The organism is Enterococcus sp. S53, assembly GCF_016516865.1.
In the GTDB taxonomy this organism is placed as follows: domain Bacteria; phylum Bacillota; class Bacilli; order Lactobacillales; family Enterococcaceae; genus Enterococcus_D; species Enterococcus_D innesii.
The window spans coordinates 1-57,671 of the sequence record NZ_JACVUH010000013.1; the positions used below are offsets into that span (position 1 = coordinate 1).

A 57,671-nucleotide genomic window follows, 5' to 3' on the forward strand; every position below is an offset into this window, starting at 1 on the left:
CAAGAAGTCGTGTACGTATATGAACGCAGCGATGCAGGACCAGTCACAGTGAAGTATCAAGATTCCGAAGGGAATCAGTTGGCAGACCCAACGGTATTAAGCGGAAAAGTAGGGTTACCATATACAAGCGAAGCCAAAGAGATCCCAGGGTGGTATGTAGTAGAAACCCCAGATAATGCTTCCGGCACCTTCAGTGATACAGGGCAAGAAGTCGTGTACGTATATGAACGCAGCGATGCAGCACCAGTCACAGTGAAATATCAAGATTCCGAAGGGAATCAGTTGGCAGACCCAACGGTATTAAGCGGAAAAGTAGGGTTACCATATACAAGCGAAGCCAAAGAGATCCCAGGGTGGTATGTAGTAGAAACCCCAGATAATGCTTCAGGTACTTTCAGTGACGCAGCTGAAGAAGTCGTGTACGTATATAACACTAAAGCGCATAATCCTAAGAACAATGGTAATTCAAATAATCATTTACCAAAAACTGGACAACAGATTAAAGGACAACTGATTTTAAGTAGTGTCGGAGCTTTGTTAGTCACACTCGTATTTGTAGCAATTAAAAAACGTAAAAGAAGTAATCGATAAGAGGAAGAAAGAGTGTTCAGAAAATGATCGTTTCTGGACACTCTTTTTGAATCAAATTTCTAATAATACTATTCGATATTGTGTATAGAAACCTACAATGAAATCTATGTCTAGATAAAATAGGAGTCGCTAAATATAAGAATAATTCATTTAAGGAATTGCAAACTTTAAAGTTCTTGATTCATTAATGTTTCACCTGTTTTTCATTTTTGATTAAGCTCATTTTATTATGTTCATTTAAGCTAACGGTATAATTTTTTGGGAGGCTGATTTCGCATTGATAATTAAAATTTATTTATTGTGAATGATTATAAAAAGTTCTGAAAATACTAAAATAATAAAGGGCGGTTGTCAAATAATATAAAGAAGATAGCTCATTAATCAATCTGAAAAACACCTCTAGGCTAGAGATATAGCTTAGAGGTATTTTCATGACTAATTATGGTAAGATTATTAAATAAAAGTTGTCTTCATTTCAAATCGCATCGAATCCTCAAGTGCGGGAGATTAGTAAATGAAAAGGTCCATTTGGGGTGAGCTAATCTTTACAAGAAAAGAAGGTTGATTTAGATAATGAAAGAACGGGGAGAAGAAATGAAAAAGAAACATAAAGTGATACAAATGTTGGGTGGGGCTACACTCTTATACATCTTAGCGGTCCTGTTTATAGGCGGCGCAACACTATTGCTGTTCAAAAATCTTACCTTTTTGATTGAGCCAGTAGTTAAAGTATTTCAGGTGGTTCTTCCTCCGTTGACTATGACGCTCGTTTTATATTTTGTACTTAAACCAGTTGTAAAGTTTTTGGTAGGGCTAGGACTTTCAAAAGTACTGAGTATTATTATTACATTATGCACACTTACTGCTGCCTTTATCTTGTCAACTGCCCTCGCACTTCCGTTACTTATCCAACAATTTGAACGATTGATCGAAAATTTCCCAAATTATCTGATCGAAGCTGAACGAGTAATAGAAACTTTTATACAAAATACTAGATATGAACAAGCATATCATGAGGGACTCGAAGTTCTGGCGAATTGGATAAATCAAGTTTCTAATAATGTGGGCGTGTATCTGGGTAATATTATTTTCGGTGCTTCACAAGTATTTTCAACGATTACCCATGTCCTATTGTTGTTAATGACAGTGCCGATCATCACGTTCTTTTTATTGAAAAATGACCGTCAATTTGTAGAGTATTCTTTAGGTATCTTCCCACCTAGATTACGTCATGAAGTCAAAGAAATCATTCGGACGATGGAAAATCAGGTGGGCGCCTATCTAAAGGGCCAACTAGTCGTTTGTGTGATCATAGGAACATTGACTTTTATTGGCTTCATAATTATCGACATGCCTTTTTCTGGAAGCTTAGCATTTCTTGTTGGCGCAACAGCTATCGTTCCTTATATCGGACCGGTTGTCGCCTTTTTCCCTTGTGCAATCATTGCAATCATGACGTCTCCTACGATGTTCATTCAGTTGTGCATTGTCTGGATCGTTGTTCAATTATTAAATGGGGAGCTGATCGAACCTCAGGTCATGGGAAAACATATGGTGATCCATCCAGTAACAATTATTTTTGTGCTATGGATAATGGGTGAACTTTTCGGCATGTTTGGGTTGATTTTCGGTATACCACTTTATGCAATCGGGAAAGTGTTAGTGGTTTTTGGGTTTCGAAAATTTAAGCAGCGATACAATCGCATACATGCGGAAGATGTTCCTTATGAAGAAACTGAATTTAGTTTAGAATCATACACTAAGAAAAGCAGCCATGGTTAACGAGGGAAACCTGTTGAACAAATGAATTTAAGTACGCATGTCCTGCTCAAATTGATTGTCATAAAAGGTGCGATCTAAATTGATCGTTTGAGTTAAATCATTTGCTTCGATAGTGAAAGAAAGATTTTTAATACATAGAGTGCTTGGAAATATCTATTTTCTGAGTACTCTATTTTTAGTTTGGGCTGATGACTTTCCGATAATTAAGTTTTCCAGTGTCAGAAATTCATTCGATCATGACTCCTTTTTATCCATCCCAATAACTTGTCGTTTTTCTACGAAAGAGGCTGCTTGACTAAGCAGGAATCAACGCACAACAATGATAAACGTCAGATGGATAGACTACCTATTTGACATCTGATTTCCCAAATGATATATTTTCCAAGTAGAAATCAATTTGAGGGGAAGTTTTCCATGAATAATTTAGAAGAGGTATTAGTAAACTTACAATGTGAATTGGTGGCGGAAAGAACCAGACTAAATCCTAAAACAATTAGTTGGCTTCAATATGATATTTTAAATATTCTAAATTCTGAAACTGAGATGCGCCCATCAAAAATGAGTGTTTTGCTAGGAATTAGTAGGACAAAACTTTCAAAGGCGTTAAAAGAGTTAAAATTAATGAATTATATTCAACAGAAACCCAATGATGCAGATGGTCGAGAACTACTCACTTTTTTGACAAAAGAGGGAAGTCATTTATTAACAACTATTGATAATGGACATACACACTTATCTGAAATCGCAAATGCAGTTTTTAATCGGAAGGAAAAAGAGCAGTTCGCTGAACTAGCAAAGAAATATTTAGAAGCGCTTAAAACGGAAAGGCTGAGGTATGATGAATGATCTCATTTCTATCGAAGGAGCTAAAACAAACAATTTAAAAAATCTTTCTCTGAAACTTTCTAAGTATCAAGTAACTGTCGTAACAGGTGTTTCAGGCTCGGGAAAATCTTCTTTGGTATTCGATACCTTAGCAGCTGAATCCCAACGATTACTAAACGAGACTTATTCGAGTTATATCCAACAGCTACTACCTCACTATTCTCAACCAATCGTTGATAAAATAGAAAATCTACCAGTATCTATTGTGATTAATCAGAAGAAACTAGGAGGAAATGCACGTTCCACAGTTGGAACTGTAACAGATATATATTCAAGTTTAAGGCTGCTATTCTCGCGGGTTGCAATCCCTTTTATTGGATATTCTATGAATTATTCGTTTAATAATCCCAAGGGCATGTGTGAAGTTTGTAAGGGATTAGGTGAGATCAAAGAGATTGATGTCGATAAGTTAATCGATTTTGACAAATCCTTATCAGAGGGAGCCATTCAATTTCCTACTTTTCAACCGGGAGGATGGCGCCTGTCTAGGTATACAGAATCTGGTAATTTCGATAACAATAAAAAAATTAAAGATTATCTAGCAGAAGAATTGGACCTTTTACTAAATGATCTCGGCAGCACTCCAAGTAATCCTACGAATAATTGGCCAAAAACTGCACGTTATGAGGGGATCATTCCCAGAATTACCAAAAATTTTATCGAAAAAGAGAGCACGCAATATAGTGCACCATTAAATCACATTCTGCAAGTGAAAGAATGTCCCAATTGTCAAGGAACTAGAGTAAGTAAACTTGTTCGCTCTGCAAAGATAAATGGAAAATCTATCGCAGACTGTGTAAGGATGCCTATTCCTGAACTAAGCAAATTTATTAAAGGGATTCATTCTTCTGCTGTTCAGGTGATTTTGAAAGATTTAAGTAAGAAACTACAGAGTTTGGAGGAAGTTGGCTTAGGTTATTTATTTCTTAACCGTCCAACATTAACATTATCTGGTGGAGAATCCCAAAGAATAAAAATGGTTAAGCATCTTAACAGTGCTCTTAGTGATATTCTATATATTTTTGATGAGCCTAGTATTGGACTCCATCCAGAAGATATTCAAAAAATAGCAAAGATAATTAGGGGGTTAAAAGATAAAGGAAATACTGTTGTTCTTGTTGACCACGATCCGGATATTATACAAATTGCAGACCATATTATTGAGATCGGTCCTGGATCCGGGGATAGCGGTGGAAATATCACCTTTGAAGGAACCTATGATGAACTACTGAAGTCGAACACCATCACTGGAAGAGCGTTGGCAGATAAGTTGAACGTTAATACCCAAAGACAACAATTTTCTTCCTATTACGAATTAAATGAGGTTAGTTTGCACAATGTTGTAAACGCTTCTGTGGTATTGCCAAAGCAAGCATTAACGGTTGTAACCGGAGTAGCTGGTTCTGGGAAGAGCACACTCATTCGCTATCTTTTCAAAAAAAAATATCCTGAAGCAAGTATATTAGACCAGAGTCAGATAAATGGCAACATTCGCTCAAATGTTCTCACGTATCTAAATGTCTTTGATAAGATTCGGAGCATCTACGCGCAATGTTCTGGTAAAAGTGCCTCTCTTTTCAGCTATAACGGTACAGGAGCATGTCCTCTGTGCAAAGGCAAAGGAGTGATAAAAATGGATTTAGCTTTTATGGGGGATGTAGAGCAAGTTTGTGAGAAATGCCGAGGAAAAAGATATAACGATGAAGCCTTATCTATTTTATGGCATGGTTTCACTATTTACGATATCTTACAATTATCAGTTCGAAAAGCAGTAGATTTGTTTGATGATCGCTTATTGATCAGAACGATGCAAATTCTCATGGATGTTCGTTTAGAGTATATGAAGTTGGGGCAGTCGCTAGATACATTTTCTGGTGGAGAACTTCAGCGTTTAAAGATAGCAAAAATAATTGCTCAAGATACTTCTAATTGTCTAATATTAGATGAACCATCTACCGGCCTTCATGAGGCGGATATTGACAAGCTGTTATTATTGTTGAATAAACTTTTGCAAAAAGGAAATACATTGATTGTTCTAGAGCACAATCTCAAAATAATTAGTCAGGCTCAATGGCTTATCGAAATGGGACCTGGCGGGGGGAACTTTGGAGGCAAAGTATTGTTTCAAGGGTATCCAATAGACTTATTAACGTTAGAAGATTCATACACAGCAAAGCATCTGAAAAGATATATAAAAAACAATAATTAAAAAAGTGTTTATAAGAATTTCAGTTCATGATTTTTTTAACAGCTATATGATGGACAGAAATTTAATAGCTTTTGACCTTCTTAATTTTTCGACAAAGAGTGTTCAGAGAATGACTGTTTTCTGGACATTCTTTTCTTTGAACAAATTTCTATGAAAAGTATTCTATATAGTGCACAGAAACTCGTAACAAAATCTATGTTCAGCTGAAAATAGGAGACGATGAATTTTAGAACAGTTCGTTACCGGAAGAATATCCACGAAGTTTCAGAGAAAAACGATAAAAACATAAAAAAAATCCTCTAGACTCATTCAAATCTATCGAGTATTCTGTTAGCAATTGTGAGTAAGGAGGTGTTTAATAGTTGTTGAAGAAAAACAAGTTGGAAAAAGGCACTATTTTTATAGGAGTACGTGCATGAAGTTTAAGTTTAAACGATTCGTCATTACAATAGGTGAAACCGATAATATTAGTCTAGCATTTATCAAGTCCGATAACGGAATCTTATATAGAATCAGTACATAGGTGAGGTGGAAGAAATGATTCAAGAGTTGAATCGGTTGATGACGTATATCGAAGAGCGATTAACAAAAGAGATTTCACTGGCAGAGGCTGCTAAAACGATGGGGTTATCTGAATACCATTTAAAGCGTACGTTTTCATTTATTGCTGGGATTTCATTAGTAGAATATGTCAGAAATCGACGGTTGGCATTGGCTAATAGTGATTTAATCAAAGGTGAATCCGTAACAGAAGTAGCTTTTAAATACGGCTACCAGTCCGTAGAGGGATTTTCAAGAGCATTCCGAGAATGGTCAGGCTTCTTGCCTTCCGAGATTATCAAAAATCAGTTTCAAAAGTCTTTTCCTCCACTATCCTTTTATATTAATGTTAAAGGAGGAGTTTCAATGGATTTTAAAATTGAAGAAAAACCCACATTCAATTTAGTGGGTGTCTCAAAGCGTGTTCCCATACAATTTGAAGGAACAAACAAGGTGGTTCAAGAGCTGGCACAATCAATGACGGAAAAGCAACGAACAGAAATGCGTAAATTAGGGAATATGTATCCTAATCAGGTGTTGAACGCTTCCTACGGGTTCGATGAAGGAAGGATGGAAGAAACAGGAGAACTAACACATTTCATCGGTTTTGCGACAACACAAGAAAATATTTTTGATGATTTGGAGCAACTGCCTATTGCGAAACACAAATGGGCGATTTTCCCAAATAAGGGACCATTTCCTCAGACTTTACAAGATACTTGGGGAAAGATCTACTCTGAATGGCTGCCCTCTTCAAACTACGAATTGGTCCAAGCCCCAGAGATTTCTTTTACAAACTATGATGAAGGTTTAGAAAGTTGTTACAGTGAGATTTGGGTTGCAGTGAAAGAGAAATAAACAATTCTTTCAACGAAAAAATAAAGTAAAGATCATCATTAACCAGAATAAGTCGGCTTTCAGATGACTTATTCTGGTTTTTTGAGGGTCAATATATAGATGTGATGGAAGTACTCGGTACATAGGCAATAACTGTAGCTACTATGTGTTTGAAATCTAAAATTATTTAATTGATTTTAATTTTAATGAATCGATTTATTTAAATTAAAAATGTTAGAAAATATAGACAATTTTGTTTTCCTACTATATATTAAATTAAAAGGAAGGGCTTTACTAGGAGGATAAGATAAAAAAAGTTGTTAATGTCGGTTTTTTAGTTATAACTATTGCCTCATTGTTTTTCGCTGCGGGAGCTAGCATTGCAAGTGCTGCGACTATGATGTAACTGTAAAAAGTAGTCGAGTACAAGTGTTAGATATATTGGGACGTATTACTTCTACAACCAATTATTGGAGAACAATTCGCTATACAAGATATTGTCACCCTGTCGATGAGAAAAAGACTAAGTACTATTCTGGACTTCATGCGATTGTTACTACAAACTATATCTACGATTATAGATAAATAAACGTTTAAAAGACACCCCTTCCTTTCTTAATAGCCAGTTTTAGGAGTGATACAACAATGATTGAGATTAGAGACATGAGTAAACAATTTGGTAGTACCACGATTTTTCATAATTGCAATTTAACATTTGAAAAGCATTCGCTTATCGGTTGTATTGGCCCAAATGGGGTAGGAAAAACTACATTTCTCTCGTTGCTTTCTGGTATTTTCAAAGCGACTACGGGAGAAATCAGAGTGTTTGATCAGACTATCAATAGTACAGCAGATGCAGTAGGCAAAGTTTCCTTTTTCTTAGATGAAAAAATTTTGAGTCAAGAATTGACGGGGAAACAGCATTTAGAAGCTCTTCCCAATCTTAATCCAGAATTAGTAAAAGAGTATGTCGCCTATTTTTCTTTTTCAGATGCTTTAAAGAAAAAAGTAAAGAAGTATTCTTTAGGGATGAGACAATTGCTTTTATTGATAATGACACTAAGTCTCGACACAGATATTTTGTTACTGGATGAAGTTCTTAATGGATTAGATCCAAAAAATCGGAAATTAACCATTCGGTTATTGAATAAACTAAAAGGAAATAAACTTATCTTTTTCTCGTCTCACCAATTAATAGATGTCACTGAGCTCTCTGACAAAATTTTGATTTTTACTCATCAAAAAATCGTCGAGTATAGTAAAGAAGAGATTTCTATAGAGTATCTAGAACAACATGTTTTTAATATTGGTGAAGCTATATGAAAAAAATTATTTACTTGGAATTTTTAAAACTCATAAATAATAAAAAAAATCAAGCAATGCTCGTATTTGCAGTATTACTAATTGGAGTACAGTTATACTCAACCAATCAATTAAGCAATCGCTTTATTGATACTACACTACCTGAGTTAGAGGATCGTATTTCTATGATTTCTTCTGAACAAGATAATGCAAAGCTTGAGATGGAAGACTCAGGCATTGACGAAGAAGACAAAAAGTTTCTTAGCGAGTATATTGAGAAAACTGATAAAATATTAAATATTATCTATCAGCAAAGAACAGCATTAGAGCAATCAAATATGAATCAATATTGGTCCTTAGAAAAAACAATTTTAGAGTTTACAGATGAAATGGATGATGGCTATCAGCATCCCGACGTAGACCCTATGAACGTTTCGTCCAAGCCTAGAATAATGAAATTGCAATATATTTTCGATAATCAGATAGAAGTAGATACTGATCTGGATATTCCAGTGAAAGCTTGGAGTTCTTTAGGAGAAATAACTAGTAGCTTTTTGTCTTCGGTTATTTTCATTTTATTACTTTTAGTGTTTTTTGGGGATTTAACTAGCGGAGATTATGAAAACAAAAGTCGGTTTCTTTATTCATTAACGGTCAAAAAGAAAGCAAATATTCTTTTATCGAAATTTGTTGTTTCATTGATGGGTATGTTTAGTATAGTTATAGGTTTATCATTGATGAACTTTATTATCCAAGGGTTGATGAATGGATTTGGCTCACCACTTTCGCCAATAGTTATTGGAAATGATCCTAATAATCTATCCATTACTCCTGTTTCTTTATTTTTGCTTTCTTACATCACCTATAGTCTAGTTGTATTTGCTTTTATATCAATGTTGCTAATAGCATTGGGAATATTGATAAAAAAGAACATTATTGTAATAGGTAGTAGTGTACTTGTTTACTACGGATTTTCATTGATTCAAGATCATCCTTTGGTAAAAGAGTATATTCAATATATTCCACTAAGCTATTTAGATTCATTTTCAGTAATATCACAATCGAAAGGTTTTATGAATGATACTACTTGGATTGTGGGATCGCTTTATTTAGTTATCTTGTCTATAGCTCTTTTCTTACTTTCGAAGTATCTTATTAAAGAAAAGAACTTATACTAAATACTATGTAGAATAGGAAGAGGAAAAGAGAAAACACTCTTTTTCTCTTTTTTATTAATAACATGTTTTTATTTTTTATGACTCGTTGTGTTCATTTGTCAAAGTTTTTAGAAAAAGTCAGTGGCAACATTGCGACAGGGGTGAAAAATCCCTACTTACCGATGACAGAATGGGGCTGGCAAATTGAACCAGTCGGACGCCGAATCTCCTTGCTTTCCCTGTTGGTCTAAGCAATCATCTTCATGAATTTGGTTTTGAAATTAGGAGAAATTCGAATAGTATTTCTACTTGGAATGATTGTAAAAGGAGAGTACAGAGAAGTTTTTCTCGGTATTATCCTGTTTTTTTGAGACAAGCTTATGCAATACACCCATTTTCTAAGAGTGAGTAAAAAAGTAAATCAAGCCCATTATTGTTGCGTATGCAACAATAATGGGCTATTATAGTGCTAGATAGGGAGGGGATAGTTCGTGGAGGATATACTTCGTGAGATAGGTTCGATCAGTAGAATGTTGGAATCCATTGCCAATATTGAATTTAAAGAAGTTCAACTCAGTAAAGGACAATACATTTACTTAGTTCGTATATTTGAAAATGAAGGAATTATTCCTGAACGACTAGCCGAACGGATCAAAGTTGATCGCACGACTTTGTCCCGGGCGGTAAAAAAATTAGAGGAAAATGGCTTCATTCTAAAAGAGTCAGACAAAGAAAATAAAAAAATCAAACACTTATACACAACCATCAAAGGAAAACAGGCGGTTCAATTAATCATAAGAGAAAATAACTATTCAAATGAAGTAGCGATTCAACAGTTATCTGCTTTAGAAAGAAAAAATCTTGCGGAAATGCTGGCAAAAATAAAATCTTCGGTAGAAGTTGATTGGGTCAACGTCAAGAATGGGATCAAAAGAGACTATTGAACGAATAACGCAACTGGGGAGATTGGATCTGATTGAATGTACATTCATGCTCCCTAGGAAAAGAAGCACAGGCAGCTGATATTTTGTTAAAAAGGATATAGCTCGGGTGGCTCCTGAAAAAACAGAGAGCCTGAAAAATAAAGGACATGAATTTGTTCAAATAAACTAAATAGGAGTGTAGAGAAAGTGAAGAAAATAATGATCGATCAAGAATTTTGGGCACTATTTCCAGAAGCACAAATCAACTGCCTTGTTGTAAAAAATATAAACAATGTTGCCGATGCTGCACACGAAACGTTTTTTACTGACTTGCTAAAAAGTAGTAAAGAACAAGCAAAGCGCTACTTAACGACCGACACCTTCAGTGAAAACCAGGTGATCCAAGAATGGCGAAGCGCTTTTCAGCAATTTAAAACGAAAAAAGGGGTACGCTCTTCCATCGAAGCACTGTTGAAACGGGTGAATCAAGACAGAGAATTTTCTCCCATCAATCCCCTAGTAGATATTTATAATAGTATTTCCTTGAAATATGGTGTCCCTTTAGGCGGAGAAGACCTCGATACAATCGTTGGCGACCTTCACTTAGGCGTTGCAAAAGGCGGCGAATCCTTTTTCCCTTTAGGTGCAGATATTGACTCCCCAGCTTTGGAAAAGGAAATCATTTACTATGATGAGAAAGGTGCAATTTGCCGATGTTTGAATTGGCGGGAAGCCCAACGTACGATGTTAACAGAAGAGACCACCAATGCTGTTTTATTCATTGAATCGATCAATGAAACGCAACGGGATCGTGCGAATGAAGCAATCAAAGAGTTAAGTCAGTTGATTCAAGAGTATTTTAAAGTAGCAGGTAATGATTATGTGCTAAGTAAAGAAAGTCCTGAAATCATTTTGTAAGGGCGAACTTCTTGTCTATAGGATCAGGATGTACACGTACTTTTTCTCGATTTTGCATACCATTCACTCATTTTGATTGGCCAACGTGAAAATCTTGACCCAAATATTCGGATGTGCAATAATTAGGTGGAATTTAAATAATGACATTAGATTTGTTCGCCGGAATAAATCTTATTGAAGTCAGAAAAACTAACCTTAGGCTTTTATGGTTAGTTTGTCTGACTTCTTTTTTGTTTTAGGAGGTATAGGCAGATGTTAAAAGAACAATTGAAAGAAAAAGGAAAGAGCCCTAACCAGTCGGGACTTTCCAGTAAAGAAGCAGAAATGAAGCTAGAAAAATATGGGTTTAATTCCATAGAAAGCAAAGAGGAGAAGCACTTTTATGACTATTTGAAAGAGTCGATGAAGGATATTACCATCTTGATTTTAATCGTTGCAACACTCTTATCTAGTTATGTTGCATTTCAAAATCATCCTGATGATTTTACGGAACCAATAGTCATCTTTTCAATTGTCATTCTTAATCTATATTTGTCGATTCGACAGCAAAAACATGCGGAAAAATCAATAAGTGAATTAAATAAGATGAGTGTTCCCGTAAGTAAAGTATTCAGAGATGGGGCGTTAAAAGAGATTGAAAGTTTGAACATTGTTCCTGGTGATATTGTTCAGTTGGCATTAGGGGACCGTATTCCAGCAGATGCTAAACTTTTAACTAGTAGTAATTTCTTTGTTGATGAATCGTTTCTAACTGGTGAAAGTGAACCAAGTGAAAAAGACCCCACCTATATTTCTTCTAGTGAAGATTCTTTAGGGGACAGAAAAGACTTGGTTTTTTCTGGCTCATTAGTAGTCACAGGAAAAGCAAACGTTCGAGTTGAAAAGACAGGAATGAATACGGAAATTGGTAAAATATCGAGCTTATTAAGCAAGGAAGAAACAACCGTAGCACCTCTACAAATAAAAATGCAAAAACTTGGGAAAGTTCTAGGACTAATCGCTATTCTCTCTGGCTTTCTAGCGATTGCTATAGGAATCAGCAAAGGACTATCTTTAGAGACCAGTATCATGACCGCAATATCCATGGCTGTTGCTGCTATTCCAGAGGTTTTGCCAGTCGTAGTAACAATCTCTCTAGCAGTTGGTATGAGGAATATGGCACTGAAGAAAACCATCGTTAGGACTCCTTCAACAGTAGAAACCGTTGGAGGTGTTTCAATTATCTGCTCAGATAAAACTGGAACGATTACCGAAAATAAGATGATCGTAAAAGAAGTTATTATGATGAAGGATAGACTGACTTCCTGCTTAGAAATAACAGAAGAGAAGGAAAAAAATCTCTTATTTCTTTTCTATCTTGCTAGCTCGATGGAAGAAAATGCAACAGTAACCAGTAATCCAACAGAGTTGGCGATCAGAAAAAAACTGGCATCGCTCTTCACTAAAGAGGAACTAGGTAAAGTCGCTTCAACCTTTGAACAGATTCATGAAGTTCCCTTTGATTCAAAACGAAAAAGAATGACTGTCTTATATAAAGTAAACGACCAATATGTTTCTGTCACAAAAGGGGCTTTTGATCGCTTGGATCTCATTGATGCGAACAACCCTACCTACTTGAATAAGCATGATGAGTTGGCCAATCAAGCCTATCGTGTTTTGGGCGTTGCTTATAAAAGATACGATGAAAAACCTACACGTCTTACTGAAGAAATTCTTGAAAGTCAGTTAGAATTTGCAGGATTTGTTGGGATTATCGACCCAGCTCGGCCCGAAAGCTATACGGCTGTTTCTATTGCAAAACAAGCAGGGATTCAAACCGTAATGATCACAGGGGACCACTTACTGACAGCAAAGAAAATCGCAGAGGATGTAGGAATTCTCACCGATGGGAAAAAAGCAATGACCGGAGCGGATTTACATGAAATGAGCGATGAAAAATTAGCTCGTGTGATTGATGACTATCGAGTCTTTGCTCGTACTTCCCCAGAAGATAAAATTCGAATCGTAAAAGCATTCCAAAAAAACGATGAGATTGTCGCTATGACTGGCGATGGTGTCAATGATGCACCTGCATTAAAAGCAGCTGATGTAGGGATCGCAATGGGAGGTGGCACAGAAGTAGCAAAGGAAGCTTCTGATATGGTTTTAGTAGACGATAATTTTGCGACGATTGTGCAGGCGGTTGAAGAAGGACGACGGGTATACAGCAATATCAGAAAATCATTATATGCGATGCTTGGTTGCAATATTTCTGCACTGACGATCGTTTTAATTTCCTTGCTCGTTGGGTGGGGAGCACCTGTTACAGCGGTTCAATTGTTAATCATAAAAGTAGTTGCAGATGGAATCCCAGGAATGAGTCTTAGTATTGAACCAGTCGATAAAAAAGCAATGGAGGAAGCCCCTATCACTAAATACACGAGCATTTTTGCGCAAGGATTATTGGTAAAAATTGTAGAAATTTCAATTGTTTTTACAGGCGTCACATTAGGCGCGATTCTAATTGGACGTCTAGAATCGATAGAGGTTTCGCAGACAATGACATTTATTGTATTGGGATTATCAACTATTGTGCATATGTTTAATTGTAGAAGTAAAGAATCTATCCTGAAGCTGCGTTTTTTGAGCAATCCGTTGTTAGTAATGACAACCTTCATAGGTGCATTGATTATTATCTTGTTAGTAACGATTCCATTCACGCAAACCATTTTTGGCTTTGTCTCTCTTCGTGCAGTTGACTGGCTATGGGTAATCGGCTTATCCATTTTTCCTTTAGTGTATATTGAAGTGAAAAAATACTTTGGCTTGTTTTAATGTGAATGATAGGAAGAGAATCTTCTATTAACATATTTTCTTGAGAAATGAGGGAGGGCAAAAACTGGGAAGTTTTTGCGTCTCCTTTAATTATTTACAGATGCTTATGATTTCTGGTTTGATATTATTTAGAAGATATCAGAATGCACAACAACTATTGTTGTAAGGAAGGATTCGGTAGTATATTTCAGGTAAATCACCAGAAGTAGCTAAAAATCCCCTCTATTCTACTCTCTTTTTCAAGAATTCCTGTTAAATGGTAGGTTTTATGTCAAAATGAAAGGTAGAAATCGATGAGGAGTGGTCAATATGAAAGACACGATATTAGCAATGAAGCTGAAAGAATATAGAGAAAAAAACAAGCTAACGCAAAGTATGCTAGCAGAATTATTAGAAGTAAGTGACAAGACAATCTCAAAATGGGAGTTAGGTGCTACCTACCCTAGCAAAAAAAATATGATCAAAATAGCCGAAGAATTGGATATCTCATTAGAAACATTACTTTTGGAAGAAACTAAGAAAGACAATGAGAATTTAAAAGTAAGTATCAAGTATGGGGTGATTAGTTTTTGCTTGCTCTTTTTTGTCACGATGATCGTTACTTCGTTCAATCAAGACTTCAGCACGATTATGAATCTTTCTATTCAAGAAAAATTTGGTGTGCTTTTAAACACTGCTTTAAAATTATTGAGCATCTCGGTGCCGCCAGCGATCATCATTGGCTCCGTGTTTTATTTTTATATCTTCCCTAAAAATAAAAAAGAGAACTAACCATTTCCTCGGTTTCGACAGAAATGGTAGATTAGAGTATAGGAATCAAGTAATGGACAGAAAAACGCATTTTAGATAAAAAAGAATGCTCAGTCTGGCTAGTGTGAAAAGCGCATAAATTTTATAAGAAGGGGAGAACAGGATGGGATTCTTTGGTAAAAAGAAAGAAGTCAGAAATTTAACGAAGGAAGAAGAAGCAGAGATCAAAGAAGAAATGGCACGACAAATGCTTTCAAAAAACGAAAATGATATTGGCATGGTCAAGAAAATTAAAGTCCTGACAAACATGAGTACAGGACAAGCGAAAGACCTATTCCTGAAATTTAGGGATGAGTGAACCGAGAATTAATCGGATAGGGAATCAGATAGCGATTGCCCTTCAAGAAGGCGATATTTTGCTTATTATGTTTCTTTCAAAATTGAGATGAATAAAAAGGGAGAATAGATATGAAGAAAAAAAACTCTGAAAAATGGTATTTTTGGGTACTTGTTGTCATAATGGTTGTTGTCTTTTTCTATCTTACTAAGTAAAGAGAATGAATTTTCTTGAAAATAAACACTTACTAAGAATGACTATTTTTTAAGTTATGAATGGATGATGATTTTATGAAAAACGAATATGGATTTACCTTGATTTCAGTTTTAACTATGTTATCCATTAGATTATTATATTGATGAATGAAGCATCCAGAGACCCATTGTTTTCTGAATGCTTTTTTCATCTACAAATCATTCTTTGAGAATCCGGCTGTTACGAAAAATCAGTGATAGTGTATTAGAATATATGATGAATTCTGTTGAAGGGAGCATTCATTAAATGGCTCGGGCGATTAATTCCCTGTAGGGTTTCCATTAAAAGGACCACTTACGACGACTTTTCCCAACATATGGCCACTTTCGACATCTCTCGTTGCGCGCTTCAAATTTGCCGCGTTGATTCCATCCGAATAGACTTTGCTTAAGGTTGTTTTTAGTGTCCCTTCATTTGCTAAATCAGCAATCATTTTTAGCGCTTGTCCTTGTGTCTCGATTTGATAGTCGTGGTCTGTTTTAGCGAACATATACTCCCAATCAAAGCTAACAGAAAGGTTTTTCCATACACTTAAATCAAGGGGCTCGTGAATGCCAACGATCGTGCCCACATGACCATAAGGTTTTACCAAATGGCTGATTTGATCAAAGTATTGGGTGATGTCAAACAAGACAGCGATATAACCGACATTCGGAACGCCTAATTCTCGAAAGCTGTCTCTTAGGTCATGATGGTAGTCTAAAGGGTGGTCAACCCCGGTTTTTTGAAGCCAGTCAAAATTTTTTGAACTAGCGGTAGCATACACTTCTAGACCTGCCCAATGAGCCAACTGATTCAGTATCGATCCGACACCACCCGCACCATTGATAACGAGAATACTTTTCCCTTGATTGGCGTTTTCTTTAGGAGTCAAGCCGAATTTTTCAAACAGCAATTCATAAGCGGTTAATGCAGTCAATGGGAATGCAGCCGCCTCTTCATCTGTTAAATTTTTAGGGGCTAGAGCAACGATCCGTTCATCGACTGCTTGATATTCTTGATTGCTTCCTGATCGAGTGGTGGTTCCTGCATAAAAGACCCGATCACCAACAGTAAATTTCATGACATCTTTTCCGACAGCGACCACTTCTCCGACCGCATCAAAACCTAAGATACGCAGGGCATTTCGCTTGCGAGTCGTTTGCCGTAATTTGGTGTCGACTGGATTGACCGAAACGGCTTTGATTTTTACTAATAAATCACGAGGACCTGGAACAGGGATTCCTTCTTTTTGGTCAATAAAACTATGCGTAGATTCAATTGGCAGGCCTTCGAAAAAGCCTATTACATTCATCGTTTTCTGTTCTGACATCTTAATTCCTCCTTTTCTGGATAGAAAATCGTATTATTTCTTTTACGTATTGCCCTCCATTTGGATCAAGACCGGTTAGTTTGCTTTCGCAGGACCTTTCCCGATAAAAATGCGGAACAGACTGTAAGGCTTCTCTCTCAGGTCTTCTCCTTTGTGAAAACTAGCCTGCCGTTGCAGCTGGTTGGCGTTAAAATATAAGTATTGATCTGGTCCAATAGATAAAGTATCTGGCCATAAAATACGCGGATCGTGAGCCAAAGTTTCCATAGTACCATCCGTGTGAATCACACGAATGCTGTTGTTTTCATAGTCGCCAGCATAGATCGTTCCATCTTCTGCCGTAATCATGCCATCGGAGGCGCCTTTTTCGCCCCAATCTTTAACATGTGCTTCTAACGCATGATCGTCAATTTCTTTGTTGAAAATTTTATCAGTTTCAATTGAGTATAAATGTCGACTGGATAAAGGACTAAAAAACAAGGTTTTTCCATCGGGAGAAATCGCTAGGCCGTCAGCTGCCACTTGCCAAGGCGAAGTTGTTCCATCAGCCGAGCGATTTAACAAAATCTCGCCTTCAACTTTAGGAATAAAGGCTGGATCAACCGCGGTGGAGGGTGCGCCATCTAAAATACGAAACGCATCGCCAGTACCTAAATCGAGTACGATCAACGCACCAGGACCGGTAATAGAAGAATCGGTTATATAGGCTACCCCTTCAGAACCGCGGCGTAAATCAATTTGAACATCATTCAAATACGTAGAGTCTAGGACGACATCCGGTGAAAAAGTATAGACTTTGCGAATTTGATTAGTACTTAAATCCACAGCAACCAGTTTTGCACCACCCTTAACAGGAACGGTGAATTTGGGTGCAGCGGTATCCAATACCCACAAAGTACCAGCACCATCAGCAACAATACTTTGTACACTTAGAAATCCGTTTTCCGGATTTTGAGGATCAAATGCATTCGCTTCTTGGCTAGGATAAGGAATTAATTTGCCGTCTACTCGTTCAACGACTGTCGCGGTTACTTGGTCTCCCCATTCAGGAAAATTAATAAAGATTCTCCCGGTTTCCGATAAGCTAACACCGGTAGGCATCGCACCATAAAATTCATGGACTTGTTCTAGTTTGCCAAAATAGTTTTCTTTTGCAGCATTCATTACGTATCTTCCTCTCTGAGCTTTCCCTATTTCACTTCGACTTCAAAGTTCACAACACCACGAGCTAGGACATGTCCAAAGGTATTAAAAATGAAAAAGGCTGGGGTAGAATCCTCAGGAATTTCAACTTTCTCAATAGCCAATGCCCAAACCGTTAAGAAGTAGTGATGAACACCATGACCTTTGGGCGGCGCAGCACCAATATATTTTTTCATGCGGGCATCATTTGGTAATTGAACGGCTCCTTGTGGCAGCTTTGCGTTATCGCTACTGCCGGCTCCTTGTGATAATTCCTCTACAGAAGCGGGGATATTCATGACTGCCCAATGCCAGAATCCGGATCCAGTTGGTGCATCAGGGTCGTATAAGGTAACCGCATAGCTTTTCGTATTGCTTGGTGCACCGGTCCAATGAAGCTCTGGTGAAATGTCTTGTCCATCCTCAATCCCAAAATCGCCAGACATAAATTTCTTATCCATAAGTTTCCCGTCAACAATGTCCTTACTGGTCACGTGAAACGCTGGCACGTCTTGTAATCCTAAAAATGGATCGTTCATACTATCTCCTCCTTGAAACGTGTTTTTGTAACAAGGACAGCGTAATCCTCGGTCAATGAAATGTAAATTAGGGAATTTTTTTATACCACAATTAGAGGTGAACGAGTGTAAACTGACTTAAGAAGCCTGCTTGCCAGTCTTTATCCGATCTCAAATGGACTTGACCGTAATCAACTAGCCAACCATGAAAATTTTGTGCTTGTTCATTGGTAAATGTATCCGGTAATTCGATCATATTTTGAAGAGTGAGGTAAGTAAGCGGCTCATTTAGGCCTAAGCGACTAAAAATTCGTTGTGCGTATTTATCAGCGATAAACACGACCTTATTAAACACAAAAACCATTAGTACATCTGCCGTTTCATAGCCAACACCATAGATAGCTAGCAACTCTTTTCGTAACTCAGCCTGTTCTTTTTTCTGTATAATACCGATATCATAGTTGTAGCGCTGAAACCAAGAAAAGATTTCTTTTATCGCGCGGGATTTATTTTTGTAGAAACCACTGGGCCGAATCAGATCCTGAAGAAGGAACTGATCAATTTCTGCCAATCTTTTCGGAGAAAATCCAATCTCTCTTCTGATGTTTGCTAAGGAATAGGCCACATTTTTCCAATTGGTATTTTGAACCAAAATTGATCCGACAACGATTTCCCATGGATTTTCTGTATCCCACCACGTTGAATGTTCCATTGATGTGCTTAATGCTTCATATAATTCTTCAATATTTTCAATCTTTTTCACGTTAAAAACCTCATTTTTACTAGCAGTCGCGATCAATTGCAAGTTAAACATTCTTCTTCAAGTAATCCCGCGTTTTTGTGATTAAAATCTTCGCCCCAGCGATACAATAATTCAATGGTCTCTTTTAAAGAGTAGCCATAATCGGTCATTCCATACACAACCTGTAATGGTTTTTCCTGAACGACCTTACGATAGATCAATCCATCCTTTTCTAAATCTTTCAACTGCAAAGAGACCATTCTTCTAGTGATGCCAGGAATCAGCTTTTGTAGTTCGTTATAGCGAAGCGACCCATCAAACATCAAATGATATAAGATAACGCTTTTCCAACGACCTGAAATCATTTGTAAAGTCGATTCGACCGCGCAGCCATTTTCGCAATTGTATATTTTTCTTGTCATCTTCCGTTGTCTCCTTTTCCGTATGTCTGAGAGTATCATAAGGATTTACTTACTATTTGTAAAATAATTCATCTCCTAATCGTAAGAAGCAATAAGAAATAGACGTATAAAAAAATTCCCTAATGTACAATTCTTTCTTTTGAATCTATAGTACACGAGTAAGCAAATTTATTACCTTTACAGCTATCTCAAGTAATCCTAATAAACAACTTGCAAAAAACATTTAGGAGAGATTTATTATGAATAAGAACGGTGCAGACTTGATTGTAGATACATTGATTAAAAATGGCGTGGAATATGTCTTTCAATTGCCAGGCGGCAAGTTGGGTCCGCTATTAATGGCTTTGAAGAAACGTGAAGAGATTAAAGTTGTTACGGTAAGACATGAACAAAATGCGGGTTTCATGGCACAAGGAATTGGGCGCATGACTGGTAAACCTGGTGTAGTGATGACTACGTCAGGACCGGGGGCTTTGAATTTGGTCACACCTTTAGCTACGGCGACTTCTGATGGTGACCCGGTATTGGCTATTGCCGGACAAGTTCCACAAGCGAAGTTAGTAACACCGTATCCTCAAAATCCTAATATTTTGGCGTAATGAATGATTCAACGATTACTAAATATGCCAAGGAAATTCAGCATACCGATGCTCTTGCAGATGAAGTAGCGAATGCGTATGTCTCAAGTATCAATGGCAATCCCGGGGCCGTTTTTATGGATATTCCAGGTAATATTCTGTTAGCTGAGACCACTAAATCTGGTTTGGCTTTTTCGACCTTAGTGAATCAATTGGACAATACGATCAGTGACGAAGCTGCCATTTTTAGTGCAGTTGAGAAAATCAAAGCGGCAAAACGCCCAGTTATTATCGTTGGTGCTCGGGCAGCCGACGATAATGCGGCGACTGCCATTCAAGCGTTCGTTAAAAAAACGGGAATTCCGGTCGTGGAGACGTTCGAAGCTACAGGTCTATTGACGGACGAGTTTTCTAAAAACTATGTGGGTCGAGTGGGGCTGTTTAATAACCTGCCTGGGGATGAACTAGTTTTTAACAGTGATTTAGTGATTACATTGGGATTAAATTTGGTTGAATACTGGGCTTCTGTTTGGAATACCGATAACAAGCGCATTATTGATATTGATACTGTAGTGGATCATTTAGATGAAACTTATCTCCCTGACACCATACTCTTAGGCAATATCGCAAAAAATCTAAAAAATATTACCAATAGCATAACGGATCAAGCCATTACGGATGAGTGGAAAATGGTTGTCCATGACTTGCAAGAAAAATTGACAGCGAAGAAAAAAGTACCCAGCCAAACAACTGAGGATGAACTACATCCATTGGAAATTGTTGATTCTTTGCAAAAAATAATCGATGCTCATCCAAATACGACCGTTGTTATGGATGGAGGAAGTCATGAAGTGTGGCTAGGTTCATACCTAAAGGTGTATCGGCCAAAACATTTCTTAATGTCTGATGGGGAACAAACCTTAGGCGTCGGTCTTCCTTGGGCGATTTCAGCAGCATTGTTGCGTCCTGAGGAAAAGATTTTGTCTTCAGGTGGGGATGGCAGCTTTATGTTTTCCTCACAAGAATTAGCTACAGTAGCCCATTACAATTTGAATATTGTGCAAGTAATCTGGGTGGATAAAGAATACAACATGGTTGAATTCCAACAAGAACTAGACTATAACGGACAAAAAGAAGGGGTCGATATCGATTATATTGGGTATAAAGAAATGGCTGAAAGCTACGGTATTAAAGCAGTCCGTGTACGCTCCAAAGAAGCTTTAGATGCTGCGTTGAAGGAAGCGTACGCTACGAGTGAACCAAGAGTGATTGAAATGATCGAAGACAATCATGAGAATCTTCATTTACGAGACAAAGAACCGTTTAAAAAGTACTGAATCTTTTTACTACGGACCACAAAACATGTCCTAGAAAAGAATGGCAATCCACCTTTGCTAAGCTAAAGAAAAGAAAATTTTTTTACAATAAAAACAGTGCCTGACTAAAAATATGAAGTGGAATTTTTAGAGAAGCTAGGACAGAACCTTTCATAAAATGCCGTTGGTAAGGACGATGATTCGTTTACTGCTAGCGGTTTTTTTTAGCATCCCCTCTGATTTTTTCGGAGAAAAGGTCTGCCATTTCGGCACTGTCTTAAAAAAGCACATCGATACTCTAAATACGGTGGATAGCGGTGATTTGGATACGTGTTTCTAGTCTTCATAGAGGCAGATTTCAAGTAAGTCGAATGAAGGAAATTAAACACTTCCTATGTTGTTTGATGGAAGGATTATTAGTGAGGAGACTCCTTTATCCAGCTAAGGAATGACTTCTATAGGATGATTTCCTTGTTAATTGTTGCAAGTGTGATGTGTAAAAATATTTTAAGCTTCTTTTTTTAATGAATGGTATGTATAATAAGATCATAAAGCAATAAAGTGTATGCTGAAAAGAGGTCTCTTATGAAAAAATTTGCACTCGGCGTTTTTTGTTTCAGTCTTTTTATCACGGTCGTTGGCTTTTTTTTACAAACGATTTTGATCCCTATTCAAGATTTTGACACAATCAGTCAAGAAGAACTTAAGAATATCCAACTTGACCTTGCTATTAATTATCCGTTAGGAATTGGTATGCTCTATGTCGGACTTCCTTTGTTAGTATGCTCCAGTGGTTATTTGGTTTATTGTTATTTTAGAGATAGGAAGAACTGAAATAAGAGTAAAACTATCTGGAGTATAAAGCTTTCGTTCAATAGGAGGGATAAGTTGAAAAGAGGGTTATTTTTATTGTTTTATGTCCTATGGAAGGGGCTAGCAATACGTGGCATTCCTTCTTCTTATGCAAGATATTTGATGAGTTATAATTATATTGGAATAAAATTACTATTCATTTTATTCGGTACTATACTCTTTCGTAATTATTTAGTAGAGAGTTATCAAAAGCTAAATAAAGTTAAATTAATAAAAATCGTTCTAATCGTTCCTGCGAGTATTATCCTTACCATCGGTTTAATTAATATTCTTTTATTTCGTGATCTCAATGCGTTGATTTTTGTTTATCCCTCAGATCAAAGAACCCTTGCCTTTGTATTTGATGCTCTTTTGCTAGCACCTGTTTTTGAGGAAATGCTTTATCGCTACATACTGATTTATGTTGGAGAAAAACGATGGTTGAGAATCATCACTGCTGTCGGAAGCCTCTTGCTTTTTACTCAGAGTCATATTGTAAATGCGAACGGGAATCTTTTTGCTCTTTTTCCCTACTTTGTCATAGGGTTTTATTTGACGATCACCTATTTACGTAGGGAAAATATTTGGGAATCCATTTTTGCACATAGCTTCTATAATTTCGTTGTGATGGCAGCAGCTATCTTGATTTAAAGATTTCTTTTATTGTTTCCCCTTAAGAGTAGAAGAATTGGGGGCAATTTATCTATAGGTACGTATAGAATCTCTAAAACATATTTGATGAAAGGAAATTTGAGAGGCCAGATAAGCGTCTTAGGCTTGTTGCTTTGCACAGTTCTACGAATGTACGTCCTTCGTCACTTTGTAGGTCATCATTTAGGACCCACGATTAAGTATGAAAGGCAGTTATTTGATCCGTGCAGATTCACTAGCCGGAGTTTCAAAACATTTTCATTTTTACAAAGAAAAGTGACGACCTACCATTCAGTAAGAAACACTATAAGTCCGCCTCCTTTTGCAAGGGGAGCGGACTTATAGTGTTTTCCTTATTAGCTTTCAGTATCTAACATCCGATTCATAAACCATTCCACTTGTTGGGGAGCATCGTGGTCAAAGAATGCGGACTCTTTTTTATCTAAAGCGGCTATTTTTTCAATGTCTTCCTGGGAAAGCTCAAAGTCAAAAATAGCAATGTTTTCAGCCATCCGTTCTGGACGAACTGTTTTTGCTAAAGCGACAATCCCTCTTTGCATCAACCAGCGAAGAACAACTTGGCCAACCGTTTTGCCATATTGCTTGCCAATTTCTGCTAATGTCGGATTGGTAAATAGGTCATGGCGTCCTTCTGCAAAAGGTGCCCAAGCTTCAACTTGGACGTCATATTTATCATGCCATTCCTGATCTTCCACTCGTTGATTCCAAGGGTTCACTTCGATTTGATTGATTTGAGGTTTCACCTCATTCAAGCCGACAAACTCGATCATCTTAGCTGATTTGAAATTTGAAACGCCAATTGCACGTAATTTCCCTGTTTTTTGAGCAGCAACCATGGAGCGCCAAGCACCATAAATATCTCCATATGGTTGGTGAATAAGGTAAAGATCGAGGTAAGTTAATCCCATTGTTTCAAGCGAAAGTTCAATCGTTTCTTTCGCTTTATCTTCGGAAGTTTGGAGAATAAATAATTTAGAGGTAACAAAAAGTTCTTCTCGAGTGACTAGACCTTCAGTGATGGCGCGCTTGATTCCCTCGCCTGTTTCTGTTTCATTTCCATAAATAGAAGCGGTGTCGATCAGTCGATACCCAGCTTTGATTGCTTGGTAAACAGCTTCTGCTGTTTCTTCCAAAGGAATTTGATAAACGCCAAATCCTAGTTGCGGCATGGTGACACCATTATTGAGTGTGATTGTTTGCATAATGTTTCCTCCTCTAATTTTCATTGCATGTTCTATCCTAAACCTTGGAGTTAAGTCCATAGCAAGTAAAAGATGTTACTTTTTTCGTTCCCATAATTTTTCCACTTTATCAGGGGTCATATTTCCTGCTTTGAATTTTGCGATATGCTCATCATACGTTTCTATCTTATAAATAAGCAGGTCTCGCACTTCCTGCATTTCTGCTAACTTTTTCTCTAATTCTTCGAGTTGATCGGCTAAAATCTGTTTCTGAGCTTTTTCGACATTTTGACTTTCACGCACTTGTGCCAATTGAGCAAATTCAATTAGCGATTCGATGGACAGTCCTGCATTTCGTAAATGTTTTGCTAAATAGATCCAGTTTAGATCATTTGTTGTGTACACCCGATAGCCACTCTCATTGCGTTGGACAGGTGGAATCACACCGACTCGTTCATAATAGCGCAATGTGTCTACGCTCAAATCAAACATTTCCGCTGCTTTTTTTATATTCATCGTTGGTTCTCCTTATCTTTTTCTATAAGTAATCATAAACCCTAAAGTGGACTCTAGGGCAAGTGGTTTAAAATCGTTTGTTTAAAAGAATATATTTTGTTCGTTATGGCGACTATTCGGGAAGAAAAAGCTACAAGTATTTTTATTTCAACAGAATGATTTGAGAAATTATCAATATTGAAAGCTCCTTTTTTAGTGTGTTTCAAAGCAAGTCATACTCTCTTAGAATTGATTGTTTCGTTATCTATTTGAGCGAGGCATTTTTTATCCATAGATTTTAAATAAATCCATCTCATGGTATGATGATGAAAATTCTTAACTTGGATCAAGGAAATAATCGGTTCTTGTTATGAAAAACGAAAAAAAGCTGATGAGAGTGTGACTATCCATGAATATAAAAGAAGTAAATAATATGAATCAAAAGTTAGAGCAACAATTAATTGAAGTTTGGGAGAGTTCTGTTAAGGCGACGCACACCTTTTTGTCAGAGTCTGAAATCCAAGCCATTAAGCAATACATTCCAGAGGCATTGCATCATGTGCCGCATTTGATTGTCGTAGAAAGTGAGCATGGAGAGCCAGCTGGTTTCATGGGGATCTCGGATCGAAATCTTGAAATGCTGTTTATAGCAAATGAACAAAGAGACAAGGGCCTAGGAAAGAAACTCTTGGCATACGGGATGGAAAACTATGCTGTAAATGAACTGGGAGTAAATGAACAGAATCCTCAGGCGAAAGGATTTTATGAGCATATGGGATTTGAGGTATACAGAAGAAGCGAGTTAGACGAACAAGGAAACCCTTATCCAATTCTGTATATGAAGAAAGTTGATAACAAATAGCTGTTAAAAAAATTATTTGCGTTTGCGGGAAATATGTAAGAAGGGGTCGAGACATATATAGCTAGTCACGACCCCTTCTTTGATTGCTATTATCCTTATTAATAAGTAAAGTAAGGATCAAATGATTTTCTCTTAACTAGCTTTCTCTTCTTTTTTTATCTCTTCTTTTTTCTGATTTGAAAATGGTGTATCAGTCTCTTCAGGTAAGATGATTGGTGGATGATGGGAATGCTGATTACTTCCACACATGGTGATGATTTGTTCTTTTGAAGCTTCAGAGATTACTTTCATTGTATACCTCTCCTTTCTTTTATATTTCCAGATGACATAAGGTAGGCCTATATCATCTAAATTCATGATCTATTTAACTGAATTAGCTCATCAAATGAACCTAGAAATTCCTGATTTGTTGAGTGAGTAACGACAATGACTATTTTATCTGTAAGTGAGCAGATTAAGTCACTGATAATCATCTCGTTTATACTGTCTAGACCAGATGTTGGTTCGTCAAAAAGAATAACATCGGAATCTTTAAAGATTGCCCGAGCAATCTCAAGCCGTCTAAGCTCGCCGCCAGAAAGAAAGTTTATCCATGTATTATCTTGCGTATCGGTTAAATCATTGTTATCAAAACGATCATCTAATCCACTTCGTTTTAAAACATCAACGATTTTTTCAAGTTCGTATTCACTAAAAATAGAAACGTTGTAAGCAATACTCGTCTGGAAGATAGCAGTTTTTTGTTGGACAAGTGCGACTTTCTCATAAAGGGAGTCTCTAGATAGCTGATTCATCTCTTGCTGGTCAACCAATACTTGACGATCGTCGATAGGGTAAATTCCCGCTAAAATATTCAATAGTGTCGACTTCCCACTACCGCTTGCGCCAGTGATAGCATATTTTTTTCCACGCTCAAATGTTTGAGTAAAACCATTAAAAATCAAGCGATTTCCATGATGGAAATGCAGATTTTCAATCGATAAAGTAGTTATTGGTTCTGCAAGTTCAAGTGAGCGATTGGGCTCATCATCATCGGTGCCATCAATGAAAGCTATAAGATCGTCCGCGACCTTCTTGCTCGCTAAAATATCTGTAACTGAAGTACTGAAATACTCTAACGGACCGGCAATCGTACTCATTAGTGTAGTCATCGCAATAAGATCGGGAATGGTGATTATTTTGGCAGCAACAAAGAAGCCACCAACGATCCATGTCCCTGAATAAGCAAGATCCCCAAGTCCAAAAGAAATTGCATAAGTCAGTCCTTGTAATGTTTCAAAAGTGATACTTTCCTTTTTTAATCGTTCACTACTGTTAGTAAAAATTTTCGTATATGTTGGAAAACCTTTGCCGACACGTAAGGTCATGTATCCTGAGAGAAGTTGGTCAAATAAACTAAGAGTACGATCTTGCTCCAGAACAACGGACTTGCGACGATCACTAAGGATTCGCTTAGCGAAATAAGGGGCTAGCAAAGGACTAAAAGCTAAGAGCAGCATAATCAATGAAAAAGAAGTGTTTAATTTTAGTGTGAATAAAAGAGAGAATAGAAAGGTAAAAATGCTTAAAATCAGTCCAAATCCGGGCTTTAAAAATTCTAATTCAACGACTTTCATTTCATTTGCCAACTTTGAGAGATACTCGTTTTTCTCATTTTTAAGAAATAGTACCGGATTCATTCGAACGATTTTCTGCGAGAGACTCTCTCTCAGTTGATTCATTATTGATTGAACTAAGACGGATTTACTTCTTCTTGGAATAAAATCGCTCATCGTGTTCAATAAGATGTAAAAGAAGGCGAATATACCAATAAATAAAAGTCTTTTTACATCTCCTGACATAGCAACCTCAGTGATTTGTCTATACACCAAAGCAACCCCAACTTGAATGAGCGCTGCAATTGCGCATAAAATCACATGCAAAAAGAAAAGTGGTTGGTTTCTTTTTAATATTTTTTTCATTCTCTCCCTCCTATGTAAAAACTATATCACAAATTAAAAAAATGTATAATTAATAATTTGTGGATGGTGCGGCTACTAAAAATGAGAGAAAGATACAATTTTAAAGGTATTTAAGCTCTTTTTTGCAATGTATTGACGCATGTAATAGTCACTATTGAACCTTATAAAACAAAAAGCAAAATTTAGATTTTGAGGGAAACGAATGAAGGAGCATGAGAATATTTAGTTGAAATGGATTTATATAGGTAATTTGATAGATCATTAATAGAGTTCAATGATATTCAAAGAGAGACTTAGCTGCTGTACTAAAAATTATAAGGAGTCAAACAAGGTGTAAACCCAAAGCAGCCCCCCGAAAAACTGTTTTTCGGGGGCTGCTTGGGGTTTGGGGGCTTAGCTAGCTAAGTAATGATCGATCACTAAAAAATGATCAAAACAGAATAGGCAATTTTTTCTTTTCAATCAAAAAATTTTGATCATTTTATCAAGCAGAGGATGGCACAAGTAAATGGAAAGTAGGTAGTGGCTATTTTTTGTGTTCAGGATGGGGAAGTAGATTTGTCTAGGATACACGTGAGGATAAACGTTTTGAGGATCATTTGTTTTTGACTTACCTATGTGCCATCACTGCGGAAACCCTGTGGATGAAGGCGTCATGTACGACACCAGATACTCGGATGAGAGCTAAAGACGTTTGATTGCCTGTGCCTGACATGCTTTTTCTAACCGCAAAGTCGTAGGGGCTAAAGAGCTACAGCGCTGAGAAAGATGACTGCCCCGTGCGGTTTTGGGTGTTTTTTGAACCCTACAAGCTGCTATTGCTCCTCGCCTATTCGTCGCAAGCTTGGAAGGTCTTCTCAGAAAATGCCCGTCAGCTGTAAGCAAGCTGTCTTTTGCATCAGGAAGCATCAGCGTTCCGACGAATCTTTGTGACCTAGTAGGCGCCCACTCATTTTGGGCAACTTCTATCCGAGAAAACATTGCGTTAGAAGTCTGTCCGTCCTTTCCAGATAAAAGTCAGCTGAAAGAGGGCTGATACTTAACAAAACGGCAGTTAGGACGACCACAAGCGCTCTCAAAAAAACTCAGTCCTTTCTTTTCAATGGTCATTGTTCTTATCTGCACTTCATGATAGCACCGAAACGCGAATTATTTTTCGTGTTTTTTTGTTTTTAAAATAAAAAATTAGGTATTCGCTTTTTTGGGTTAAATGGTATACCTGAGATGGAATAAAAATAATAAAAGAAAGGACAGGATTTACAATGAAGAAAACATCATTAGTTGCAGGTTTCGTTTTAGGTGTAGGCGTTTTGTTTACTCTAGGTGCATGCTCAACAGTGGAAGAATCAGGGGAAGTGGTCTCTGGGTCTGGAACGGAAACGTTGATCAGCGATTCGTCAGATGAAGTAGTTGTGGGAAGTGAAAAATTGAGTGATGACGGGTATTTTGAAGAAATCGTAACTAAGGGAATCGATCCGAAAATCAAAGACGTCGTTTGGTATGAAACGAATTATGAAAATGCTGGTTGGGATCACATTCGCTTTTTAGTGAATCATGTAAAAATCGTGAATGTAGAAGAATTCAAAGACAAAGACAAAGAATACAAAACATTGCTCTCACTGAAATATCAATTGTTTAATGAAGATTCGAAAGACAAAAAAATCAAACCTGACAAAGCCTATTTGGTGTTGAATGATGGCAAAAAAGTAGAAGCGGAAGTGTTTGTGGACTACTTAGATGATGAGATTTTGACCCATGACAAACATAAAGATGGCTTTATTCATTTTAAAGTGGCGCAAGAACAAAGTTTGCCAGCGATCAAAGCGGTCGAAATCGAATTTAAAGCAGATGGAGATTTGACACATACGTACCATATTGATCTATCTTCCGCTGCTGAAAAATAGTATCTAACGATAGGAGGTAAAAAAAATGGATACTAGTAAGAAAAAACTATCATTGTTGAGTTTTTTTGCAATAACTGCTTCAATGGTGATGACGGTATATGAGTATCCAACCTTTGCGACATCGAAGATGAATTTAGTTTTTTATTTACTCGTCGGCGGTTTCCTCTGGTTTATCCCTGTAGCCCTTTGCTCTGCGGAGATGGCTACTGTAAAGGGATGGGAAAAAGGGGGACTCTATACCTGGGTCTCAAAAACATTAGGGAGAAAATGGGGCTTTGCTGCCATTTTCTTCCAATGGTTCCAAATCACGGTAGGCTTTATTACGATGATTTACTTTATTGTCGGGGCGCTTTCCTATGCCCTAAATTGGCCGGCTCTTAATACGAATGTTTGGCTGAAGCTGATTGCCACTTTAGTGATCTTTTGGCTGATTACGATCTCACAATTTGGCGGAACAAAAAATACTGCGAAGATTGCCAAAGTAGGGTTCTTTGTGGGGATCGTCGCAACAGGGATCATTCTTTTTATCTTAGGAATTGTCTACATTGCTCAAGGGAATCCCGTCAAAGTTTCTTTTGGCTCAGGTGCATGGATTCCTGATTTCACGAAAATCAATACGCTGGTCGTTTTTGTTTCCTTTATTTTGGCCTATGCAGGGGTTGAATCTTCTGCCAGTCACGTAAAAGATATGGACAATCCTGGAAAGAATTACCCGAAAGCTATTTTGATTTTAGTTGTAGCAACGATTCTTTTGGATACGTTAGGTGGGGCAACGGTGGCTGCCACGATTCCCCAAAATCAATTGTCTCTTGATACTGGCGTGATTCAAGCCTATTCTTATTTGATCCATCATTTTGGCGGCGGAGAATGGCTGGTTCGTTTGATTGCCGTGGTCATCTGTTTAGGTGTCATTGCAGAAATTGCTGCTTGGGTAGTCGGCCCATCGACGGCGATGCTTGAAGCAGCTGAAAATGGCTTGCTGCCAAAACAAATGGCCAAAGTCAATCAACACAATGTCCCAATCAATATCGTTTTGGTACAAGGCATCATTGTTTCCATTTGGGCGGTTGTCTTGACATTAGGCGGTGGAGGCGCCAATCTATCCTTCTTCGTTGCGATGGCTTTGACGGTCTGCATCTATCTGGTGGCTTATGTCCTCTTGTTTCTTTCCTATATTAAATTAGTCAAAGAAAAAGACGACTTAACAAGAACGTATCATATTCCTGGTGGGAAAAATGTGAAAATTGGTGTTGCGATGGTTGGTTTGCTTGTTTCTATTTTTTCTTTCTTTATTTCCTTCTTTCCACCGAGCGATATCGGCTCCGGAAAGGGCGGAACCTATTTAGCCATCTTGATCATCAGTTGGCTGATTATTGTCGTGATACCGTTTGTCATCTATAAATATGTAGGTGAAAAAGCAAGCGATAAAAAATAAAAAGCACAACCTATGAGGAGGAGAGCTGCATGTTATTTAGTAAAAAAAATCGAAAAGAAGCCCAATATTTGGAGCCTATCTATGGGAATGAGGCAATGGATCAAGCGATCCCTATGTACAAATTACCAAAAGAGTCCTTGGTACCGCGGGATGCCTATGAATTAGTCAAGGATCAATTGATCGATGAAGGGGTCTCAAGACAAAATTTGGCGACGTTTTGTCAAACCTACATGGAACCAGAAGCAGTCAAAATCATGAGTGAAACCCTTGATAAAAACGCCATCGATAAAACCGAGTACCCACGGACAGCAGAAATTGAGAACCGCTGTGTCAACATGATCGCTGATTTATGGCATGCCCCAGAAGCATCCGATTTTATCGGTACATCAACGGTAGGCTCAAGTGAAGCGTGTATGCTAGGTGGATTGGCCTTAAAATTTGCTTGGCGCAATCGGGCAAAAAAACTTGGCTTAGATATCAATAAACAAAAACCAAACTTAGTGATTTCTTCTGCCTATCAAGTCGTTTGGGAAAAATTCTGTGTCTACTGGGACATTGAAATGCGGACGATCCCTATCGATGAAGAACATGGCAGCATCAATGTCGAAAAGGTCACGGACTATTTAGATGAATATACGATCGGAGTCGTCGGTATTTTAGGGATCACTTACACTGGACGATACGATGATATCAAAGCACTAGATAAGAAATTAGAGGAATACAACAAACACACCGACTACAAAGTCTACATCCACGTGGATGCGGCTAGTGGTGGATTGTACACACCATTTATGGAACCAGAACTTGAATGGGATTTCCGTTTGAAAAACGTTCGTTCCATCAGTACGTCTGGACACAAATATGGGTTAGTCTATCCTGGTATCGGTTGGGTGCTTTGGAAAGAAAAAGATTTCTTACCAGAAGAGCTGGTCTTTAAAGTAAGTTATCTTGGCGGTGAAATGCCAACGATGGCCATCAACTTTTCAAGAAGTGCCAGCCAAATCATCGGACAATATTACACCTTTATCCGTAATGGGTTTGAAGGCTACCGCTTGATCCACAAAAAGACCAGTGATGTTGCCCAATATTTAGCAAAAGAGATTGAAAACATGGGTTACTTCGATATTTATAATGATGGTTCACGGTTGCCGATCGTCTGCTACAAATTAAAAGAAGATGCCGATATTTCTTGGAATCTGTATGATTTGACGGATGAATTTGCGATGAAAGGCTGGCAAGTCCCTACCTATCCATTACCTGATAATCTATCACATATCAATATCCAACGCTTTGTCTGTCGGGCAGATTTAAGTATGCAAATGGCAATGGATCTGGTGCAAGACATGAAAGAAGGAATCGAGCGCTTGAACAAGCGACCAAGCCGTCATGTTTCATCCGATCAAACCTATGGCTTTTCACATTAAGAAACGGTATCGCTAGAAACCCTTTCATTGCTTTTTTCAATGAATAAAAGGTCCCTTTATGAAACGTTTTTTGCAAGACTGAATGAACAATGGTTTATAGAAAAATCAAAGGCGGTTGCATCGACTGCCTTTGATTTTTTTGTTTGTAAGAACGGGTAAGCACTTGATAGTGTCGTTTTTTAAGAGAAAGTAAAAAAAACAGTGCTTGATAATTTCATTTATTGACATTTCTGGCTTGTGATAGTATTAATTATTATGGTCTAAATATATTTTTTTAGAGAAGAACGTTTTACATAAACAAAAAGGAAATCTTAGAACGTTGTCGTGAGGGAATTCTTAGGGAAATTCGTCTTGCATCGAGGGTTTTTGTTTGTCAGTCATGGTTTGTTGGGGAGTAAGTGAAGGAAAAGTATGTGTAGAAAGGGCCTGTTTTTACTGCGCTTGTTTGTTTCATAAGTAACGTACTGCTATCTTTTTCTGTAAATTGGTTGTAACTATTCTGAATGAATATAGATTTACACTGGAGGAAAAACAGTCATGTATAAAGAAGACTTACTGGATAAGGACTTGAAATTAGAGTATATCTTGCTCAAATTTTTGTATTTATCGACCGGTCATATCAAAAAAAGTGATGCGTGTCGGGAATTAGATATTACGATGCCGACCTTGACGAAATTATCAGAGAGCCTTCAACGGCAACTAAAAAATGAGAAGGTCTCTTTTATCATCAACCGTTATACGTTGGAACTGCAAGTAACCGATAGTGTCTCACTGGATGATTTGACCGACACGCTATTGAAAAAATCTGCTAAATATCAAATCATCCATTATTTGTTTCAACATGCAGGCTATGATGCCTTCGTCTTGGCTGATGAATTAAACATAAGTGTGGGGACCCTCAATCGATTGATTGCTGAGTGCAATCAGTTGTTGCAGCATTTTGAATTAAAGATCAGAAACAAAAAACTAGTTGGAACGATGACACAACGCATTTATTTTTACTATAATTTTGTCAAAATGGGTGCAACAACGATCGATTCTGTTTTGATCGATGACCTGGTTGCGGAGTTAGCGAAAAAAATAACATTATCGATTGCCCAACAAAAGCAGCTGAAGATCTGGTTGTATGTGATTATGAAAAAAGTCACGTCTCACACGACCTTGGGAAGTTTAAGTCCGGAAGAACAAACCAAAATCGAGCGTTGCCAAGAGATGCCCCTCTGTCACTTTATTCGACAGATCTATGCTTCTAAAAAATGTATCTGCTCAGTAGATGAAGCGAAGATCGTGCCATTCTTTATCTGTCTCTTCCTCATTACGGTGGGCGGGATTCCTTACGAGGAACTTCGCTTAGGACTGTACACTAATAAAAATCCCGTCTTTGAGATCACCGATGAAGTCATGGCAGCAATCCAGTCCATTTATCGTCTTGATGCCTCGCATACGACGATCGATATCAAAGCCAATGTCTTTTCCTTAATCGCACAAGTTTATTACTTTCATGGAGTGAATTATTCCATCGATCGAGTCACGCTAAATTATTACCACAAAATGTTTCACAATTCCTTGCGGGATCAAGTGATCTCAGACATTCTGGAACACATTATTGCACCGACCAACTTGTTTACGTCCACGAAACTCAACTATCTCAAGAAACGCCTAGTCTTTTTAATTTATATGTTATCGCCTAAAGAAGAATATCGGGTACGGATCGGGGTCTTAAATATGTGCTCCAGTCTTTTGGCGGATGCTTCGATTTACTTGTTAAAAAATGAACTAAAAGGCAAGCAAAATGTTGTTGTTTTACCCTATACTCCGGACGAGACATTTGACTTGTTGATTTCCAATGCCAATCTCCCCCAATTAGGGAACAATTATGACCAATTTTATCAAGTGACCGCCATTGGTGCCGATTTAGATGTCAATCAGGTTTCTGCGATCGTCGATCAAATTGCTTATTCTAAATATCATTCTTTTGTGGTGTGAGCCATCACTTGTTAGTTAAAAAGCAGCGAGTCAACGGATAGGTGATTCGCTGCTTTTTCAATTATCTGCGAAGTAGGGAAAGGAAAAGGCGCTTGAATTGCTCTTGTCATTGATGCCGAGATGAAAACAGAGTCAGTCAAGCAGCTTTCTGCTAGATAAATGTGTCCAGTATCCTTGTATAACGTATCGCAACAGAGCAGAAGTCATCAAACGTGAAAATAACAGAAGGGATTCAAAATGTGGGTTTTGGAAGGATGTAAAAAAAGACCCACATAAAGATGTGAGTCTGCAGTCGTTAGTTGGCTCTATCAATATCAACAAACCGACTAGCTATATTTTTCCAAAAACGGAAGTGTGATAAAATAGAATTCAACTAATAGTTTAGTTCTGATTTTCTCTATTCCGCACTCCGTTCATCAAAAAGTTAATCTCAAGGAAGTTATATTAATGTTCGAGAGAAGAAAAAATCAAACAATTAAGGCAATCTAAAATGATGACTCAAAAAAGCTTAACAGAAATTCTGAACGATAATTTTTTATTAAGGAACTAATGAAAGCGTTCTAATAAGCGCTGAGATAGAACTCAACCAATAGTTTAGTCCTCATTCCCTCTATTCAACGATCCGTTCATTGAAAAGATAATCTGAAGGGAATTATATTAATGTTAGATTTAGGAAAAAATATCAAAGAATTAAGACAATCGAAAAAAATGACCCAAAAAAGTTTAGCAAGAATTTTGAACGTTACGCCACAAGCTGTATCAAAGTGGGAAAGAAATGAGAGCAATCCAGACATTCAGACGCTTATATCTTTGAGTAACTACTTCAATGTTTCTGTTGACGAGATTTTAGGAAGGAAAAGACCTACTTTTTTTGAGACTCTTTTTTCTAAAATGAAAGGATACCAGAACATGGGAAAAACAGGAGATTTAATTAAAACAAAAGATTCAGAAGAAGAAAAGAAGTGGAAAAAAGTTGTTATTTTTGATATCGTCTTTAGCTTCATTGCGGACCAAGGGCTTTTACAAACGCAGGCTTTAAGTAGGAAACTGGAGATGCTTATGCAGAAAAGAGGACATAAAGTTTTAATTGAGACCTATAATTCGAATCAGGTAAATCAATATGGCGGTGAAGCCGATCTTATTTTGCTGACTCCATCTTTCGGGTATGCGAAAAACGAAATTGAACAGAATTTTCCTACAACACCAGTCATAGCTATTTCAAAAAAAGATTACGGGATGCTTAATGTTGAAAAATTGTACAAAGAGATAGAAAATGCATTCGATCGATAGCGGATCTCAAAAGATTTGCTATTTTTGTTTTACGTTTCACTTTGGGACTTTGGTTGGTTCAGCAACCTTATCCGCTATTTCGTTTAATTGAGTTTCTGTTCGTAGACTCAAAGTTGTGCGACACCACTTCCTGCACCTTGTCATTACTGTACTCGGCTTGTGGTTCGCTGCACTTGCCAGTAACTATCTGCGAGTGGTTTTGTACCAGCTAGATAAGTGCCATCCATGTCCAGTAGACTCAAAAAAAGATGAAAGTCATTAGCAAAAAAATCTGAGCCAGAATGTGATTTTTTCTGACCCAGATTTGATATTGTGCAACTCATTAGTCCTTATTAACAAAAGCTCATTAGTTCTGATTTTCTAATTTTTCTAGAATCTTTTTGGGAATTGCGTCTTTTTCAACGCCATTCGGGCCTTTTATTGTCCGCTTTTCACTGATCACCGCTTTTACATATGAATTTGGTGTTAGTGGTTTTGCGTTATCTTCTGATAATGAAACCTCGAGTGTTTGTGTGCTACCATCTTCTTTTACAAAGTTTAACGTGTAATCGTAAGAATACCAAGGCGACTGGTCGCCGATGCCGCTTTTACTTTCATGTTCTACCTTAGGCGGAATCTCAGATGGGACATACGCGTAAGCTGTTTGTCCTGAATAGGTGGATTGATAATATTCATAGCCTTTGTATCCGGCAAACCCTAAAAGTACGACTAAGACGAATCCGATTATTTTTTTCATATAAACCATCCTTATCCTCAAATATGGAGCTATTATAACAGAATGGTTCTATAGATGACCTTTCATCAGACGAACAGTTTTGCAAGGAGAAACATTGCTAGCCAGTCGTGAAAAAGCAGGGAACGCCGCTAGTAAAGGGTTCAATCTATAAATTGTCAGGGGATTGGTGCTTAGAGCGACTAGAAATAAGAGGGAAAGTAGACAACAAGACCTTAATTAAAAAACACAGCATGGAAAATGCTTCTTTTTTGTATGCTCACCAGCAGACTATTTGATGAGACGTGCCGTTTGTTTTTTCACTATTGAAAGGCGAAAAATGGCGCACCAGTTTAATAAAAAACCAGCAAAGACGAGCTCTTACGGAGCGTCTTTGCTGGTTTTTTTCTACCGATAATGTTTGAAAGCAGGCCATGACAGCTGCTCACGGCTCGATTTTACTATACAAATCGAGGGCTCTTTTCCTGGCTTCGTTATGGTCGACTATAGGCAACGGATAGTCGGTGCCTAAAACTACCTTTAGGTCGGCTTGTTCTTCGTCAGTCATCAGGTAAGGTTCGTGGATGAATTTTAGCGGCAACTGGGCGAGTTCGGGAACAAATTGTTTGATAAACGTCCCCTCTTTGTCGAATTTTTTCCCCTGAGTGATGGGGTTGAAAATTCGAAAGTAAGGAACGGCATCGGTGCCGGTCGAAGCTGCCCATTGCCAGCCGCCGATATTGCTGGCAGCGTCGTAGTCGATCAATTGTCGAGCAAAATAGGCTTCTCCTTGCCGCCAATCGATCAGTAGATCTTTGGTTAGAAAGGAAGCGACGATCATCCGTAGACGGTTATGCATCCAACCGGTTTGATTCAGCTGCCGCATCGCGGCATCAATGATCGGATAGCCGGTTTGCCCTGCTTGCCATTTGTTAAACGCCTCTTCATCCTTTTGCCAATCCATGTTTCGATATTTCTCAATGAGTTCATAGTTTTTTTGCTCCGGATGAGTGAAGTAGATCATATGATAAAAATCTCGCCAAGCCAGTTCTTTTAAAAAGGTCGCTTTGCCAGTGCTGGGTGGCATTCCTTGGCAAGCGGCCCAAACCTTCCGAATAGAGAGTTGTCCAAAAGACAAGAAAGGGGATAGGCGGCTGGTTCCTTTGATCGAAGGGAGATCACGGTCTTTTTCATAGGCGGCCAAACGCTTTTGCACAAAGGCCTGCAATTGTTTATGCGCATAGTCTTCCCCAACGATCGTTGAAAAATCGGTCTTTCTATTTTTTAGCAGCTCAGCAAGCAACGCTGTCCCTGCTTTAAAGTGACGGGCATCATTAAAATGAGCGGCTTTTTCAAAATCAAGGGCCTGCTTTTGATAGACCGGTTTGGGCAGCTGGATCCATTTCTTATAATAGGGCGTAAATTTTTTGTAGTATGTCCCATCCTCTTTGGTGACTTCCGTTGGTTGGTGTAGATGATGTTCTTCAAAGGAATGGACAGTGACGCCTTTTTTCTCGACCAATTCTTTTATGTAGAGGTCGCGTTTACGACCATATCCACGGTTATCAAAGTTGAAGTAAAGCTGGCTCCATTCTGGATAGTGAGCGAACAACTGATCAAAGGCTTCTGTCAAAGTCCCCGTTAAGAGGTGGATCGTCAGATTTTGCTTTTTGGCAGCCTCGATAAAGTGAGCAACTGCGCTAAAAAAGTAATCATGGCTTGGTGCATCGGGGAGAAACTGCTTTTCATTGAGATGAAACATACACAACAATTGGTCGTTTGCTTGAAGAGACAAAAGCGCCTCAGTAAGTGCCGTGTTGTCCTCTAAGCGCAGATCCTTTCTAAACCACATCACATGAATTGCCATACAAACCTCCTTGATAGTATAACCGTGCAAAAACGATCGGATTTCGTTTATAGTAATGGAAAGATGGGATTTATTCAAATTTGGCGATTGCGCAAAGAAAACTGCTGTTGCAACAAGTCGAGGGACTTACAGGGTTTTCTTTAGTTTGCGCGCCGATTTGAATAGGCGCTTGTCATTTACTGTATCGTTTCTGCAAATCGTCTCTTCTTAATAAATAATAGGTAAAAAATGAGTAGTTGGGGATGAAATGAGTTACATTTGCGTAACGAGAACGTATATAATCATATTATATAGTGAGGCTTTTTGCTTTAGCATTTATTAATAAGCGCATATTTGGATGGAGTGAAGGATGATCAAAAACAAATTACAGCAATATAAAATTTTAACGATTTTACTGATACTTGTGACGGTTGGATTAATTCTCTTTTTAAATCAAATGATTTATGCTTGGCAGGCCATTGAAATTTTGGCGATTCTTCTTTGTGGCTACTTAGTGGTTTTTGATCAAAGGGATGGAACTTCGAAGATTGCTTGGATCTTAGCTTTATTGTTTTTACCGATTGTAGGAGTCATGTTGTATTATTTAATTGGCCGCGAACCTCGATTAAGGAAATTGCCCAAACAGCAGATACAAAATGAACGGGAAGTGCAGCGAACGGTTTCGGCTATTCTGCAAGAACATTCAGAGATCATTCATGAGAAACATGATCTCTCCAATGAGATTTTTCATCTTTCGGGCAAGTATCCCACAACTAATAATCATCTGACCCTATTAAACGAAGGCACTGAGGCGTTCGCTTCTTTGTTAGAAGATATCAAAAAAGCCAAGCATCATGTGCATGTGTTTTTTTATATCGTTAAAGGGGATGAAACAGGGGAGGAGCTGACAAATGTTTTGGTCGAAAAGGCCAAACAAGGGGTGGAAGTTCGGTTTATGTATGATAGCGTGGGGTCGATCGCCTTTCCTAATCAATTGTTATTAATGATGCGAAAGAATGGGGTAGAGGTACGCACGTATGATTTGTTGAACTCGCCTTGGCTAAGTAATAAAGCGAACTGGCGCAATCACCGTAAAATGGTCGTTATTGATGGGGAGATTGCACATACAGGAGGCATGAATATTGGAAATGAATATAGTGGGCGAGGCAGTAAGTTTTCTTATTGGCGAGACACAAACATCCGGATAGAAGGACCTGCTGTTCTAGAAGTTCAAGAGTGCTTTATTTATGATTGGCTCTTTCTTGATGAGACGGAAGAAACGGTCACTCATTTTTTGACACAGACAGCTACGTATTTTCCGTTGAAGACCGACGTTCAAAGCGGTTCGGAAATCGTTCAGGTAATCTACGGCGGACCCTATGATAGCGAGCGAATCATTAAGGATTCCTTTAATGATCTCATTGGAAAGGCAACGGATTCGATTAAGATCGCCATGCCTTACTTTATTCCTGATGAAGAAAGTTTAGGTGCGCTTAGAAGAGCAGCACGGTGCGGGATCAACGTGCAATTGACCGTGCCGGGAAAAGGGGATCGAGGAATTTCTTTTCATGGCACGAATTCGTTTATTGATGACTTATTATCTGCCGACGTCGAAGTCTACACCTATGATGAGACTGCTTTTATTCACTGTAAATATATGATCGTCGATGAGTTTGCTGCAACGATCGGGTCAACAAATTTTGATATTCGTAGTTTTTACCTTAACCATGAGTTATCGATGTTCATCTATGGTCCGTCTAAAATAATCACAGAGTTAAATCAGCAATTTATGGAAGACTTAGCTCATGCAAAATTAGTAGAAAAAGAAAAATGGCAAGCCAGAAGCCTTTTGACGAAAACAAAAGAAAAAATCAGTGGCTTGTTTGTTCCGATTCTTTGAAGGAAGATAGTGAACAAAAGAAAAAACTCGATTCCATCAATTGGAATCGAGTTTTTTGCGTTATTTTCTTCTAGCAGCTCGAAAATAATTGATCCCGGTTCCTGCAAATACTACGAAACTAGCCAATAGGAACAAAAATCCTACGGGGATTAGATAGAAATTTTCATGTAAAATGCCGGATTGATCGATGTATTCCACGGAGCTTGCTTTGATGAAGAAGCAGGCAAAGCCGAATAGTAGTAAAAATGTTCCGATCAAGGTCGTGATCAAATTGAGTTTGGCGCGTCGAGTCTCGCTGCCGTCTTTGATTAGTTTTTCAGTGATCTTGTTCACTTGAGTTCCTCCTAAAATCAATTCATCAAGCGAGAGTTGAAAAATCGTGGCGATGGCAATCAACATTTCTAAATCTGGTAGATTGCGATTGTTTTCCCAGTTCGAAACGGCTTGTCTTGTCACGTGTAGTTGAGTGGCAAATTGTTCTTGGGTCAAGTTATTTCTTGTGCGTACTTCTTTGATTTTTTCGCCAAATTCCATCTTTTTTTCCTTTCGCTGATGTGACTTAAGCATAGTCGAAACCCACGCTGATTCCAAGAAAGCAGGGCTTGCTTCTTGATAAATCAAGGGAAAGTGGTGCTTGCGTCGTTTTTTATCTGCTGTTTTTTTGAGAGGAGCATCGTTTTTATTCTGAGGTCGTGAAAAACGTCTTTGACGAAGTGACCTTGTAGTGTGTTATTTTTTACTGCATATCTTTTTGTTTATTATAGCACTGAGGCTGAGGGGAAGGAAATATGTGGCTTTTTTTCCTCTTGCTTGATTGGTACATGTCCGACACATGACAGTTTATCGAATGGGGACCAACGCAACAGCAAGTTTCTTTTCTTAAAGTAATTCACTTAGTTGACAAATAGGGAAACATCTTGTTTAATATACCCCAATGGGTATACGAAAGGAGCAAGAAATGTTTTCACTATTTAAGCGCATACCAAGTATGTCAACAGCTGATTTACAAAAAGAAGGAGCCAAAGAATGGACGGTTCTGGATGTACGCACGCCGGCGGAGTACCGCAGCGGACACATTGCCTACGCCAAAAATGTACCGTTAAATAAGATTGCTGGATTTACTAAAAAAGGTGACAAGAAACTGGCAGTCATTTGCCAATCAGGGATTCGAAGCAAACAAGCAGCCAAAATCCTAAATAAAAAGGGTTTTGATGTGGTCAATGTTCGCGGTGGCATGAATCAATGGCGGGGAACAACCAAAGGAGGAAAGTAACGATGGAAAAAATAGTTATTGTCGGTGGGGTAGCAGGGGGAATGTCGGCAGCCACGCGCTTACGTCGACTTAAAGAAGCAGCGGAGATCATTGTTTTTGAAAAAGGTCCTTTTGTCTCTTTTGCGAATTGTGGGCTGCCGTATGCTATTTCTGGTGAGATCAAAGAGCGAGACGCCTTATTGGTCCAAACACCTGAAGCATTAAAAAAACGGTTCAACTTAGATGTGCGACCTTTTCATGAGGTACTGGCGATCGAGCCAGAGGAGAAAACGGTGACGGTCAAACATGGCGAACAGGTCTTCACGGAATCTTATGATGCGTTGATTTTATCACCGGGGGCAAAACCGCTAGTACCGGCGATCAAAGGGCTAGAAGAAGCAACCAATGCCTTTTCTTTGCGCAATGTTCCTGACTTAGACCAAATCATGGCGCATCTTGAAGACAAAAAGCCTCAAAAAGCGACGATCATTGGCGCTGGGTTTATTGGGTTAGAAGTCGCTGAAAATTTACATAAAAAAGGCCTCGAAGTTACGATCGTAGAAAAAGCACCCCACGTATTGCCACCTTTGGACGAAGAAATGGCTGCGTATATCAAAAATGAATTGATCAAGCAAGGAGTCAAAGTTTTGACCTCGCAGTCAGCGACCGCTTTTGAAAAAGCAGGGCAAGAAATCGTTCTGGAGGATGGCACGGTCCTAGCTTCAGACGTCACGATTCTTTCGGTAGGTATCCAACCAGAAACGAATTTGGCGAAACGTGCTGGTATTGAATTGGGACACCGGGGGGGTATCCTGGTAGATGAGCAATACCAAACCAGCAAGAAAGACATTTACGCGGTGGGAGATGCCATCGTTGTGAAACAACAAATCACTAACGAAGACACGCTGATCTCCTTGGCGTCACCAGCCAATCGCCAAGGTCGGCAAGTTGCGGATGTATTGGGAGGACTGACTCGCAAAAACAAAGGCAGTATTGGGACGGCGATCGTGCGCGTATTCGATCTTGCCGCAGCGTCTACTGGGTTGAGTGAGCGCAGCGCCAAACTGGCGGGGCTAAATCCCCAGGTGGTTCATCTTTCAGGCAAAGACCATGCTGGGTATTATCCTGATGCGACGGATATTTATTTGAAATTGATTTTTGATGCTGATACTGGAAAAATCTACGGTGCGCAAGGCATCGGTGCCAAAGGGGTCGATAAACGGATCGATATTTTAGCAACAGCGATCAAAGGCGGCTTAACGATCTTTGACTTGCCTGAACTGGAATTTACCTATGCACCGCCTTTTGGCTCAGCCAAAGATCCAGTGAATATGATTGGCTATGCAGCGATCAATCTGGCGGAAGGAATCAGTGCGAATATCCAATGGCACGAATTGACGGAGGCCTTAGAAAACGGTAAGCAGTTGTTGGATGTTCGTTCAGAAATGGAATTAGCCAATAATGGACGTTTTCAACAAGCGCTCCACATTCCGTTAGATGAATTGAGGGATCGGTTGTCTGAATTGGATCCAAGCGTTTCGTATGTCGTTACGTGTCATAGCGGATTGAGAAGCTACATTGCCGAACGCATCTTAAAACAAGCGGGCATCAATTGTCAAAACCTCGATGGTGCCTTTTCGTTGTATAATACTATTAAGCCGGAGATGATTATTCATGATTAAAGCCATATCTATGGAGGAATTTACCCAAAAAGAAAAACGTGAACCACTTGAGATCCTTGATGTTAGAGAAGTTGATGAGTTTGCACAAGGATACATCAAAACAGCACAAAACCTACCGTTGAGCGAGCTTACGGAACAAATCAGCAACTTAGAGAAGGATAAAAATTACTATGTCATCTGTCATTCAGGGGCTCGTTCGCAAATGGCGTCTGAGTTTTTGAGCCAGCAAGGGTTTCAAGTGACCAATGTCCTCGGCGGCATGTCAGCATGGAGAGGAGAAATCAAACGATGACCGCATGCAACAAAGATATTTTGAATCGGTTAAAACGAACCGAAGGCCAGTTGCGGGGGATTCAAAAAATGATCGAAGACGAGAAAGAATGCGTCGATGTCATCACGCAATTGTCCGCCGTCAGTTCCAGTGTTAACCGTATTATGGGGATCATTGTCGCTGAAAATTTGAAAAATTGTTTGGAAAATCCAGACAGCGACACGGAAACCCAAAAGCAGAAAATCGATCAAGCCGTTCAGCTGATCGTGAAGAAGTAGCGGGATTTTTGACAGTGTTACGATTTAATTTCGTTTGAAAGAGTCTGCTTGTCATCTAGATGTAAGATTCGAAGCTGACCGCAAAAGAAGGGAAATACCTATTTTGCGGTTTTTTGTACATAAAAAATGATTGCGTTTTCTTTTTTTGGATGCTATGATTAATTTAAGAAATAAATAGTGATTTTTTTTATGTGTATGTGACTGTACGGCAGGCAAGGCATAATAAAATCAATTTTGCGAAGGTTCGCAGATTTGATTTTATTATGCCTTTTTTTACGCTCAGAAAGGAGGAAGGGGAAGAATACATGTATTTGATTAAGAAAGTTTTGAATGTAAACGTTATTATTGTTGAAAAAGACAACAAAGATGTTATTGCTTTTGGCAAAGGTATCGGTTATCAGCAAAAGAAAGGTCAATTGATTTCGGAAGAGAAAATCTCTAAATTCTATCTTCCGATTGAAGATAATCGAATGGAGTCCTTGATCACGTTTATGAACAATGTACCTGTAAAGTATATCGAGCTAGCATATGAAGTCATCCAAGAAGCGGAGAAATATCTAAACACGGAATTATCTGCTAATACACTCTTTTCACTGACCGATCATATTTATTTTACTGTCGAGAGGATCAGAGACAATGTCATTATGACTTCTTCAATGTATTGGGAGTTCAAACGATTTTATCCTGAAGAATTTCAGGCTGCTCAAAAAGGTGTTGCCATTATTGAAAAAGCACTTGGTGTTTCTTTGAATGAACAAGAAGCAGCGAACATTACTTTCCATATCATTAACGGAAATAGTCGCTCAGCAATTCATGCCAATGCTATCCAAATCACAAAAATCGTGACAAATATTTTAAAGTCTGTACAAATGTTGGTGAAGAAAAAATTGGATAGCCACAGTCTGCACTATGAGCGTCTGGTTACACATGCCAAATTTTTTGCAGAACGCTATTTAACGAACACGATGTTAAACAATGATGCAGTTTTAATAAAGACAGTCTCTACGCTGTATCAAGAACCGATGGCCTATAGTCAGCGAATAAAACGGACTTTAGAAGAAATCTATGAGAAACCAATCACTGAAGAAGAAATTGCATATTTAGCTATTCATATTAATAGACTATTACTATCACAAAATGAGGAGTGAACCAAATGATTGATAAAAAGAAAGAATCAGTAGACAAAATCATTCAATCGATCGGTGGAGAGAAAAATATTAACGCGGTCTATCATTGTGCAACTCGCCTTCGCTTCCAGTTAAAAGATACCACGCAATTCAATCAAGCACAGGCGAAGGAAATTCCAGGAGTACTAGGGACCAAATTGACTGGAGATGAAGTACAATTTGTGATTGGCGGAGAAGTAGGAAATTACTATTCGACTGTAATCAATCAGTATAAAATCACGGAAAAAAACAGTGATGAAGCTGTAGATACACCTAAAAACGGACTTGTGAAACGAATCGTCGAAAATATTGTTGGTGTAATGGCGCCAATCATTACAGCATTGATCGGATTTGGTTTAATTCGGGCGGTTTTAGCTCTACTGGTCCTTTTGGGATTGAGTAGAGAAAGTTTAAATTATCAAATCATCAATATGATTGGAGACGCCGCCTTTTACTTTTTACCTTTTTTAATTGCGGCTAGTGCGGCACGGCAATTTAAAACCAATCTTTATTTAGCATTGGGGATCACAGGCGTCTTATTACATCCAACATTTCAGAGTCTGGTTGCCTCGGATGTTTCTATGCAGCTGTTTGGGCTTCCGATACGTGAAGCCGCTTATTCAGGAACGGTTATCCCAATCATCTTGATCGTCTGGGTTATGAGTTATGTTGATCGTTTATCTGAAAAGATCATTCCAAGTGTTTTAAAAACCATGTTGAAGCCGCTTTTTATCGTGATCATCATGGCTCCGCTCGCATTGATGATCTTAGGACCCATCGGCGCGATTTTTGGAGATGGATTGTTCTTTGTTGTGGATTATCTGCGAGTGACTGTTCCATGGCTCGTGCCGACACTGATGGGCATCTTCACGCCTTTATTAGTAATGGTTGGTATGCACACGGCTTTGACTCCGATTGCGCAAGTCTCCTTTTCAACCGTAGGCTTTGAAATCGTCCAAGGACCAGGTATGTTAGCAAGCAACATTTCGCAAGCGGGTGCCGCCTTTGGGGTATTTGTTAAAACCAAAGATAAACAGATGAAACAAATTGCTTTTTCTAGCGGCATCACGGCGCTGTCTGGTATCACGGAACCTGCGCTGTACGGGGTTAACTTGAAACTGAAAAAACCACTGATTTATGTGATGATCTCAGGTGGAATTGCTGGTTTTTATGCGGGTATCAGCGGACTAGTCCGCTATTCATTCGGATCGCCAGGGCTTTTGACCTTGCCGGTATTTTTCGGAGAGGATGCCTCTAATATTGTAAAAGCAGCCATAACATTGGCGTTAGCTTTTTCGATATCATTTGTTTTGACAGTCATTTTTGGTTTTGAAGAGAGTATTGAAGAAGATATGAAAGCGTTGGAGAAGCCTTCACCGATTGCTTCAGAAAAACGAACAGCGGCTGAAGAAGCATTGATTCAAGGCTTCGTCCGTGGCAGCATTTTGCCGCTGAGTGAAGTAGCTGACGAGGTTTTTGCCACCGAACAAATGGGACCAGGGCTGGCGATCGATCCTGTGTCAGGAGAATTCCATTCACCGATTGAAGGCACGATAACAACTGTCTTTCCAACAAAACATGCCATCGGGTTGCGACATGATAATGGATTAGAAATGTTACTGCATATTGGATTAGATACAGTGAAACTGGATGGAGAGGGATTTGAACTTTTTATTGAGGAAGGTCAGCGAGTAAAGGCGGGTGATTTGCTAGCCCGTGTTGATATTGATTTTATCAAGTCTAAAGGCTACGATCCAACTTCTGTTTTGATTTTTATGAACAATCAGAATGAACCGGTATTTTTTGAGCACGATGAATTGATTGATTACTCGAATAAATTAGTAACAATTATTTAGAAGAAAGAAGGGGAAAAAATGAAAGCAAAATTTCCAGATGGATTTTATTGGGGTGGGGCGACAGCTGCCAATCAATTAGAAGGAGCGTATCAAGCGGACGGCAAAGGAATGTCAATCAGTGATCTGCTTCTGGGAGGCGATGTGAACACGCCTCGGCGAATCACCACAGAAATTGAAGAAGGTGCTTTTTATCCAAGTCATGAGGCGATTGATCATTTTCATCGATACAAAGAGGATATTGCTTTATTTGCAGAAATGGGATTTAAGCTGTATCGCTTTTCTATCGCATGGACTCGTATTTTTCCGACCGGTTTAGAGAAAGTACCAAATGAAGAAGGGTTAAAGTTTTACGATGGTCTTATCGCAGAACTAAAGAAGTACGAGATAGAACCGATGGTCTCATTGTCTCATTATGAATCACCGATAGAAATGACAAAGCAGTTTAATGGCTGGGAAAGCAGAGAAATGATTGAAGCATATGAAAGATTCGCCAAGACGGTCATTGATCGCTATCAAGATGATGTGAGATATTGGCTGACGTTCAATGAAATCAATATTTTATCCAGAGATGTAGGGGTGGGTACGTATTTAGGAGGAGGAATGTATCCAAAGGATATTGATGATTTTTTGAATACTAAAAATATCGATAACAGCCAGCAGCGGTTTCAGGCGCTCCACCACCAATTCGTTGCAAGTGCCCGAGTGATCAAGTACGCAAAAAGTCTACACAAAAATTTGCAAATGGGCTGTATGATTGCCTATCGAATGATTTATCCGTTGTCTTCTCATCCAGAGGATATTCGTTTCGCACAAGAGATGACTAATATCAGTAATTTTTACTGTGGTGATGTTCAAGTGAAAGGTCGCTATCCATATTTTGCTAAAAAGTTTTGGCAAGATAGAGGGATCGATCTTACTATCGAAGCAGGAGATTTAGAAGTACTGAAAGAGGGCACTGTTGATTTCTATACGTTTTCTTACTACCAATCTTCTACTGTGACTAAAGTAAATGATCAAGCCGAAAAGCAAACGGGGAATTTTTTCAATGGGGTTAAAAATCCGCATCTTACAGCGAGTGAATGGGGCTGGGAAATCGATCCATTAGGATTGCGCATCGCGTTAAATCAAATTTATGAACGCTATGAAATTCCCTTGATGGTGGTCGAAAATGGGTTAGGTGCAATAGATACCCTCATTGAAAAAAATGGTGAATATACAGTCGAGGATGATTATCGTATCGACTATTTACGAAGCCATATTAAGGCAATGGCTGATGCTATTGCTGATGGCGTCGATCTTATCGGATATACTTCTTGGGGGCCCATCGACCTTGTTTCAGCAGGAACTGGACAAATGGCAAAACGCTACGGGTTTATTTATGTAGACAAGCATGACGATGGTACTGGCTCGTTGGCTCGCTATAAGAAAAAGTCCTTTTATTGGTACAAAAAAGTGATTCAATCAAATGGTGAAGGAATTAATTAGAAAATCGCAAGCTCAAGTTATTATAGAAAAAAGCGAAGGTGCTGCTGAGCCTTCGCTTTTTCGTTGCCTACAATTGGACAGGTGGATTAGTTGTGGCTGACTTCTTCGTAAAAGATAGCATTGCGTTCTGCAATTAGTTGGGTTTCCCTTCGCTCTAATTCAAGAAAGGTTTCGTCTGCCAGCAATTCGGCAGCGGAGTAGCCGGCAGCCAAGAAATTTTCGGCATAGGTCAATTTCTGATTCGTGATGTTTCTTCGTTGCTCGGCAATGACGAGCAGCTGTTTCACATTCATACACTCACTCCATTCTTATATAAAAAGCAAGTACTAAAAGAGGACAGCTAATAATACTTGCAAGTCAACGGTGAAGGCGGGATATCAATCATGCTCGGCTATTCATAAAAAGAGAAAAACGGCAGGTTCGTTTCTGATTGGTCGTTTTATACGGAAGCTTTATACTAAGTATAAAAAAATTTCCCCCGTAGTAACAGAACCTAGTCGTTTACATAAAGCAACCATTGGTTTACATTACTCGGACAAGTGGGTGTCACAAGAAAACCAAGCAATTTTTTCTAGGGAAACGGCGGGATTTGACGACAAAAAAAACTGTGGCCGCATCAAGCGGTCGCAGGTTTCACGGGCTAGTAGAAATAGCTTAAACGGTTTGTTTTGCTGGGCGCAGCAAGACTTCGCTGATCGCCACATGTTTGGGCTGTTGAATGGCATAAACCACTGCATTTGCTACATCTTCTGGCGTTAGGCTGTTGCCTTCTACGCGAGAGGTTTCTTTCAAGGCTGCTTCTAGTTGAGCATTACCGACGGTTTCAAACAATTCCGTGGAGACCATTCCCGGAGAGACGATGGTTGAGCGAATGCCATGTTCACGTTCTTCTTGGCGCAAGCCTTCCATAATTGCACGGACTGCAAACTTTGTCCCGTTGTACACGGCAGAACCTGGGTAAATGACATGTCCGGCAACTGAGTCAGTGGCGATGATCAAGCCGTCTTGTTGTTTTTGCATGATGGGCAGCACAGCGCCGATCCCGTTCAATACCCCCATGATATTGATATCCAGCATTTTTTGCCAGCTGTCATAGTTCAACTCTGCTAAGTTTCCTTGAGGCATGATGCCAGCATTATTGAAAAGGACATCAATCCGACCAAAGGAGGTCATGGCTAAATCAATGACTTGTTGGACTTGTTCGCGATTGGTGACATCGGCTGTTTGATACAAGACATTTTCTCCTAGTTTTTCAGCCAGTGCTTTGATGCGCTCTTCACGGCGGGCGGCGATTACTACTTTTGCCCCTTGTTCGGCTAGTTTAACGGCGGTTGCTTCCCCAATTCCTGAAGAGGCTCCCATAATTACGATAACTTTCTCTTTGATTTCTGACATTTGTCTTTCCTCCAGTGAATGATTTTTTTCATCGAATCCTGCTACTGCCAATGCCAAACCTGTGAAACGATAGGTGATTGACAGTACAGTGCTTGCGGTGTATTTTAATTGTAGAACCTGAAGTTAGGTTTAGGTCAAGCGATAAACAAAATTTTTTTAGGAGCGATGCAAGTGAGTTACTCGATTGGTGAAGTATCAAAAACAACTAATATTCCCATCTCGACACTACGTTACTACGATCGAGAGGGAATGTTTCCGAATATGGCCCGTAGTAATGGCGGCATTCGGGTGTTTTCAGAAAAAGAAGTAGCGACGATCAAAGTGATCGATTGTTTAAAAAATACCGGCATGCCCATCAAAGACATCAAGAATTTCTTGGATTGGGGCGAGGAAGGCGATGCGTCTTTGCAGAAACGGCAGCAGCTGTTTCATGAACGCTTGGAAGAAGTCACAAAGCAAATGGCAGCCTTGCAAGAAACCATGAATACGATCAAATACAAATGCTGGTACTACGATACAGCAATGGCAGCAGGCACCGAAGCGGTAGTAAAAGAGCTACCGCTAGAAGAAATACCAGAAGAAGTCCGGGCATACAAACTGTAAGCAAAGAGAAAAACCACCTGCTGTTTTTGCAGGTGGTTTTTCGATTGTACTAGTTTTGCTGGGAAAATCAACCTTGCCAGTTGCCATTTTCTAATGAAAGACTGACAATCCCACGAAAATGGGCTCTGTTATTCAGTAGCCCTACTCAATAACCCCCACTGGAATCAAATAGCGGGGTTCATTTTCCGTCGGCAGTTGTAATAATTCTTTGAGTTCATGATCCGTGAAGGCGCCGATCGGCACAGCGCCTAATCCTAACGCTTGGGCTTGCAAAAGGACGTTTTGGGCGGAATGTCCGACTTCGATATAGGCATAACGTTCGATTCCTCGGTCCCCATAGCGCTCGATCAGTCGTTCATAAACCACTGTATAAAGCAATGTAGCAGGTGCTCGTTGGATCGCTTGCTGATCCAACGAACCTTCCGCCAATGCGGTCCGAAAATCGCCGGCAAGAACTTTTGCTAAGGCATGTTGCTCAGGTTGATACAGATAAAGCCCTGGCTCAAGCCCCGTTACCTGTGTAACCACGACATAGAGGTCTAAGGGATACAAGGCACCAGCCGAAGGCGCTGTCCGGCGACCATCTTCTGTAGTGACACCGGCAGCGGCCCATAAAAGCTGTGCCAGCTGTTCTTGTGTTAGCTCGGTGTCTTGAAAATCCCGTTGCGAGCGCCGCTCGAAGAGAGCTTCCGCCACACTGGTTTCCCCATCTAAGATTGGTTGCGGCAATGGAAAAGTTTCATAGGAAACCGCTGGTTCAAAAGGAGTGACCGTGTCGGTAGTCGGTTGTTCTTCAATCGGTGCCGTATCCGCACTGCAGCCAGTGAGGAGTAAGCCCAGCACCAAAAGAGCGCCTAAACGAGCAAAGCGAAATCGTTTGTAACGGATCATGAGGATTCCTGCTTTTTACTATGGACTTCGTGTTATTTATAAGTATAACAAGGATTGCTTTTTCATGCGCTTTTATTCACAAATGTGTGAGCAGTGGCAACCGCATCAGCTCAATCAGGTCATAGGGAAAGCAGACTTTTTAATATTTTCTAAAGGCTTTAAAAGTATTGCCATCGAGAAATCGTCTAGATTCTGTTCTGGCTCTTTCAATCAATGATCATTGGAAAAGAGTGTAGCAAATGCCAGAGTGTTATCTAAAGGAAGACAAGCATCATAAGATGGGGAACAACCCTTCGAGGAGCTTTCTGGAATCAATAAAGCCCCCTTGTCTCTTGCGACAAAGGGGGCGGGACTAACTATTCATTTCTGCGACTTCTTCCTCCATATCAAATTCTAACTGTTTGGCAGCATTAAGCTGGTCGCTATAGTAGCTGGCAAGCTCTTCAGCAGATTGCGGTGTTAGATTGTTGAAGGCAAAAGTCACATAGGAGCCATGATCCTCTAGACAAATCGAATTGATAGTGAAGCGACGCTTATCATCGTAAAAGACGTAACTTTCACCTGGTACGAAGATTTGCTCGGGATGAGTCCGGACACGGAAGCCATTGAAACTCATTTGATACATTTCGAACGTCTTCGCATCATAAGAAAGCTGACGATTGATGGCGATACTCAAGGCTTCACTATCACTTTCGATAAAACGGTTTTTCCCGATCAAAATGGCATAAAACAAGCCATAGAGGTTATAGATCGACCAAATCAAGGTCACGATATAGCCGAATTCATAGCCTTCTCCTCGGTACAAACGATACCCAGCTACCAGACAGGCAAAGGAAATCCAAGTAAAGAGGATGATGTGGGGCAAGACAGTTCGCCAATCAAAGGCGTTGCTGCCGACGATCTCTTTTTTGGTCACGTTGAATTTTTTCTGTGATTTCATAAATTCTTTGATCAATGCCCCAGTGTGGATAGGAGCGACAAAGCAATCATAGATGTGGGAACTTGTCAGGTTCCTGATCTTAGGGACATACAGCCGAAACGACAGGGAAATCATAATGAAAGGCGGTAAAAAGAACAACAATAATTGGTGATTGTTGCTTCTGACGATAAAGATATCAAAAACCATAAATAAGGTTGGTGCCAATAAAAAGATGATTTTTTGGAAAGAGGTAAACCAATACAAATAGGAGTTGTAATAACAAAGTTTTTGCATAAAAGACAACCCTTTTAACCGGCGCGGTTTGAAGTGGTCAAAAATTTGTTTCGTTCCTTGCGCCCACCGAGTCCGTTGTGAGGTCAGCTCTTTGGCAGTGTAAGGAGTGATCCCCAAGGCATAGGCTTTATTGATAAAAATCGTTTCATAGCCGGCGTCTTGTAAAAGCATCCCGGTCGCCATATCTTCGGTGATACTGCTGGTAGGAACGCCGCCGATCTCTTCAAGGGCACTGCGACGAATGATGGCATTGGTACCGATATGGATCAAAGCATTCTCACGAGAAAGTGCTGGTTCTAGAAAGCGCATGAATAATTCCTGTTCGTTGTACATGGATTTGCGCAGTAATTGAAAGGGATCTTTGTTATAAAATGTTTGTGGATATTGCACCAATGCGACTTTAGGATTGCGGAAATAGTCGACAGCTTCAAAAATAATGTTCTTTTTGACGATAAAGTCAGCATCCAGAAGCAAAATCAAGTCACTGCTGGTTTGGGACAAGGCATAGTTGATATTCCCAGCTTTGGCATTGGCATTTCCTTCGCGGGTCAAATAGCCGAGATTCATTCGCTCGGCCATTTCTTTTAGTTCCTCTCGATGGCCATCATCGCAGATATAGATTTTTTTATTGGGGTATTTCAAGGCTTTGACAGCTAATGCTGTGGCGATCACCAGCTTGATGTCTTCATTGTAAGTACAAATAAAAGCGGCGACACTTGGCAAGAATTCTTCTGCTTCATCCCCCTCGTAGCGGTATTCTTTTGAGAGCTTATTGGAAAAAAGGTAAACAAAAAAGCCATAGACAAATAAACCAATGACTTCCGCAATATAGAGAATGATCCCAAATACTAGTGAAGCAGAACTATCAATCGGGATCGTGAAAAATAAACGCCAAACCAAGTAAATAAACAGAAAAGTAATCGTGATCTTCGAAAACAGCTGTTTGATGCGATTATTTTTCTTTGCCAGGAAATACAACAAGAAAATGACCAAAAACAACCCAGATAAATAAACCAATTCCAAACCAATCTCCTCCTTTGTTATACTAAAATAGTAATAAGTTTTTAAGAATAAATCAAAGTAAACGATTGCATGTTTTTTAACATGTAAGAAAGAAGAAGGAGGACAAGTACGAAGAAGCGAAAAAAGCCATACAAAAACCCTCCAGCAATTCGTTGCTGGAGGGTTTCATTTAATTGGCAGCTGCCAATGCTGCTTGGTTTTGTTTGGCATGATAGGCTTCCACGTCTAGGATGGCTTGTTTGAACATTTCTCGCGTGATCTCATAAGGCACGTGGACGATGTCATTGGTGGTCATTGCTTTGTCTAAGATTGCCTCAAGATCGCTGGTGTCGTTAAGGCCCATATCCGCTAGGCAAACCGGCAGTTTGTTTTCCTTCATAAAGGCGTAGATGCGCTGGAAGAGGGCTTCTTGCTGATCGAGCTGCAACAAGGCCAAAACGCCGTAACTAACGGATGCGCCGTGTAAATAGTCTTCCATTTTTTCCAAAACGGTCGTTCCGTAGTAAAAGGAATGAGCAAGGGCGGAGTTGTAATCATTGATGACTAAGACGGAAACTAAGCCGGTGGTTACGATGATATCCAAGACGACTTGCTCAATGGCATAAGACGGCTGATTGGCGGCACTGTCTTTCAAGGCTTGTGTGCCGTATTGCAATAAGCGTTCCGTGCACATTTTGCCGATTTGGATGCCTAACCCATCGGTGTAATCTAACTGATCGCCCCGCGCTGAAAATGTCGATTCGATCTCTTTGGAGAGGGCATCGCCGATTCCTGCCCATAAGTACTTGTCGGGGGCTTGGGCGATGATCTCACTGTCGATAAAGGCATGGGTCGGCGGTTGCGAAGGGAAAAACAACCCTTGCATCTCGCCGTTTTCTTTATAGATGACACAAACCGCGGTGACTGGTGAGCAGTTGGAGCCGATCGTTGGGAAGGTGAAGACTGGTTTGCCAGCTTTTTCCCCAACCACTTTGACGGTATCGCAAACGCGGCCGCCACCAACGGCGAATAGAACATCGGCGGCTTGGACACTTGGAGTAGCTAACAGCTGATCGACGTTTTCATAGGTCGAGTTGCCGCCGTACCACAAGGTATCCGTCACTTGGACTGCTGACGTTAAAGCGGCTTTAATCTTGTCTTCAGCTTTTTCAAGGGCGGTTTTTCCGCCGATGATCACGGCATTGGTGCCGTATGGTTTTACGATGTCATTTACTTTTTCGTAGGCGTCCGCCCCGATTGTGTAGTTTGGCAAAAAGATACTTTGACTCATACTGTTTTCCTTCTTTCTTGGCCACGAGATTGGCTAAAATTGGTCCGGTAATTTGATGGATCACCATGCCGACTGCGGCAGGGGTAACGGCTGCAGCAATGGCGGCAAAGTGGGCATTAGCTAACGAGATCGCTAGGCCGGTATTTTTCATTCCTAATTGAAACATGATGGATTTGGCTTGGGTGGCACTGACGCCCATCACACGGCTCAGACCATAGCCTGCGCCGTAGCCGATCAAGTTATGGAGCAAGACTAAGAAAATTACGATCAAGCCAGATTGGACGATGACGGCGCCGTTGCGAGCGACAGTTCCGGCAACGATCAATAAGATACTAACGGAAGAAATCAACACAAATGATTGTAGGAATCGCTCGATGTGCTTGGCAATGAGTTTGTGGACGATTACCCCTAAAATGATCGGCAAAAGCACCATCTGCAAGACAGACAAGAGCATTTCCCAGAAAGAGATCTCAGTATACTGACCAGCCAAGACGTAAACTAAAAAGGGTGTAACGACGGTCGCTAACAAGGTCGATACCGTGGTCATAGAAACGGTGAGGGCGACATCGCCTTTGCCGATAAAGGTCATGACATTGCTGGCGGTTCCACCAGAAACGCAACCTAGTAGGACAAACCCGATGATCAAACCGGAAGAAAGACCAAACAGCTGCGCTAAGCCGTAAGCCACCAAAGGACTGATGGTGAACTGGAAAAGCACTCCTAAGATGAATGCTTTAGGCTGTAAGACGACCATTTTAAAAGCAGCAACGTTTAAAGTCATCCCCATACAAAACATGATGATGCTCAGAAGAATCGTTGTACGAGGCGGAATCCATAAGAAGGGTTGCGGGAAGAAATAAGAGACGATCATCAATAAAATCATGATGTAGATCAAATACTTGTTTACAAAAGCAGCGATCGTGTTGACGGTTTTCATAAGAAAAAATCATCCTTCCTTTTTCTGCTTGACCAATCAAGTGTTCAAACAGAAGGGGTCTTTAGAATAAGTGCAGTGCATAACCGCGGGGAATCGGCAGCAGTTGTTCAACGAGCGTTTTCGGATCTATCTGACATCAATGTGTCAGTTTGTAAAAGGTCGCTTCCTTGAAAATGGGTATAAAAAAACACTCCATCTCAAGAAGCTGTTCTTCTTTTTGGATGCAATGTGAATAGGGACTCTTTGAATGTATAAAATCAAACAGTCCCGGCTATAATAATAAAATAATTCGTTTGCTAACATTGGTGCGGGTCATATACGCCACCGTCCTTTTCTTTATTTGGAATTTTCTAAATATTTAAATTATTTCTACCTAGTCTACAAAAGAGTCGAGGCTTTGTCAATCGTTTGAGAAAATTTTTTTCATTTTTTTGGGTGTTTTTTTAAAAACATGGGTTTCTATGGGGAAAAACAGCAAGAATTGGTTTGTGCTGTGCCTTTTTCCCTTTTTTTAGGAACAGAATAGTTGTTGGATCTTGGTTTTTGTCCTACGATGATACTAGTAAGAGTTGGAAAAAGAAACGAGAGGAGCAAAGAAAATGAAAATTTTTGTCGTTGGTGCTACCGGACGGGTGGGCCAAAAATTGATCGCCTTTCTAGAAAAACAAGGACACATCGTTTATGCTGGTGCGCGCAGCAGTGAGAAAATCACAGAAACGGAGACGATCAAGCCCGTGTTCTTTGATTTACACACGGAACCGGAAGAGATGGCGGCCAAATTCGCCGATGCGGAAGCGGTATACTTCGTGGCGGGTTCCCGAGGCAAAGACTTGCTGCAATCCGATCTGTATGGTGCCGTCAAAGTGATGCAAGCCGCCGAATCAAAAGGAATCAAACGCTACATCCACCTTAGCTCAGCCTATGCCTTAGAACCTGAACAGTGGCAAAGGGAAGGCATGGCGTCATTGATGGATTACACGATCGCCAAGTTTTTCTCTGATCGCTGGCTGATCGACAACACCGCACTAGACTATACGATTTTGCAGCCGGGTGCGTTGAAAGAAACTCCAGGATCTAGTTTGATCGAGATCAGTGAAACGACCTCTGGTGCGATCCCCATCGAGGATGTCGCCGTCTTGTTAGGTGAAATGCTGGAACGTCCAGCAACCTATCAAAAAGTCATCAAAGTCCAAGCTGGGGAAACACCCATCAGTGAGGCACTGGATCAGCTTTAAGGCGAGCCTTTGGGCTTGAAGAGAATGTACTGAAGGAGCTGTACGGCAATGAATCGTTGTCGTGCGGCTTTTTTTCGTAAAAACTTTGAGATGCCCCTTCATTGCTATGAAAGCGATGACTCTTGACTTTGGAAAAATAGTTTGTTACGCTTATTGCTAACTTTAGAGGGGGTGGTAAACGAATGTCAAGCGACTCGAGTGACGGTGAGCAGAAACACTATTTTGACTTACCTTACTTTTTAATTGAATAGGAGACCAACAACAGCGCGTTATTTAGGAGCAGTTTCTAAATAAGGGGCTTATTTGTGTTATCCATCAATGAAAAAAGAAAAGGAAGAAGAATAAATGAATAAAAAAGAGTTTCAATTATCAGTGTCAGAAACAATCGAACAGTATCAGGTGCCCTCTATCGATCAAGGATTAGATGAGGCGCAAGTAACCGAGCGGTTAGAAACCTACGGATTGAACCAATTAGCGGTCAAAAAAACCGCCAAGTGGCGGTTGCTGCTGCGGCAATTCCATAACACGATCATCTACATTTTGATTTTCTCTGCCATCTTAACGCTGCTGATGGGGCATTTCTCTGATGCCGTGATCATTGGCATCGTCGTACTGGTCAATGCGTTGATCGGTTATTACCAAGAAGCCAATGCTTCCGATGCGTTAGAGCGGATCAAAGAGATGCTATCAGCAGAAGCCACGGTCTATCGGAATGGGATTCGTCAAGATATTCCAGCTGCCGAAGTCGTTCCGGGGGATGTCGTATTCTTAGAAGCCGGCGACAATGTGCCTGCGGATCTGCGGATCATCGAAGCCGATAACTTGCGTATCCAAGAATCCGCCTTGACTGGTGAAGCCGATTCGGTGGAAAAAATAACAGATGCCTTAGTGGATGAAGCAACCCCATTAGCAGAACAACGGAATTTGGCGTTTGCTTCAACTTCCGTGACGTCAGGAAGCGGGAAAGGGATCGTGATTGCTACCGGCGCCACGACTGAGATCGGGAAAATCTCCACAGAAGTCAACCAAACAGAAGAACGAAAAACGCCGTTAATGAAAGAGATCGATGGACTGGGGAAAGGCATCACCTATGTGATCATGGGCGTGGCAGTCTTGCTGTTTATCGTCAGTTTGTTCCAGCAAACCTATGCGATCTCTGTCTTGTCCTTAGCCGTCGTCACCATGATCGTCGGTTCGATCCCAGAAGGATTGCCCGCAACGACC

The 57,671-nt window shown here is 39.5% G+C and carries 52 protein-coding genes (1 of these 52 running past the window's edge); 34 read left to right on the forward strand and 18 right to left on the reverse strand.

Annotation, left to right across the window (positions count from 1 at the left end):
• The 13 genes from IAE45_RS14180 to IAE45_RS14240 form a co-directional block, all read left to right on the forward strand.
• A partial coding sequence (locus tag IAE45_RS14180) for a MucBP domain-containing protein (protein ID WP_200143137.1) occupies positions 1-591 on the forward strand: 591 nt, incomplete at its 5' end.
• A 594-nt stretch (positions 592-1,185) separates the two neighbouring features.
• Positions 1,186-2,373 (forward strand): AI-2E family transporter, encoded by a 1,188-nt coding sequence (locus IAE45_RS14185; protein WP_233619073.1) that lies wholly within the window; start codon positions 1,186-1,188, stop codon positions 2,371-2,373.
• A gap of 414 nt (positions 2,374-2,787) precedes the next feature.
• The gene (locus tag IAE45_RS14190; RefSeq protein ID WP_077454066.1) at positions 2,788-3,219 is read left to right on the forward strand and encodes a MarR family winged helix-turn-helix transcriptional regulator; all 432 of its coding nucleotides are present in this window, start codon (positions 2,788-2,790) and stop codon (positions 3,217-3,219) included.
• Positions 3,212-5,467, forward strand: a complete 2,256-nt coding sequence (locus IAE45_RS14195) for an ATP-binding cassette domain-containing protein (protein ID WP_081119390.1) — start codon at positions 3,212-3,214, stop codon at positions 5,465-5,467. Before IAE45_RS14190 ends, IAE45_RS14195 begins: the two co-directional genes overlap by 8 nt.
• A 537-nt stretch (positions 5,468-6,004) precedes the next feature.
• On the forward strand, positions 6,005-6,865 hold the full coding sequence (locus IAE45_RS14200) for an AraC family transcriptional regulator (protein ID WP_081119386.1): 861 nt from the start codon (positions 6,005-6,007) through the stop codon (positions 6,863-6,865).
• 624 nt (positions 6,866-7,489) lie between these two features.
• Positions 7,490-8,167: an ATP-binding cassette domain-containing protein gene (locus IAE45_RS14205; protein WP_081119385.1), complete on the forward strand. Its 678-nt coding sequence runs from the start codon at positions 7,490-7,492 to the stop codon at positions 8,165-8,167.
• The gene (locus tag IAE45_RS14210) at positions 8,164-9,324 is read left to right on the forward strand and encodes a hypothetical protein (protein ID WP_081119384.1); all 1,161 of its coding nucleotides are present in this window, start codon (positions 8,164-8,166) and stop codon (positions 9,322-9,324) included. Before IAE45_RS14205 ends, IAE45_RS14210 begins: the two co-directional genes overlap by 4 nt.
• 95 nt (positions 9,325-9,419) lie before the next feature.
• Positions 9,420-9,554 carry a hypothetical protein gene (locus IAE45_RS19215; RefSeq protein WP_267472752.1) on the forward strand — a complete coding sequence of 45 codons (135 nt, stop codon included), beginning with the start codon at positions 9,420-9,422 and terminating at the stop codon, positions 9,552-9,554.
• 240 nt (positions 9,555-9,794) lie between these two features.
• Positions 9,795-10,247: a MarR family winged helix-turn-helix transcriptional regulator gene (locus IAE45_RS14220; protein ID WP_081119383.1), complete on the forward strand. Its 453-nt coding sequence runs from the start codon at positions 9,795-9,797 to the stop codon at positions 10,245-10,247.
• A 198-nt stretch (positions 10,248-10,445) separates the two neighbouring features.
• Complete coding sequence (locus tag IAE45_RS14225) at positions 10,446-11,144, forward strand: B3/B4 domain-containing protein (RefSeq protein WP_081119382.1); 699 nt, start codon at positions 10,446-10,448, stop codon at positions 11,142-11,144.
• 252 nt (positions 11,145-11,396) lie between these two features.
• Entirely contained in the window at positions 11,397-13,958 is a 2,562-nt protein-coding gene (locus tag IAE45_RS14230) for a cation-translocating P-type ATPase (RefSeq protein WP_081119381.1), read from the forward strand.
• A gap of 309 nt (positions 13,959-14,267) precedes the next feature.
• Positions 14,268-14,729, forward strand: a complete 462-nt coding sequence (locus IAE45_RS14235; protein WP_081119380.1) for a helix-turn-helix domain-containing protein — start codon at positions 14,268-14,270, stop codon at positions 14,727-14,729.
• A gap of 142 nt (positions 14,730-14,871) precedes the next feature.
• A complete protein-coding gene (locus tag IAE45_RS14240; protein WP_081119379.1) occupies positions 14,872-15,066 on the forward strand; it encodes a hypothetical protein in 195 nt (64 codons plus the stop codon).
• A 493-nt stretch (positions 15,067-15,559) separates the two neighbouring features.
• Here the strand turns inward: IAE45_RS14240 and IAE45_RS14245 are convergent, their stop codons facing one another.
• The 5 genes from IAE45_RS14245 to IAE45_RS14265 all read right to left on the reverse strand — a co-directional run bounded on the left by IAE45_RS14245 (position 15,560) and on the right by IAE45_RS14265 (position 19,476).
• Positions 15,560-16,612 carry a zinc-binding alcohol dehydrogenase family protein gene (locus tag IAE45_RS14245; RefSeq protein WP_081119378.1) on the reverse strand — a complete coding sequence of 351 codons (1,053 nt, stop codon included), beginning with the start codon at positions 16,610-16,612 and terminating at the stop codon, positions 15,560-15,562.
• 75 nt (positions 16,613-16,687) lie between these two features.
• The gene (locus IAE45_RS14250; RefSeq protein ID WP_081119377.1) at positions 16,688-17,776 is read right to left on the reverse strand and encodes an L-dopachrome tautomerase-related protein; all 1,089 of its coding nucleotides are present in this window, start codon (positions 17,774-17,776) and stop codon (positions 16,688-16,690) included.
• A gap of 26 nt (positions 17,777-17,802) precedes the next feature.
• Positions 17,803-18,333, reverse strand: coding sequence for a YbhB/YbcL family Raf kinase inhibitor-like protein (locus IAE45_RS14255; protein WP_077454086.1), 531 nt, complete (start codon positions 18,331-18,333; stop codon positions 17,803-17,805).
• 91 nt (positions 18,334-18,424) lie between these two features.
• Positions 18,425-19,126 carry an endonuclease III domain-containing protein gene (locus IAE45_RS14260; RefSeq protein WP_200126717.1) on the reverse strand — a complete coding sequence of 234 codons (702 nt, stop codon included), beginning with the start codon at positions 19,124-19,126 and terminating at the stop codon, positions 18,425-18,427.
• Complete coding sequence (locus IAE45_RS14265) at positions 19,108-19,476, reverse strand: winged helix-turn-helix transcriptional regulator (protein WP_200126715.1); 369 nt, start codon at positions 19,474-19,476, stop codon at positions 19,108-19,110. Before IAE45_RS14265 ends, IAE45_RS14260 begins: the two co-directional genes overlap by 19 nt.
• A 239-nt stretch (positions 19,477-19,715) precedes the next feature.
• Here IAE45_RS14265 and IAE45_RS18995 point away from each other — a divergent pair, with 239 nt between their 5' ends.
• The 4 genes from IAE45_RS18995 to IAE45_RS14280 all read left to right on the forward strand — a co-directional run bounded on the left by IAE45_RS18995 (position 19,716) and on the right by IAE45_RS14280 (position 22,873).
• Positions 19,716-20,075 carry a thiamine pyrophosphate-binding protein gene (locus IAE45_RS18995; RefSeq protein WP_233619074.1) on the forward strand — a complete coding sequence of 120 codons (360 nt, stop codon included), beginning with the start codon at positions 19,716-19,718 and terminating at the stop codon, positions 20,073-20,075.
• On the forward strand, positions 20,075-21,391 hold the full coding sequence (locus tag IAE45_RS14270) for a thiamine pyrophosphate-dependent enzyme (protein WP_233619075.1): 1,317 nt from the start codon (positions 20,075-20,077) through the stop codon (positions 21,389-21,391). Before IAE45_RS18995 ends, IAE45_RS14270 begins: the two co-directional genes overlap by 1 nt.
• A 564-nt stretch (positions 21,392-21,955) precedes the next feature.
• A complete protein-coding gene (locus tag IAE45_RS14275; protein WP_081119374.1) occupies positions 21,956-22,204 on the forward strand; it encodes a hypothetical protein in 249 nt (82 codons plus the stop codon).
• A 54-nt stretch (positions 22,205-22,258) separates the two neighbouring features.
• Positions 22,259-22,873, forward strand: coding sequence for a CPBP family intramembrane glutamic endopeptidase (locus IAE45_RS14280; RefSeq protein ID WP_081119373.1), 615 nt, complete (start codon positions 22,259-22,261; stop codon positions 22,871-22,873).
• A 356-nt stretch (positions 22,874-23,229) separates the two neighbouring features.
• On the opposite strand, the gene IAE45_RS14285 is transcribed toward IAE45_RS14280, so the two are convergent.
• Both IAE45_RS14285 and IAE45_RS14290 read right to left on the reverse strand, forming a co-directional pair.
• Positions 23,230-24,096: an aldo/keto reductase gene (locus IAE45_RS14285; RefSeq protein WP_170920173.1), complete on the reverse strand. Its 867-nt coding sequence runs from the start codon at positions 24,094-24,096 to the stop codon at positions 23,230-23,232.
• A 75-nt stretch (positions 24,097-24,171) separates the two neighbouring features.
• Positions 24,172-24,591 carry a MerR family transcriptional regulator gene (locus IAE45_RS14290; protein WP_016608514.1) on the reverse strand — a complete coding sequence of 140 codons (420 nt, stop codon included), beginning with the start codon at positions 24,589-24,591 and terminating at the stop codon, positions 24,172-24,174.
• A 388-nt stretch (positions 24,592-24,979) separates the two neighbouring features.
• Between IAE45_RS14290 and IAE45_RS14295 the strand changes: the two genes are divergently transcribed.
• Entirely contained in the window at positions 24,980-25,432 is a 453-nt protein-coding gene (locus tag IAE45_RS14295; protein ID WP_077454093.1) for a GNAT family N-acetyltransferase, read from the forward strand.
• A 132-nt stretch (positions 25,433-25,564) separates the two neighbouring features.
• On the opposite strand, the gene IAE45_RS14300 is transcribed toward IAE45_RS14295, so the two are convergent.
• Both IAE45_RS14300 and IAE45_RS14305 read right to left on the reverse strand, forming a co-directional pair.
• Positions 25,565-25,723 (reverse strand): hypothetical protein, encoded by a 159-nt coding sequence (locus IAE45_RS14300; protein ID WP_008380281.1) that lies wholly within the window; start codon positions 25,721-25,723, stop codon positions 25,565-25,567.
• A 62-nt stretch (positions 25,724-25,785) separates the two neighbouring features.
• Positions 25,786-27,393, reverse strand: a complete 1,608-nt coding sequence (locus IAE45_RS14305) for an ATP-binding cassette domain-containing protein (RefSeq protein WP_077454095.1) — start codon at positions 27,391-27,393, stop codon at positions 25,786-25,788.
• 1,262 nt (positions 27,394-28,655) lie between these two features.
• Here IAE45_RS14305 and IAE45_RS14310 point away from each other — a divergent pair.
• The 5 genes from IAE45_RS14310 (at position 28,656) to IAE45_RS14330 (ending at position 35,432) form a co-directional block, all read left to right on the forward strand.
• Positions 28,656-29,297, forward strand: coding sequence for a hypothetical protein (locus tag IAE45_RS14310; protein WP_005230557.1), 642 nt, complete (start codon positions 28,656-28,658; stop codon positions 29,295-29,297).
• 25 nt (positions 29,298-29,322) lie between these two features.
• The gene (locus tag IAE45_RS14315) at positions 29,323-30,732 is read left to right on the forward strand and encodes an amino acid permease (RefSeq protein WP_016612532.1); all 1,410 of its coding nucleotides are present in this window, start codon (positions 29,323-29,325) and stop codon (positions 30,730-30,732) included.
• A 29-nt stretch (positions 30,733-30,761) separates the two neighbouring features.
• Positions 30,762-32,156, forward strand: coding sequence for a glutamate decarboxylase (locus tag IAE45_RS14320; RefSeq protein WP_005233215.1), 1,395 nt, complete (start codon positions 30,762-30,764; stop codon positions 32,154-32,156).
• Between the two features lie 537 nt (positions 32,157-32,693).
• Positions 32,694-34,142, forward strand: coding sequence for a helix-turn-helix domain-containing protein (locus IAE45_RS14325; protein WP_200126713.1), 1,449 nt, complete (start codon positions 32,694-32,696; stop codon positions 34,140-34,142).
• A gap of 660 nt (positions 34,143-34,802) precedes the next feature.
• The gene (locus tag IAE45_RS14330) at positions 34,803-35,432 is read left to right on the forward strand and encodes a helix-turn-helix domain-containing protein (protein ID WP_200126711.1); all 630 of its coding nucleotides are present in this window, start codon (positions 34,803-34,805) and stop codon (positions 35,430-35,432) included.
• Positions 35,433-35,778: 346 nt separating this feature from the next.
• Here the strand turns inward: IAE45_RS14330 and IAE45_RS14335 are convergent, their stop codons facing one another.
• Positions 35,779-36,168, reverse strand: a complete 390-nt coding sequence (locus tag IAE45_RS14335) for a YxeA family protein (protein WP_229045653.1) — start codon at positions 36,166-36,168, stop codon at positions 35,779-35,781.
• Positions 36,169-36,589: 421 nt separating this feature from the next.
• Positions 36,590-38,011, reverse strand: coding sequence for a cryptochrome/photolyase family protein (locus IAE45_RS14340; RefSeq protein WP_200126709.1), 1,422 nt, complete (start codon positions 38,009-38,011; stop codon positions 36,590-36,592).
• Positions 38,012-38,360: 349 nt separating this feature from the next.
• On the opposite strand from IAE45_RS14340, the gene cls reads away from it, so the two are divergent.
• Positions 38,361-39,890 (forward strand): cardiolipin synthase, encoded by a 1,530-nt coding sequence (gene cls, locus IAE45_RS14345; RefSeq protein ID WP_200126707.1) that lies wholly within the window; start codon positions 38,361-38,363, stop codon positions 39,888-39,890.
• Positions 39,891-39,950: 60 nt separating this feature from the next.
• Here the strand turns inward: cls and IAE45_RS14350 are convergent, their stop codons facing one another.
• Complete coding sequence (locus tag IAE45_RS14350; protein WP_052533231.1) at positions 39,951-40,424, reverse strand: DUF3955 domain-containing protein; 474 nt, start codon at positions 40,422-40,424, stop codon at positions 39,951-39,953.
• A gap of 424 nt (positions 40,425-40,848) precedes the next feature.
• Between IAE45_RS14350 and IAE45_RS14355 the strand changes: the two genes are divergently transcribed.
• The 7 genes from IAE45_RS14355 to IAE45_RS14385 all read left to right on the forward strand — a co-directional run bounded on the left by IAE45_RS14355 (position 40,849) and on the right by IAE45_RS14385 (position 47,880).
• The gene (locus tag IAE45_RS14355; RefSeq protein ID WP_200126705.1) at positions 40,849-41,163 is read left to right on the forward strand and encodes a rhodanese-like domain-containing protein; all 315 of its coding nucleotides are present in this window, start codon (positions 40,849-40,851) and stop codon (positions 41,161-41,163) included.
• Between the two features lie 2 nt (positions 41,164-41,165).
• Entirely contained in the window at positions 41,166-42,824 is a 1,659-nt protein-coding gene (locus tag IAE45_RS14360; RefSeq protein WP_200126703.1) for an FAD-dependent oxidoreductase, read from the forward strand.
• Positions 42,817-43,116 carry a rhodanese-like domain-containing protein gene (locus IAE45_RS14365; protein WP_200126701.1) on the forward strand — a complete coding sequence of 100 codons (300 nt, stop codon included), beginning with the start codon at positions 42,817-42,819 and terminating at the stop codon, positions 43,114-43,116. The genes IAE45_RS14360 and IAE45_RS14365 overlap by 8 nt, the downstream gene beginning before the upstream one ends.
• Positions 43,113-43,373, forward strand: a complete 261-nt coding sequence (locus IAE45_RS14370) for a metal-sensitive transcriptional regulator (protein ID WP_005230585.1) — start codon at positions 43,113-43,115, stop codon at positions 43,371-43,373. Before IAE45_RS14365 ends, IAE45_RS14370 begins: the two co-directional genes overlap by 4 nt.
• A gap of 305 nt (positions 43,374-43,678) precedes the next feature.
• Positions 43,679-44,521 (forward strand): PRD domain-containing protein, encoded by an 843-nt coding sequence (locus tag IAE45_RS14375; RefSeq protein ID WP_200126699.1) that lies wholly within the window; start codon positions 43,679-43,681, stop codon positions 44,519-44,521.
• A 5-nt stretch (positions 44,522-44,526) separates the two neighbouring features.
• Positions 44,527-46,395: a beta-glucoside-specific PTS transporter subunit IIABC gene (locus IAE45_RS14380; RefSeq protein ID WP_077454104.1), complete on the forward strand. Its 1,869-nt coding sequence runs from the start codon at positions 44,527-44,529 to the stop codon at positions 46,393-46,395.
• A gap of 18 nt (positions 46,396-46,413) precedes the next feature.
• Positions 46,414-47,880, forward strand: coding sequence for a glycoside hydrolase family 1 protein (locus tag IAE45_RS14385; RefSeq protein ID WP_077454105.1), 1,467 nt, complete (start codon positions 46,414-46,416; stop codon positions 47,878-47,880).
• 86 nt (positions 47,881-47,966) lie between these two features.
• On the opposite strand, the gene IAE45_RS14390 is transcribed toward IAE45_RS14385, so the two are convergent.
• On the reverse strand, positions 47,967-48,173 hold the full coding sequence (locus IAE45_RS14390) for a hypothetical protein (RefSeq protein WP_008380254.1): 207 nt from the start codon (positions 48,171-48,173) through the stop codon (positions 47,967-47,969).
• Positions 48,174-48,534: 361 nt separating this feature from the next.
• Complete coding sequence (locus IAE45_RS14395; RefSeq protein ID WP_200126691.1) at positions 48,535-49,275, reverse strand: SDR family oxidoreductase; 741 nt, start codon at positions 49,273-49,275, stop codon at positions 48,535-48,537.
• A 165-nt stretch (positions 49,276-49,440) separates the two neighbouring features.
• Here IAE45_RS14395 and IAE45_RS14400 point away from each other — a divergent pair, with 165 nt between their 5' ends.
• Positions 49,441-49,878, forward strand: coding sequence for a MerR family transcriptional regulator (locus IAE45_RS14400; protein ID WP_077454108.1), 438 nt, complete (start codon positions 49,441-49,443; stop codon positions 49,876-49,878).
• A 141-nt stretch (positions 49,879-50,019) separates the two neighbouring features.
• Here IAE45_RS14400 and IAE45_RS14405 read toward each other — a convergent pair whose 3' ends face one another.
• The 4 genes from IAE45_RS14405 to IAE45_RS14420 form a co-directional block, all read right to left on the reverse strand.
• Positions 50,020-50,769: a SagB/ThcOx family dehydrogenase gene (locus IAE45_RS14405; protein WP_081119230.1), complete on the reverse strand. Its 750-nt coding sequence runs from the start codon at positions 50,767-50,769 to the stop codon at positions 50,020-50,022.
• A 352-nt stretch (positions 50,770-51,121) separates the two neighbouring features.
• Positions 51,122-53,005: a glycosyltransferase family 2 protein gene (locus IAE45_RS14410; RefSeq protein ID WP_200126689.1), complete on the reverse strand. Its 1,884-nt coding sequence runs from the start codon at positions 53,003-53,005 to the stop codon at positions 51,122-51,124.
• A 169-nt stretch (positions 53,006-53,174) separates the two neighbouring features.
• Entirely contained in the window at positions 53,175-54,275 is a 1,101-nt protein-coding gene (locus IAE45_RS14415) for an iron-containing alcohol dehydrogenase family protein (RefSeq protein ID WP_200126687.1), read from the reverse strand.
• Entirely contained in the window at positions 54,211-55,212 is a 1,002-nt protein-coding gene (locus IAE45_RS14420; protein ID WP_008380241.1) for a bile acid:sodium symporter family protein, read from the reverse strand. Before IAE45_RS14420 ends, IAE45_RS14415 begins: the two co-directional genes overlap by 65 nt.
• 599 nt (positions 55,213-55,811) lie before the next feature.
• On the opposite strand from IAE45_RS14420, the gene IAE45_RS14425 reads away from it, so the two are divergent.
• Both IAE45_RS14425 and IAE45_RS14430 read left to right on the forward strand, forming a co-directional pair.
• The gene (locus IAE45_RS14425; RefSeq protein ID WP_123833958.1) at positions 55,812-56,447 is read left to right on the forward strand and encodes an NAD(P)H-binding protein; all 636 of its coding nucleotides are present in this window, start codon (positions 55,812-55,814) and stop codon (positions 56,445-56,447) included.
• A gap of 345 nt (positions 56,448-56,792) precedes the next feature.
• A protein-coding gene (locus IAE45_RS14430; protein ID WP_200126685.1) for an HAD-IC family P-type ATPase crosses the window boundary here: on the forward strand, positions 56,793-57,671 show its start. It continues 1,770 nt past the right edge of the window; only the first 879 of its 2,649 coding nucleotides appear in the window; its start codon is at positions 56,793-56,795; its stop codon lies beyond the right edge, outside the window.

Coding starts and splice junctions, on each gene's coding strand:
- IAE45_RS14185 (WP_233619073.1), top strand. CDS start 1,186: ATGAAAAAGAAACATAAAGTGATACAAATGTTGGGTGGGGCTACACTC.
- IAE45_RS14190 (WP_077454066.1), top strand. CDS start 2,788: ATGAATAATTTAGAAGAGGTATTAGTAAACTTACAATGTGAATTGGTG.
- IAE45_RS14195 (WP_081119390.1), top strand. CDS start 3,212: ATGAATGATCTCATTTCTATCGAAGGAGCTAAAACAAACAATTTAAAA.
- IAE45_RS14200 (WP_081119386.1), top strand. CDS start 6,005: ATGATTCAAGAGTTGAATCGGTTGATGACGTATATCGAAGAGCGATTA.
- IAE45_RS14205 (WP_081119385.1), top strand. CDS start 7,490: ATGATTGAGATTAGAGACATGAGTAAACAATTTGGTAGTACCACGATT.
- IAE45_RS14210 (WP_081119384.1), top strand. CDS start 8,164: ATGAAAAAAATTATTTACTTGGAATTTTTAAAACTCATAAATAATAAA.
- IAE45_RS14225 (WP_081119382.1), top strand. CDS start 10,446: ATGATCGATCAAGAATTTTGGGCACTATTTCCAGAAGCACAAATCAAC.
- IAE45_RS14230 (WP_081119381.1), top strand. CDS start 11,397: ATGTTAAAAGAACAATTGAAAGAAAAAGGAAAGAGCCCTAACCAGTCG.
- IAE45_RS14235 (WP_081119380.1), top strand. CDS start 14,268: ATGAAAGACACGATATTAGCAATGAAGCTGAAAGAATATAGAGAAAAA.
- IAE45_RS14240 (WP_081119379.1), top strand. CDS start 14,872: ATGGGATTCTTTGGTAAAAAGAAAGAAGTCAGAAATTTAACGAAGGAA.
- IAE45_RS14245 (WP_081119378.1), bottom strand. CDS start 16,612: ATGTCAGAACAGAAAACGATGAATGTAATAGGCTTTTTCGAAGGCCTG.
- IAE45_RS14250 (WP_081119377.1), bottom strand. CDS start 17,776: ATGAATGCTGCAAAAGAAAACTATTTTGGCAAACTAGAACAAGTCCAT.
- IAE45_RS14255 (WP_077454086.1), bottom strand. CDS start 18,333: ATGAACGATCCATTTTTAGGATTACAAGACGTGCCAGCGTTTCACGTG.
- IAE45_RS14260 (WP_200126717.1), bottom strand. CDS start 19,126: ATGTTTAACTTGCAATTGATCGCGACTGCTAGTAAAAATGAGGTTTTT.
- IAE45_RS14265 (WP_200126715.1), bottom strand. CDS start 19,476: ATGACAAGAAAAATATACAATTGCGAAAATGGCTGCGCGGTCGAATCG.
- IAE45_RS18995 (WP_233619074.1), top strand. CDS start 19,716: ATGAATAAGAACGGTGCAGACTTGATTGTAGATACATTGATTAAAAAT.
- IAE45_RS14270 (WP_233619075.1), top strand. CDS start 20,075: ATGAATGATTCAACGATTACTAAATATGCCAAGGAAATTCAGCATACC.
- IAE45_RS14275 (WP_081119374.1), top strand. CDS start 21,956: ATGAAAAAATTTGCACTCGGCGTTTTTTGTTTCAGTCTTTTTATCACG.
- IAE45_RS14285 (WP_170920173.1), bottom strand. CDS start 24,096: ATGCAAACAATCACACTCAATAATGGTGTCACCATGCCGCAACTAGGA.
- IAE45_RS14290 (WP_016608514.1), bottom strand. CDS start 24,591: ATGAATATAAAAAAAGCAGCGGAAATGTTTGATTTGAGCGTAGACACA.
- IAE45_RS14295 (WP_077454093.1), top strand. CDS start 24,980: ATGAATATAAAAGAAGTAAATAATATGAATCAAAAGTTAGAGCAACAA.
- IAE45_RS14300 (WP_008380281.1), bottom strand. CDS start 25,723: ATGAAAGTAATCTCTGAAGCTTCAAAAGAACAAATCATCACCATGTGT.
- IAE45_RS14305 (WP_077454095.1), bottom strand. CDS start 27,393: ATGAAAAAAATATTAAAAAGAAACCAACCACTTTTCTTTTTGCATGTG.
- IAE45_RS14310 (WP_005230557.1), top strand. CDS start 28,656: ATGAAGAAAACATCATTAGTTGCAGGTTTCGTTTTAGGTGTAGGCGTT.
- IAE45_RS14315 (WP_016612532.1), top strand. CDS start 29,323: ATGGATACTAGTAAGAAAAAACTATCATTGTTGAGTTTTTTTGCAATA.
- IAE45_RS14320 (WP_005233215.1), top strand. CDS start 30,762: ATGTTATTTAGTAAAAAAAATCGAAAAGAAGCCCAATATTTGGAGCCT.
- IAE45_RS14325 (WP_200126713.1), top strand. CDS start 32,694: ATGTATAAAGAAGACTTACTGGATAAGGACTTGAAATTAGAGTATATC.
- IAE45_RS14330 (WP_200126711.1), top strand. CDS start 34,803: ATGTTAGATTTAGGAAAAAATATCAAAGAATTAAGACAATCGAAAAAA.
- IAE45_RS14335 (WP_229045653.1), bottom strand. CDS start 36,168: ATGAAAAAAATAATCGGATTCGTCTTAGTCGTACTTTTAGGGTTTGCC.
- IAE45_RS14340 (WP_200126709.1), bottom strand. CDS start 38,011: ATGGCAATTCATGTGATGTGGTTTAGAAAGGATCTGCGCTTAGAGGAC.
- cls (WP_200126707.1), top strand. CDS start 38,361: ATGATCAAAAACAAATTACAGCAATATAAAATTTTAACGATTTTACTG.
- IAE45_RS14350 (WP_052533231.1), bottom strand. CDS start 40,424: ATGGAATTTGGCGAAAAAATCAAAGAAGTACGCACAAGAAATAACTTG.
- IAE45_RS14355 (WP_200126705.1), top strand. CDS start 40,849: ATGTTTTCACTATTTAAGCGCATACCAAGTATGTCAACAGCTGATTTA.
- IAE45_RS14360 (WP_200126703.1), top strand. CDS start 41,166: ATGGAAAAAATAGTTATTGTCGGTGGGGTAGCAGGGGGAATGTCGGCA.
- IAE45_RS14365 (WP_200126701.1), top strand. CDS start 42,817: ATGATTAAAGCCATATCTATGGAGGAATTTACCCAAAAAGAAAAACGT.
- IAE45_RS14370 (WP_005230585.1), top strand. CDS start 43,113: ATGACCGCATGCAACAAAGATATTTTGAATCGGTTAAAACGAACCGAA.
- IAE45_RS14375 (WP_200126699.1), top strand. CDS start 43,679: ATGTATTTGATTAAGAAAGTTTTGAATGTAAACGTTATTATTGTTGAA.
- IAE45_RS14380 (WP_077454104.1), top strand. CDS start 44,527: ATGATTGATAAAAAGAAAGAATCAGTAGACAAAATCATTCAATCGATC.
- IAE45_RS14385 (WP_077454105.1), top strand. CDS start 46,414: ATGAAAGCAAAATTTCCAGATGGATTTTATTGGGGTGGGGCGACAGCT.
- IAE45_RS14390 (WP_008380254.1), bottom strand. CDS start 48,173: ATGAATGTGAAACAGCTGCTCGTCATTGCCGAGCAACGAAGAAACATC.
- IAE45_RS14395 (WP_200126691.1), bottom strand. CDS start 49,275: ATGTCAGAAATCAAAGAGAAAGTTATCGTAATTATGGGAGCCTCTTCA.
- IAE45_RS14400 (WP_077454108.1), top strand. CDS start 49,441: ATGCAAGTGAGTTACTCGATTGGTGAAGTATCAAAAACAACTAATATT.
- IAE45_RS14405 (WP_081119230.1), bottom strand. CDS start 50,769: ATGATCCGTTACAAACGATTTCGCTTTGCTCGTTTAGGCGCTCTTTTG.
- IAE45_RS14415 (WP_200126687.1), bottom strand. CDS start 54,275: ATGAGTCAAAGTATCTTTTTGCCAAACTACACAATCGGGGCGGACGCC.
- IAE45_RS14420 (WP_008380241.1), bottom strand. CDS start 55,212: ATGAAAACCGTCAACACGATCGCTGCTTTTGTAAACAAGTATTTGATC.
- IAE45_RS14425 (WP_123833958.1), top strand. CDS start 55,812: ATGAAAATTTTTGTCGTTGGTGCTACCGGACGGGTGGGCCAAAAATTG.